The sequence below is a fragment of the Paeniglutamicibacter sp. MACA_103 genome (assembly GCF_045798555.1).
Classification (GTDB): Bacteria; Actinomycetota; Actinomycetes; order Actinomycetales; family Micrococcaceae; genus Paeniglutamicibacter.
The window spans coordinates 111653-168698 of sequence record NZ_JBIXLN010000002.1; the positions used below are offsets into that span (position 1 = coordinate 111653).

The following is a 57046-nucleotide window of genomic DNA, read 5'->3' on the forward strand; positions in this document are numbered from 1 at the left end:
GCGGACGCCACGGCCTGGGCATGAGCGACCAGATCGAGAACCGCATCATCGAGGCGAAGTCCCGCGGCATCTACGAGGCCCCGGCCATGGCGCTGCTGCACATCACCTACGAGCGCCTGCTCAACGCCATCCACAACGAAGACACCGTGGCCAACTACCACGCAGAGGGCCGCCGCCTGGGCCGCCTGATGTACGAGGGCCGCTGGCTGGACCCGCAGGCCCTGATGCTGCGCGAGTCCCTGCAGCGCTGGGTCGGCTCCGCCGTCACCGGTACCGTCACCGTGCGCCTGCGCCGCGGCGACGACTACACCGTGCTCGACACCGTGGGCCCGAACCTGAGCTACCACCCGGACAAGCTGTCCATGGAGCGCGTTGGCGACTCCGCGTTCGGCCCGCTGGACCGCATCGGCCAGCTGACCATGCGCAACCTGGACATCGCGGACTCCCGCTCGCGCCTGGAGCAGTACGCCAACCAGGGCCTGCTGGGCGAGAAGACCGTGAAGTTGGTCGGCAAGCTGGAGGCCGGTGGCGCTTCGGCGATCGTCGACGCCGAGGCCGTTGACGCCGACGAGCTCGCAGGCGACCGCGCGCTGGAGCGCGCCGCCTTCGATTCGGGCACGGACTAGAAACATCATGCCGGTGGCCCGTTGGGGCCGCCGGGACGGGCGGGGCACTTCACCGGGGAATCGGTGAGGGGTCCCGCCCGTTTTTCATGCCGGGAGGTGCACCGGCTTGCTAGAATTCTCGACCACGCCACATTGCCTACGCTCGGAGATACCTTGTCCACGAACACCTCACGCAACCGTCTCTGGTCATGGACGCACGCCGAGCGCGCGGCCCTGGCCCGGGACCTTGCCGAACTCGACGATGAACAGTGGGCAGCCGGCTCGCTGTGCGGGCGCTGGAGCGTCCAAGAGGCCGTGGCGCACCTGACTGCGGGGGCAAGCGTTGGTCCGGCACGCTGGTTCGCCAGCGTTGTGGGCGCCGGGTTCGATTTCGATCTGCACAACGACCGCCGCCTGGCCGAACATCTGGGAACGTCACCCGGCGATACGCTCGCGCGTTTTCGCGGCATCATCACCAGCACCACCTCGACGCTTGGACCGACCGAGGCCTGGCTGGGCGAAGTGATCGTGCACGGCGAGGACATCCGGCGGCCATTGGGGATCGGCCGCACGGTTCCGGTGGAAGCAGTCACCGCCGTCGCAGACTTCTATGCCCGGCGGGACTTTACCGTCGACTCCCGGAAGACCATCGCCGGATTGCGGCTCGAGGCAAGCGACGGCCCGTTTGCCACCGGCAGACCTCTCGTCCACGGGACCACCCTCGCACTGACGATGGCCATGGCCGGACGCGAAAGTCATTGCGATGAACTTGCCGGCGACGGCCTTGAAATCCTGCGCGCCCGTTGCGCAGGACGCTGCGTCGGCGGCAGCGAGGGAAATCCCCGCCCCTGAGCCACGGCTCCCGTGCCCGCCGGCGCGACGCACAGCATCGGCCCGATCGTGGCCCATGGAACGCGGGCCCCGGTAAATTCCTGCGCATCCACTGAACGGGCACGCTGCGCTCAACGCGGCAGGAGCACGCGGACCTGGTCCATGATCCCGGCAAGGATCTGGGCAACGGTGCTGCCGACATGGTGTGGCGCCGCCATCGCGAGGAACATGATCGCGGAGATAATGTGGGCGATCGTGGCGGCGTCGCCGGGCTCGATGCGCGGGTCGCGTCGCAACACCGCGGCGATTGCCTCCTCTGTCTGCAGCGTGAGGCCAAGGGCGTCCCGGTGGTGGGGCTCCGCAGGGTCCCCGAAGATCATTTCGCGCAGGTAGGTTCGCCCGTTCTCGACCTGGACGCGGTTGCATTCCACCACCGGTCGGATGATCGCCATCACGGCTTGGAGCGTTTCGGCGATGGCCTCGGCGGACGCACTACCGCCGGCAAGTGCCTCTGCATAGCCGGAGTTTTGCACCAGCAGCAGCAGTTCGCCCTTGTTCCTGGCATACAGGAACAGTGTGCCGGTGCCGATGTCTGCCTTGTCGGCGATCTGCTGGGTGGTGACCTCGTCGACGCCGTGCTCGGCGAAGAGCTCGCGCGCGGCGGCGGTGATGCGTTCGAGCTTGGCCTGCTTGTTGCGCTCACGCCGTCCGGTTGCCTGGGGGTGAACTGACATCGCGCTTCCTTCGGGAATAGAATATGACTGCACTCAGTTATGAGTGTAGTCATTGCTTTTGAAGGCGCCACCGCCCTTCGTTCATTCTCCCACGCCGGCCCGAGGCACCCGGCCCTCGGCATTGACACGCCCGGGGCCACCGCAACTCCCCCGCGGTGTCGTCGACCACCAACCGAAAGTTCATGCTCATGACATCACTCCATGATGCAGTCGACACGGCGATGACCGCCGGACTCGGCGCACCCATCGAGTCCCGCCACGCGCAGCCGGCGGCCGGGAACGCGTAGCCCGGCCGCCACCAGCCCCACCACGCAAGCACACCAAGAAGGAGCACCCCAGCATGAAGGCATTCATCCTCACCCGGTACAAGGGCGAGCTGCAGGAAGCGGACGTGGCCGAACCCACGGTGGGCGGGCACGACGTGCTGGTCCGGATGCAGGGCGCGGGACTCAACCAGCTCGACGAGAAGATCAGGGCGGGCGAGTTCAAGGCGATCCTGCCCTACAAGCTGCCCCTGGTCCTGGGCCACGACGTCGCCGGCACCGTCATCCGGGTCGGCGAGCACGTGCGGGGCTTCAAGGTGGGCGACGAGGTCTATGGCCGCCCCTCCACCACGCGCATCGGCACCTTTGCCGAACGCATCGCGGTGCCCGAGGTGGACCTGGCCCTGAAGCCCGTGTCGATCGGCATGGAGGAGGCCGCTTCGCTGCCGCTGGTGGCGCTCACCGCCTGGCAGGCCCTCGTCGAGCGCGGCAACGTGCAACCGGGGCAGAAGGTCCTGATCCATGCCGGAGCCGGCGGCGTCGGGTCCATCGCGATCCAGCTCGCCAAGCACCTCGGCGCCGCGGTGGCCACCACCGCCAGTGCCGCCAACGCCGGGTTCGTGCGCGAGCTCGGTGCCGACACCGTCATCGACTACCGCAACGAGGACTTCGAGTCGCTGCTCTCCGGTTACGACCTCGTGCTCGACAGCCTTGGCGGGGACAACCTGGCCAAGTCCCTGCGGGTGCTGGCTCCCGGCGGAAAGGCGATCGGGATCTCCGGGCCCCCGGATCCGGCCTTCGCCAAGGAAGCCGGCCTGAACCCGTTGCTGCGCCTGGGCGTCGCCGGGCTAAGCGCGGGAATCCGCCACCGGGCCCGGAAGCTCGGGGTGGGCTACGAGTTCCTGTTCATGCGCGCCAGCGGGGAGCAGTTGCGCCGCATCACCGACCTCGTCGACAGCGGTGCCCTGCGCCCCGTCGTCGGGCGGGTCTACCCGTTCGGCCAGACCGCCCGGGGCCTGAAGTCCCTGTCGCAGGGCGGCATCCGCGGCAAGGCCGTGATCAGCAATCCCTGACCCGCGGCCTTGACCCCGCCGCAGGCAGAACAAGTCCCGGCAACGATTCCTCGTTGCCGGGACTTGTTCTTGGTGCCGGTCTTGGTCTTGGTGCCTAGCCCAGGGTGAACGGTGCCTTGGCCGGCAGCGGGAACGCCTGCTTGGGCTTCTCCGGGGCCTCGAAGGGCGCGGTGGCGATGGACAGCTTGGTGAAGTCCAGCTTGGCCTCGCGCAGGCAGGTCTTGATGGCCGTGACGGCCTTCTTGGGCTCCGGGGACAGGATGCGGATGTTCAGCTTGCGCGGCGCGTAGTCCGAGGACTCCACGGTGCCCAGGCCGCGCCAGGCCAGGTGCCCCACGAGTGCCTCCTTGGCGGTGGTTTCCAGGTACTTGTCGCGGTCGGTGCCCTCGGCGCTCTTCAGCGCGTACTGCACGTAGACCCAGCCCTGCTCCTCCCGGGTCAGGGGCGCGAAGCCGTCCTCCTGGCATGCCACGGTGAACGCCGCCAGCAGGCCCTCGGCGGTGGCCTCGTTGACGTCCTTGGCGGTTTCGGTCTTGGACACGTGCCCGACGGTGCCGTGGTTGATCACAAACTGTCCGAGCTCTTCGCCCTCGTAGGTGGTGAACCAAGCCTCACGGAATTTCAGGGTTCCATCGTCGTCGCGGCGGTAGGTGCGGACTATTGACATGTGGTGGTGCTCCTTAGCGGGATGATGCGTCTGAAAATTCAGTGCGGCCGTGGACAAGCCACGTGGTGGCGGTGCCGTCGAAGGGGGCGTGCGAACCCTCCAGGGAGACCAGCAGTGCCTGGGCCTCGTCGATGATGCACGCCACCAGATCCTGCGGGTAGCCCATGAGGGTGGTGTGCTGCGCGAATTCGTCCTCGTCGTCGAGGAAGATCCCGCGTGAGCGCGAGTCTATGACATCCAGGTCCATGTCCACGGAATTGGCTTCCCAGCCGCCGCGGGAAAGTTGCCGCCAGCCGATCTGGGTGGACAGGTCCAGGTACACGCGGAAGTCCTCCGCCGGGTCGTCGTAGAAGGTGCCCAGCCAGTGGCCGGCGCGCGGCACCAGGCACACCGCGTCGGTGTCGGCCCAGTGGCCGTGGCCCGGGCGCGAGACCAAGGAGCCGGCGGGCTGGTAGATCCAATGGCCGTGGTCATCCGCTCCCAGATAGTGCCCGGGAACCACCCAGTGCGGGGCCCCGTTGTACTTCCAGGCCCGGGCCACCACGATGTCGCCGGGGACGGCGCCGGCCAGGTCCCGGGGCAGGTTCGCGGGTACAGGTGCTGCGGCGCTCACAGCTGCGGAATCTGCCCGGTGGGCATCTCGGCCCCGGGCAGCGGACGGGCGAAGGGGACCTTGGTGCCCAGCACCTGGGCCAGGGTGTCGTTCGCGATCCGGTCGGCGGTCAGCCCCACCCGCTCCATGACCTGGTCGCGGGTGCCGTGGGCCAGGAACTCGGTGGGCAGGCCGACCTCATTCAGGGCCGTGTCCACGCCGGCCGCGCGCATTTCCTGGCGGATGCGCGAGCCCACGCCTCCGGCGCGGACCCCGTCCTCGACGCAGACGACGATGCGGTGCCGGGCGGCCAGGCCGATGATGGAGCGCGGCACCGGCAACACCCAGCGCGGGTCGACCACCGTGACGGTGATGCCCTGGGCGTTCAGCCGGGCCGCGACGTCCAGGCAGAGTTCGCTCATGGCGCCCACCGAGACGATGAGCACGTCGCGTTCCTCGCCGGCACCGAGCTTGGCCAGGATGTCCACGCCGTCGTGCAGGCGCGCGGTGGCCACGATCTCCGGGCCCACGTTGCCCTTGGAGAAGCGCACGACCGAGGGCGCGTCGGAGATGGCCACGGCCTCGCGCAGTTCCTCGCGCAGCCGCACCGCGTCGCGCGGGGCGGCCAGGTGGAGGTTCGGGACGATCTGCATCAGCGCCATGTCCCACATGCCGTGGTGGCTGGGCCCGTCCGGTCCGGTGACCCCGGCGCGGTCAAGGACCACGGTGACCCCGGCCTTGTGCAGGGCGACGTCCATGAGCAGCTGGTCGAAGGCCCGGTTCAGGAACGTCGCGTAGACGCACACCACCGGGTGCAGGCCGCCGAAGGCCAGGCCCGCGGCGGAGGTCATGGCGTGCTGCTCGGCGATCCCCACGTCCAGCACCCGCTCGGGGTGCCGCTCGGACATGGTCTTCAGGCCCACCGGCTGCAGCATCGCGCCGGTGATGGCCACGATGTCCTTGCGTTCATCGGCGATGTCGGCGATTTCCTCGCCGAAGACCGAGGTCCAGGAGCGTGCCGAGGCCTTGGAGACCGGTTCGCCGGTCTGCGGGTCGATGACCCCCACCGCGTGGAACTGGTCGGCCTCGTCGGCGCGGGCCGGGGCGTAGCCGCGGCCCTTCTCGGTCAGTGCGTGCACCAGGACGGGTCCGCCGAAGTTGCGGGCCTGCTGCAGCGCCTGGTCGACGGCGGCCTGGTTGTGCCCGTCGATGGGGCCGATGTACTTCATTCCCAGGTCCTCGAAGAGGCCTTGGGGCGCCCACCAGTCCTTGATGCCCTTCTTGGTGGCATGTAGGGACTTGTAGGTGAACTGGCCCACGGGGCCGGAATCCTTCAGGCGGGTCTTGAGCCTGTCCATGGTGTTCTCGTAGGCAGGGTGCGTGCGGAACATGTCCAGGCGCTGGCGCAGCCCCGCCAGCTGGTCGGCGAGCCCGCCGATCGTCGGGGCGTAGGAGCGTCCGTTGTCGTTGACCACGATGACCACGCGGCGGTCCTTGTCGGCGGCGATGTTGTTCACGGCCTCCCAGGCCATGCCGCCGGTCAGCGCGCCGTCGCCGACCAGGGCCACGACGTAGCGGTCGGCTTCCCCGGTGAGCTTGCGGGCGCGGGAGATCCCGTCGGCCCAGGACAGCGAGGAGGAGGCATGGGAGGACTCGACGATGTCGTGCACCGATTCGGCGCGCTCCGGGTAGCCGGAGAGCCCGCCCTGCTGGCGCAGCGTGGAGAAGTCCTGGCGTCCGGTCAGCAGCTTGTGCACGTAGGACTGGTGCCCGGTGTCAAAGATGATGGAGTCGGTGGGTGAATCGAAGACCCGGTGGATGCCCAGGGTCAGCTCGACCACGCCGAGGTTGGGGCCCAGGTGGCCACCGGTGCGTGCCACGTTCTTGATCAGGAAGGACCGGATTTCCTTGGCCAACTGGTGCATTTTAGCCGCGTCCAGGCCACGAAGGTCCCGCGGTTCCTTGATGGTCGGAAGCAGTGGCACGGAGGCAATCCTTTCAAGATGGCAAATACCCGTTCAATCTTACCGCTCGTCCCTTGCCGCCGGGCACCATGGCGGTGCACGCCACATCGCCGCTCCCCCGGGGGCGGCGGCGGGCCCCTCCTTCCACCTGCTGCGCGGGGCGGCGGCGAAGGTCCCGGAAATCCACCGGACGGTACACGACTCAGATCGATTGCCGGTAGCCGAAGAACTCGTGGTCGTTGTTGTAGCCGCCCTCGCCACCGCCGAATTGCCCGAAGTCCTCCACGAATTCAATGCCCTTGATCCATTTCACGAGCTTGAAGCCGAGTTGGACCTCGTTGCGCAGCCGCAGCGGGGCACCATGGCCGAAGGACAGTGCTTCGTCGTTCATGTCGTAGGCCAGCATCGTGAGTTGGTAGCGCATCTGCTCGATGGGCTGGGCATCGTAGTAGATCCCGCCGTCCGGTCCCTCGGCGAAGGAGTAGAAGATCACCCATTTCGCCTTCGGATCCGGGCGGACCAAATCAAGGATGGCGCCCATGGACACCCCTCCCCACTTGGCGACGCCGGACCAGCCCTGGATGCAGAAGTGCTGGGTGATCTGCTCATGGTGATCCAGTGCCCGCAATTCCTGAAGGCTCAGCGAAACCGGGTTCTCCACCAGCCCGGAGATCTGCAGCCGGTAGTCGGCAAAGCCTGAATTACGCAGCTGCTGGTAGTCCTCGCCCACCGGGTACTTGCCGTTGTGCCACAGGTAGGGGGAAATGTCCTTTTCGGTGTACTGGCCAGGCTTCGAATCCAGGTGCTCGAAGAGGCGCTGCACGGGCCCGATGAGCGCGTACCCCACACGCTGGACCACCCGCGGGTGCCGGTAGGTGAAGGGGGTGGCCGCCACCCAGAACGCCGTCATGAGAGCCAGCGAGAGCGCGAAGATCCAGAAGCCGGCCCACCCGTGCGGCTCGTTCCTGTTGGCATACATCATGTTCAGGTTGTGCAGCGCATCGGTGGCGATGACCAGCGACACGTGCATCACGATGAACACCAGGAACCACACCAGGACCAGGAAGTGCAGGGAACGGGCCACCTGGATGCTGAAGAACCTGCTGATCCACCGGAACTTGGTGGACAGGGCCGGGGACATGCCCAGCCCGGTGAGAAGGGCCAGTGGTGCGGCGATGAACACCGTGACGAAGTAGGCCAACATCTGAAGGGAGTTGTACCCGGTCCAGGCGTGGTCGGCGGGCCAGTCCAGGGACAGGTACTGCACGGCGACCGAGACGGCGTGGGGGAAGACCTCCCAGCTGGTGGGAACCAAGCGCAGCCAGCGTCCGGAGCTGAACAGCAGGATGTAGAACACGATCCCGTTGGCCAGCCACAGCGTGTCCATGCCCAGGTGCCACCAGCGGGCCAGCCCGATCGAGTGCCGCCGTCCGGGCAGCCCCAAGGAATCGGGCAGGGTGATCGAGTCTTCCTTGGCGGTGTACAGCGGGTCGGCCGGGACGGGCTTCTGCACCCTGAACCAGTCCTTGCCTGGTGTGGAGTGCCGGGTCCAATACAGCCGGGGGTGGTCGGCGATGATCGTCACCCCGGAGCGGATGATCGGGATGAGGAGCAACATGTTCAAGAAGTGCTGCCAGCCGACCCACGGAGGGAAGCCCGCGCCCGCCTCGGCACCGGCGGGCAGCACGGTGCCGGGGTGTTCGTTGATGAAGTCCGCGACCCCCGGGGTGGTGCGCAGACCCTTGGCCACGGCGACCGCACCCAACAGCACCACGAAACCCAGCGGCACCAGCCACAGCAGGTTCAGCCAGCGGTCGCGGCCCACCCGCACCCGGGGAGCGACTCCGTATTGCGCAGGAACTCCGCCGGCCCAGGATTCGTCGACCACGTCGAGGGGCTTCCTGGAGAGTTGCTCGTCGAATCCCCCGGCCGCATGGTCGGGTTTTGGCCTGCTCACGGCATGTCCCGTACGGCGTCGACAGGTCGGGACGCGGGGCGCGGCCGCACGGAGTTGGAACTGTTGAACGATGGCACGAAGTACCTCCCGGGCGGGATTCAAGCGCTTCACACGCGTCGCGCCTGCGGCCGCCACCTTCAGCATAGGTGCCCCTGGAGGGCCCGGACCATAGGATGGAGGTGAAAGACAGGCCGGCCCCCGGCCCCGACCACCAGCAAAGGATCTGCCGCCGTGCCGGAGAAGAAACCCCATGTCCTCTTTGTCTGCAACACCAACGGCGGCAAGTCCCAGCTCGCCGCCGCCTTGCTGCGCCAGGCGGCGGGAGAGCGCGTCCAGGTATTCTCCGCCGGCCTGATCCCGGCACTCCACATCAACGAATTGGCCGCAGAGGTGGTCGCCGAGGTCGGCGCGGACATGCGTGCCGAGGTTCCCACCGCCTTGACCGAGGAGGCCCTGCGTGCCGCGGACCGGGTCGTCATCGTGGGCGAAGCACAGGTCCCGGAGCTGGAGGGCGTCGCCATGGAACGCTGGGTGCCGGGCGAGGCGCCCAGCGGTCTGGCCACCGAGCGCGAACGCATGGCGTTTCTGCGTGACGACCTGGCTGCCCGGGTTGCGGCCCTGAACGCAGAGCTTGGATCCACAAGCCACTGATTCCCCGCGCGCGGCCGGTCGGGATCGCGGGGCCCGTCTCAGCGCTCGGCGGGGCCTTCGTCCCGGCGGGGGTCGCGAACCTGTTCCTGCCGGCCATCATCGGCGTCCAGCCCACGGTTTGTCCCGGCGTCTGGGTCTTGGTCAAGCGACCGGTCATCCGAGTCCGGATCGAGCGTCCGGGCATGCCTGGCCCGTTCGCGGGCGCTGGATCGCGCGGACTCGGCGTCGTCGCTGAGATTCCGGGCTTCGCCCTGGAGGCGGTCGGCATCAACCCGCGCCTGCTGCGCTTCGGCATCCGCCCGGGCCGCCCGGGCGTCTTTTTCCCGCGCGTCCAGTTCTTCCTCCGCGGCCGCCTCGCGGAGGGTTTGGGCCTGTTCGAGGTCTTTCTCCCTCTTCCGTCGCTGCGCGAAAAACAGCGCCAAGCCAAGGAGTGCCAGGACGACTACTACGACGACGATGATCCACACCAGCTGGCCCGAATCCATGATGTTCGACCTCATTCCAATGGTGTCAAGGGGTGTAGGTCCAGTAAAGCCCAAAGCCGGGACGATTGCCATAAGAATGCACCTTGCCGGCGCTGCGACGAGGGGCGGCGGGAGGGGCCGTGAAGTTAACGCCGCAAGGGCGGGCCGTTCCGGATTTCTCCGGTCCGACCCGCCCTTGCGAGCGTGGATCTTCGCTGGCTAAATTAGCTGGCGGAGATCTGACGCAGGACGTACTGCAGGATGCCACCGTTGCGGTAGTAGTCTGCTTCGCCCGGGGTGTCGATGCGCAGGACGGCATCGAAGGAGACGGTCTTGCCGTCTTCCGCCACGGCGGTGACCTTCAGGGTCTTGGGGGTGGTGCCGTTGTTGAGTTCGGTCACTCCCTCGACGGAGAAGGTCTCGGTGCCGGTCAGGCCCAGGGTCTCGGCGTTTTCGCCGGCCGGGAACTGCAGCGGAAGAACGCCCATGCCGATGAGGTTTGAGCGGTGGATGCGCTCGAACGACTCGGTGATGACGGCCTTGACGCCCAATAGCGCGGTGCCCTTGGCTGCCCAGTCACGCGAGGAGCCCGAACCGTATTCCTTGCCACCCAAGACAACCAGCGGGGTGCCGGCTTCCTTGTAGTTCTGCGCAGCGTCGTAGACGTAGGCCTGCGGAGCACCTTCCTGGGTGAAGTCGCGGGTGAAGCCACCCTCGACGTTGTCCAGGATCTGGTTGCGGATACGGATGTTCGCGAAGGTGCCGCGAATCATGACCTCGTGGTTACCACGGCGCGAGCCGTAGGAGTTGAAGTCCTTGCGGTCCACGCCATTGGCCAGCAGGTACTGGCCGGCCGGGGAATCGGACTTGAAGGAACCCGCCGGGGAGATGTGGTCGGTGGTGACCGAATCGCCCAGCTTCAGCAGCACGCGGGCGCCGGAGATGTCCTCCACCGGTGCCGGGGTTGCGGTCATGCCTTCGAAGTATGGGGGCTTCCGAACATAGGTCGAATCCTCGGCCCACTCGAAGGTGTTGCCTGCCGGGGTGTCGAGCGCCTTCCAGCGATCGTCGCCGTCGAAGACACCTTCGTAACCCTTGGCGAACATGCCCTCATCGATGGAGGAATCCATCGTTGCCTGAACCTCGGTCGGAGTCGGCCAGATGTCCTTGAGGAACACCTCGTTGCCGTCCGTGTCGGTGCCCAGGGAATCGGTTTCGAAGTCGAAGTCCATGGTGCCGGCCAGGGCGTAAGCGATGACCAATGGCGGGGAAGCCAAGTAGTTCATCTTCACGTCCGGGTTGATGCGGCCTTCGAAGTTGCGGTTACCCGAGAGCACAGCGGTTGCGGAGAGGTCGTGGGCCTGGATGGCCTCGGAGATCTCAGCGTCCAGCGGGCCGGAGTTGCCGATGCAGGTTGCGCAGCCGTAGCCCACGACGAAGAAGCCAAGCTTCTCCAGGTACGGCATGAGGCCGGACTTTTCGTAGTACTCGGTGACGACCTTGGAGCCCGGGGCGACCGAAGTCTTGACCCACGGCTTGGACACCAGACCCTTTTCCACTGCCTTGCGTGCCAGCAGAGCTGCGGCAAGCATGACCGAGGGGTTGGAGGTGTTGGTGCAGGAGGTGATCGAAGCAATCGAGACCAGACCGTGGTCGATGGAGAAGCTTGTTCCATCGGCCTTGGTGACCTCAACGGACGTCGACGGGCGACCGATGTTCAGTTCGTCGGCTGCACCAGCGGCGTAGTTGTGGATGTCCTTGCGGAACTGTTCCTTCGCGCTGGAAAGCTCGATGCGGTCCTGCGGACGCTTCGGACCGGCGATGGAGGGAACCACCGTCGAGAGATCGAGTTCGAGGAACTCGGAGAAGCGGATCTCGCGATCGGCGTCGTGCCACATGCCCTGTTCCTTGGCGTAGGCCTCTACGAGGTCCACGTTTTCCTGGGAACGGCCGGTCAGGCGCAGGTAGTCAAGGGTGACGTCATCGATCGGGAACATGGCCGCGGTGGAACCGAATTCCGGGGACATGTTGCCGATGGTGGCGCGGTTTGCCAACGGAACCTGGGCAACGCCTTGGCCGTAGAACTCTACGAACTTGCCGACAACGCCGTGCTTGCGCAGCATCTCGGTGATGGTGAGCACCACGTCGGTTGCGGTGGCACCGGCGGGGATCGAGCCGTTGAGCTTGAAGCCGACCACGCGCGGGATGAGCATGGAGACGGGCTGGCCGAGCATTGCTGCCTCGGCCTCGATGCCGCCAACGCCCCAGCCCAGCACGCCCATGCCGTTGACCATGGTGGTGTGGGAGTCGGTGCCGACGCAGGTGTCGGGGTATGCGCGAAGCACGCCATTGACTTCGCGGGTCATCACGGTGCGAGCCAGGAACTCGATGTTGACCTGGTGCACGATGCCGGTTCCCGGGGGAACTACCTTGAAGTCGTCAAATGCGGTCTGGCCCCAGCGCAGGAACTGGTAACGCTCCCCGTTGCGCTGGTATTCGATTTCCATGTTGCGCTCGAGGGCACCGGCGTTGCCGGCGACGTCGATCTGCACGGAGTGGTCGATGACCATTTCGGCAGGAGCCAACGGGTTCACCCGAGTCGGGTCTCCGCCAAGTTCCTTGACTGCCTCGCGCATGGTGGCGAGGTCGACGATGCAGGGAACACCGGTGAAGTCCTGCATCAAGACGCGTGCAGGGGTGAACTGGATTTCGGTGTTCGGTTCGGCATTTGCATCCCACTGGCCCAGGGCCCTGACGTGGTCTGCAGTGATGTTCGCACCGTCTTCGGTGCGAAGCAGGTTCTCCAAAAGAACCTTGAGGCTGTACGGAAGGCTTTGCGCACCTTCGACGGCGTTCAGCCGGTAAATTTCATATTCGTTGCCATTGACGTCCAATACGCCCTTGGCCCCAAAGCTGTCCACATTGCTCACTGGGACTCCTCTCGCCGGATTTTTCATCTTCGTTGCACGCCCACAAGGAAGTCCAGTTAGGCGGTCCTAACTGAGTTCGGCTTGTGGTTTATTGCGGCAGAGCTATAGACAGTCTATCCCCCGCCGCCCATTGGACCCCGCCAACCCGACATTTTCGGGCCGAGCGGAGTCACATCATCGCTTAGCGGCGGACGAACATACCCACGGTCTCCATGTGGTGCGTGTGCGGGTAAAGGTCCAATACCTCGACCTGGTCCAAGCGGAACCCCGAGGCCATGAGATCGGCCGTGTCGCGGGCAAACGATGCAGGATCGCACGAAACATAGGAGATCTTTTTGGCGCCCGAACGAACCATCGCCGAAACGGCCGCCTTGCCGGCACCGGTGCGCGGTGGGTCAAGCACAATCGAATCCAGTTTGGCCTTGCGCGTGTTCAATTCCTTCGACAAGGTTTTCTCGACACGCCCCTGGGAAATGACCGCCTGCGGGAACTCACGCAAATTCTTCAGCGCATCCTTGCTGGTGCCCGGCGCACCCTCGATGGACAGCACCATCCCGTCATCGCCCACGGCCTGGGCCAGCGGGGCGCTGAACAGCCCGGCACCGGCGTAGAGGTCGGCAATGCGCTCCCCGTAGGCCGGCGCCAGCTGGCCCATGACCCGCTGGACCAGCGCCTCGGGGGCCAGCCGGTGGATCTGCCAGAAACCCTCGCCGGTGATGCGGTAGTCGCGCCCGGCCACGGATTCGGAAAGCCAGGTCCGCCCGCGCAGCCGCTGCAGCGCACCGCGCCCGTCGGCCGCGGAACCGCCGACCTGGGTCAGCGCCGCGGCGCTGATGCCCTCGGGCAGGCGCTTGGCGGCGCGCCCGGCGGCCCCGGCGACGGTGCCGTCCTCGATGAAGAGCACCAGGACCCCGGGCTCCCCGCCCGAGCCCACGGCAACCTCGATGCGGCCGATGCCGGCCAGCGGCAGCTTCCAGAGCTCCAGTTCGTTGATCCGGGCGTGGGCCAGCGGCATGTCGTGGACGGGGACCAGGTCGTTGGAGCGGAAGGGGCTCATGGCCAGCCGGCCCTTGGAATCCACCGCGAAGGCCGTGCGCGTGCGCCAGCCCAATCCGTCCGCCGCCTCGCCCTCCGGGGCGCGCACCTCGGTGAAGCCGTGTTCGGCCACGTCGATGCCGCCCAGGCGCTGCATCTGCTCGACGAAGATCTGTCCCTTGATGCCGCGCTGGGCGTCCAGGGAGATGTGGCCGAATTCGGCCCCGCCCACCGGCAGCACGCCGCGTGAGGCAGCCTGCAGGGAGTCTGCCTGGGACCAGAAGTGCGGCACCCGGTGTTCGGAGGCCTCGTGGACCTCGACGACGTCGCCGCGCCAGAAGCGGGCCTTCTCGCCTTCGTCGCGCACGGCAACCGACACCAGCTCGCCCGGGATGCCGTGGCGTACGAAGATCACCCGACCCTCGTGGCGGGCGACGGTGTGGCCGCCGTGGGCAGGCGCGTCCAGGCGCACCTTCAGGATGTGTTCTTGCGTGCTCATGGCATGTCTTTCGGCTTGGAAATCGGGGTTGTTGTTGAGTGTGTCTTGGACTGTGCGCCGGCCGAGCCCTCCTCGGTGGGTCCCAGGAATGTCGAGACGTCGGAGGAGGCCAGGCGCCACGGCACCGAGGCCACCACGACCCCTGGCTCGTAGTGCAGGCGGTTCTTGATGCGCATGGCGGTCTGGTTGTGCACCAGCTGCTCCCACCAGCGTCCCACCACGTATTCGGGGATGTAGACGACAATCAAGTCCCGCGGTGAATCACGCTTGATCGAGCGGATGTGCTCGATCAGCGGCGCGGAGACCTCCCGGTACGGGGAGGCCAGCACCGTGATCGGCACCGGGATGCCCAGCGCCTCCCACTGCTTCAGGGTCGCCTCGGTGCGCTCCGAGTCCGCGTCCACCACGATCGCATCGAGCTTCGAGGGACGTGCGGCGCGGGCGAAGGCCACCGCGCGCAGCACCGGCTTGCGCAGCGTGGAAACCAGCACCAGGGCGTGGACCCGGGCCGGCAGGGCGGTGGCCGAGTCCTCGGCGCCGATGGCCAGTTCCGCATCGACCTGCACGTAGTGCCGGTGCAGCGAGTCCATCATGAGGAACAGCACCGCGATGCCCAGCACCGCCAGCCACGCGCCGTGGACCAGCCGGGTGCCCAGCACGATGACCAGCACCGCGGCGGTGAGCGCAAACCCCGCGAGGTTCAGCAGGCGCGAGCGGTGGATGCGGGCGCGCACCCGCTTGGCGGGGGTCTGGGCCAGTTCGCGGCCCCAGTGCCTGATCATGCCCAGCTGGCTCAGGGTGAAGGACACGAACACGCCCACCACGTAGAGCTGGATCAGGGTCGGCACGTGGGCGTCGAACACCCAGATGAGCACGATGGCGGCAATGGCCAGGGCCAGGATGCCGTTGGAGAAGCCGAGCCTGTCGCCGCGGGTGCGCAGCTGCCGGGGCAGGTAGCCGTCGGTGGCCAGGTGCGAGGCGAGGTTGGGGAAGGAATTGAAGGAGGTGTGCGAGGCCAGCAGCAGCACCGCGACCGTCAGCCCCAGCACCAGGTACAGGCCGATGGACTGGGGCCCGAAGATCGCCTCGGCCAGCTGCCCGAGGACCGGATGCTGGATGTAGTCCGCGGGAATCGGCCCGCCGTCCAGGCTCAGGCCGGTGGCGGGGTCCTCGACCACGTGGACCTGCGCGGCGCGGGCCAGGTACATGGTCCCCAGCGTCAGCGCGCCGGCAATGAGGCCCAGCAGCAACAGCACGATCGCCGCGTTGCGGGCCTTGGGCGCGGCCAGCGTGTGCACGTTGGAGATCGGCACCTCGACGCCGGTCAGCGCGGCGGACCCGGTGGAGAAGGCGCGCAGCACCAGCAGCGCCCCGGCCAGGCCCGTGAGCCCGTGCGGGTAGTTCGGGTCCGGGACGACCTCGAAGCCTGCGCTCGGGGCGGTGCCCAGGGTGCCGGTGGCGGCCAGGATCCCGCCGGCGGCCAGCATCACCAGGACCACACCGATGAAAAGGTAGACGGGAGCGGCATTGCCGATCTTGGACCGGCCCCGCCCGCGCAGGTTCAGCACCGTCAGGACCACGACGCCGGCCGTGGCGATCCACGCCTGGCTCCCGGCCATCGCGGGGAACGCGGCGACCACGTAGTGCGAGGCCGAGGAAATCGACACGGCCACGGTCAGCACGAAGTCGACCAGCAGGGCGGCGGCCACCGTCGTCCCGGCCCGCGGGCCGAGGTTGACGGAGGCGATCTCGTAGTCGCCGCCGCCGGAGGGGTAGGCCTTCACCGACTGGCGGTAGGAGGCGATGATGACCAGCATGACGACCATGATGGCCAGGCCCACCGAGGGCGAGAAGGCCATGGCGCCCAGCCCGGCCAGCGCCAGGGTGAGTATGACCTCGTCGGGCGCGTAGGCGATGGAGGAGAGCGCGGAGGCGGAGAAAATGGGCAGCGCAAGGCGCTTGCGCAGCGGGGCCTGCTTCAGGCGCTCGGTCCTGAAGGGGCGCCCCACCAGAATCCGCTTCAAGGCGTCGAGGAATGAAAGCACGATCCAAAGCTAGCCCCCTTTGCCCGCACCTGTCATACACCACACCGTCGGGGGCGACGTGAACAATCCCGCATCGGGGAGGCGAATCGTGAAACACTGGTGTACGAACCGTGCCGCGGAGCACCGCGGGCACTTGGTGGGAACACAAAGGATGGATCATGGCGCACTTCGTCATCATGGGTTGCGGACGGGTGGGCGTGACCCTGGCCCACACGCTCGACGACGCCGGGCACTCGGTGGCGATCATCGACCAGGACGACCGCGCTTTCCGCCGTCTGCGCCGCAACTTCTCCGGCCTGAAGGTCTCCGGTGTCGGATTCGACAGGGAAACCCTGGAGCGGGCCAACATCTCCGAGGCCTACGCCTTCGCCGCGGTCTCCAGCGGCGACAACTCCAACATCCTGGCCACCCGGGTGGCCCGCGAGACCTACCACGTCCCGCACGTCGTGGCCCGGATCTACGACCCGGGACGGGCCGAGATCTACCAGCGCCTGGGCATCCCGACGGTCGCGGCGGTGCGCTGGAGCTCGGACCAGGTGCTGCGCCGGATCCTGCCCGAGCACTCGCTCCACGGGGACTACCGCGAGGCCTCCGGCCGGCTGATCCTCGGCGAGGTGAACATCCACGAGGGCTGGTTCGGCTACGGGCTCGAGGAGCTCGAGGCCGCGGCCCCGATCCGCATCGCCTACCTCTCGCGCTTTGGCGAGGGCGTGCTGCCGGTGCCCGGCATGCGCCTGCAGCAGGGCGACATCGTCCACGCCATGATGCCGGTCAACGCCGACAAGGACATCCAGAAGATCCTCTCGGTCGCACCCAAACCAACCACGGAGCAAAACACGTAATGAAGGTCATGATTGCCGGAGCAGGGTCGGTGGGCAGCTCCATCGCCAAGGAATTGATCAGCCACGGGCACGAGGTGCTGCTCATCGACGAGAAGCCCGAGGTCGTCTCGCGCGCCGGGGTGCAGGGCGCCCGCTGGCTGTTCGGGGACGCCTGCGAACTTTCTGTGCTCAAGGAAGCCAAGCTCGAGGAGGTCGACGTGGTGGTCTCCGCCACGGGCGACGACAAGGTCAACCTGGTGGTTTCCCTGCTGGCCAAGAGCGAATTCGGCGTCGGGCGCACCGTGGGCCGGGTGAACAACCCGAAGAACGACTGGATGTTCGACGACGCCTGGGGCGTCGACGTCGCGGTGAGCACCCCGCGGCTGATGACGGCCCTGGTCGAGGAGGCGGTGGAGATCGGCGACCTGGTGCGCCTGATGACGCTGCAGTCCGGGGTGGTCTCGATGGTGGAGTTCACCGTGCCGCATGACTCGACGATGATCGGGCGCACCATCGGCTCGGTGCCGTGGCCCACCGAGGCCACGGTCGTGGCGATCCTGCGCGACGACGTGCCGCTGGCGCCCAGCCAGGACGACGTCATCGAGGGCGGGGACGAGCTGTTCTTCGTGACCACGATCGTGGCCGAGGACCAGCTTCGCACCGTGCTGCGCGACTCGCGCATCGATTACTAGCCGCTTCGGGCCGTGAGCCGGGGCGGGCCCCGGATTAGGCCGGCTAGGCGACCGTTCCGGGCCTCGGCCCGCCGGTCGCTTCCTTCTGCGGCCGGGAGATCATCCAGGCGACCCACAGTCCCGCCGCATAGAGCGGCACTCCCATGGCCAGGCGCGCAGCGCCCAGGGCCGGGACATTGTCGGCGAAGTACAGCGGCACCTGGACCGCCAGCCGGGCGGCAAAGACCGCCACCACGATCCACGTCGCCCACGCGTATTGGCGGGCACGGAGCTTGTTTGCCCGCCACTGCATGTTTTCCGAGCGGATGAATCCGAAGATCACGCCCATCAGCGGCCAACGGACCGCGATGGAGACGACCAGCGCGCCGCCGTAGGCCAGGTTCGTGTAGAAGCCGGGGACGTAGTAGTCCTTCGCCTCCCCGGTGACCCGGGAGAAGATCGCGCAGATCGCCACGCCGGCCAGGCCGGTCAACGCCTGGGTGAGCGTCCCGCGGCGCACCAGGCGCAGCACCGTGAACACCAGGGCCACGGCGACCGAGGCGATCAGGGCCGTGTTCAGCTGCTGCCACAGGGTGAAGATCACCAGGAAGACCAGGCCCGGGAGCAGCGACTCGATGAGCCCGCGCACCCCGCCGATGGTCTTGAGCACGTCGATCTGCCCGTCGTGGCGGCGTTCGATGCCGGCGTTGGCGCCGATGCGCCGGGCCACATCCTCGGCGCCGGGACCGTTCTGCTGCGGCCGGGGCGTTTCTTCGTTCTGCTCGCTCATTGCGATCCGTTGTCCTTGGGGCTGCTCGTGGGCGGGATGGGGGCGGTGCGTGGCGCTAGCGGGCCGTGCGTTCGGGCAGGATCTCGTAGCGCGGGTTGAAGACCGTGGGCACCGAGTCAAGCGGCGCAACCATGCCCTCGTAGCTGATCCGGGAGCCGGCCACGAGTCCCGGGACCCGTCGCTGCCCCACGAAGACCAGGCGCAGGTGCGGCACCGCGCTCCGGCGGCCCCCCGGCGGCGCCGGATGGTCAACGACCGTCACGGTGAAGGAGGGGGCCTGGGCCCGGGGCAGGATCGTCATGGATTCGACGTAGCCGCGGTGGGAGATGCGCCCGCGCGCCGGAAGCTCGGCCAGGGACGCGAGGCGCTGGATGCCGGCGCCCGCGGGTTCGCCGGGCTGCTTGATGGCTTCGACCCGGGACGACTGCGACCGCTTGGTCTTCACCGGCTTGTCCTTGGGCACCGAATCAGCCGATCTGCGTGATTTCCGGACCGCGTTCGGGACGCTCGGTGCCGGGGGCCTGGTCGGCCGCATCGGGACGGGCCAGCGCACCGGAGGGCACCGTGAGCGGCAACAGCTCGGTCGGCGGCATCGGCGTGTCGCCGCGCACCACCACGACCTGCGCCAGGGCGTCTTCCATGGTCTTGGACTCGGTCGTGTCGGTCAGTGCTGCACCGCCGATGACGGCGCGGAGGAACCAGCGAGGCCCGTCGACGCCCAGGAAGCGCAGGGCCACGTGGCCCTGGCGTCCGTCGGGGGCGGTCTGCGGGACGCGGGCCAGCAATTCGTTGCCGAAGCGGCCGGGGACCATTTCGGTTTCCCCGCCCTGGTCCGCGATTCCGGTGGCGATCTGGGTGGAGATGCCCGGCCACAGGTCATCTGACTTGGGTGCGGCGAACACCTGGAGCTGCATGCGCGAGCCGCCGATTTCCAGGGCAACGGCAATGACGCGCTGCGTGGACTCCTCGACCTCGAGGCGCAGCTGCAATCCGGGGACCGGCTTGATCAGCAGTGCCCCCAGGTCCAGGTAGCCGTCGCGGTCCTCGAAGTCGTCCCCGTCAAAGGGCCCCTCGGTGCGTGCCGCTGCCGCTGCCGTGGGCGCGGAATCGGCCGCGGCAGCGGGGCCGCCCTGCGCCGCAGCCTCGGGGGCGTCTGCCGGGGTCTCCCCCGCCGCTTGCCTGGCCTCGTCGGAGGCCGCGGCGTTGAGTCCTGCGATGGTCTGCTCGGGCTGCGCTTCGGCGACGGCCTTCTTCTTACGCTTGAAAATCATGGCAGTTGCTTTCTTGCTGTATCGACCGTGAGATTTCGGTGGAAGGGCCTAGTGGCTGCTGTTGGCGGTTTCGAAACCACCGGTGGAGCCAAAGCCGCCGGCGCCGCGCGCGGAGTCGTCAAGGTCCTGGACCTGGACGAAGTGGGCCCGCTCGACCTTCTGGATCACCAGCTGGGCGATGCGGTCCCCGCGCTTGAGCACGATCGGGGTGGTTGCATCCGTGTTCAACAACGTGACCTTCAACTCACCACGGTACCCGGCGTCCACGGTTCCCGGCGCATTGACCACGGTCAGGCCGTGCTTGGTGGCCAGGCCCGACCGCGGGTGGATCAGCCCCACGTAGCCCAGCGGCAATGCCAGGGAGACACCGGTGGGAACCAGGGACCGCTGCCCCGGCGCCAGCGTCACGTCCTCGCGGGCGCAGAGATCGGCTCCCGCATCGCCCTCGTGTGCATAGCTCGGAACCGGCAGGTCCGGGTCAAGCATTTTCAGGGCGATATCGACTCTCGATTCGGACATGTATTTTTCCACTCCAGGGGGTTCGGGATTGAGGTTCGGGCCGCTGCACGGCCTCGGGCGTTCCCCGTTAACTCTAGTCCCTCGCGCTCCCCTGCGCTGGCCGGGAAGAGACACCCAACCGCCTATGCTTGTGGGTATGGCCGAGAACCCTTCACCAATGCACCCCGCCCCTGCCCACTTTAGAGAAAAGCTGTGGCCGTCCTGGTGGATCTGGCTCGTGACGCTGGGCCTGGGCGGCACCGCCGCCGTCGCATTCATGCCGGTGGGCGTCGGCTGGGGAGTCGTTGCCGGGATCATCGCCCTGGGCCTGATCGCCTTTGCCCTGGTCATGAGCACCCCCACGATCGAGGTGGGCCAGGACACCGTGCGCGTGGGCCGTGCCACGATTGAACGCGAATTCATCGGAGACGTCACCGGCTACCGCGGGGCGGCCGCCTACCACCAACGCGGCCCGGGCCTGAACGGGATCGCCTTCATGTGCATCCGCGGCTGGATCGACCCGGTGGTCCGGATCCAGATCACCGACGAGCGCGACTCCACCCCGTATTGGCTGGCCTCGACCCGCCGGCCCGAGGAGCTCACCGCGGCCCTCGGCGGAGTCATGGTGCAGTACCGCGAACCGGTGGAAACCAGCGAAGCAGAGGCAGGCAGCTCCCCCGACATCGCCGACGAGCCCGGCACCGCATAGGCCCTAGCGCCCCGAAAGTTGCGAAAAACGCCCGCCACCGGCCTCCGCCCGCTTTCAAGGGGCGTTTCCGGTGGCGGGCGTTGCGCTGTGCCTCAGCCCTCGCAGTCGGTGCAGAAGAGCAGGCCGTCCCTTTCCAGGGCGATCTGCGAGCGGTGCCGCACCAGGAAACAGGAGGCACAGGTGAACTCGTCCGCCTGCGCGGGCATCACCATGACCGCAAGTTCTTCGCCGGAGAGGTCGGCACCGGGCAGCTCATAGCTGTCGGCCAGGGCCGCCTCGTCTTCGTCGATGAGGTTCGAGGCGTTGGTGTTGGTGTTGCGCTGGGCCTTCAGCTCGGGCAGGGCCTCGGGCTTCTCGTCCTCTTCGGCATGCTTCCGAGGTGCATCGTAGTCGGTTGCCATAATTGCTGCTTCACACTCCGCTTGGTTCAAGCTGTTGTTCGTATCGGGTCGCCCCGGGTTCCGGTTCCGGCCCCCTGGTCAACCCACGCGTTTGGATGCGCTTATGATTCAACGCAGAATGACGCATTTTTGTGCCCGGCCGGGAACCGACTGTTCATCATTGCACCTTCGGGTGCAAAGACGGGATTTTTTACCCGCTTTTACCGATTTTTGCGCATCCCCGTGGGAATAATCATGAAGCCGGTCCGCGCCACACCAATGCACCTCTTAGGTAATTGACCCTGCAGGTGGCAGAGTTTTAGTCATAACACGACGGTTTGTGGAGGATAGTCATGCGTCAACTCCGACTGGTGGGAATCCACGAGAACGGTGAGAGCCTGCACCTGAGCAGCGAGGACGGGAACAGTTTTGTGTTGCCCGTCGATGAAGCGCTGCGCAGTGCATTGACTCGAGCAGCCCGGGCCGATCGTTCGGAGGCGCAGGCCGCGCCGTTGTCGCCCCGCGACATCCAGGCCCGGATCCGTTCCGGCGCCACGGCGGAGGAAGTGGCGGCCATTTCCGGCATGTCCCTGGAGCGCATCATGCGCTACGAGGGCCCGGTGTTGGCCGAGCGCGAATACATCGCCTCCCAGGCACGCAATGTGGAGGTCTCGGCCCCGCAGACCCATGACGGCTACCGCAGCATCTTCGGCGAGGAGCCGGCCAACCTCGGCGAGATGGTCGCCTACCGCGTCCACTCCCTGGGCATCGACGGCGAGTCCCTCGCCTGGGACGCCTGGCGTGCGGCCGATGGTTCCTGGGACGTCGTGGCCACCTTCGACCTGCCCGAAACGGACGCGAGCATCGCCCTTGACGCGGGCGCCGAGGAATCCGCGGCCCGGTGGTCCTTCCACCCCAACCGCAAGTCGCTGCAAAACGCGAACCGCTGGGCCCAGGTCCTCAGCGAACTTGAACCGCTCGACGCGCCCGTGGGCGCCCGCCGGCTGACCGCCGTCGCCGATGACCCCTTTGACGTCGAGGCCGACGGGGACGACGTCGACTTCGAGGCCGCCGTGGCCGACTCCGAACAGCTCCTGGACGCGCTCAGCGCCCGCCGCGGGCAGCGCCTGGGGCTCGACGAGGAGGGCGACGACGCCCTGGCCGCGATGCTTTCCCGCTCCCCGCACCCCGAGGACGATCCGCGCCTGGCCGGCCCGAAGCCGCAGGACGACGGGCTGCCCAGGCTCTATGACGGAGTCAGCACCCGCACCACGTCCATCTCGCTGGTGCCCAACCTGCGCCCGGATGCCCCGGAATCCGGCGACGAGGCCGGGGATTCCGAACCCGCCGCCAATGACGACGAGGCCGGCGGCAAGAAGAAGGCCAAGAGGTCCTCGGTGCCCAGCTGGGACGAGATCGTCTTCGGGCGGCGCAACAACAACGACTGATCCCCTTCGGGCATTCCGCCCACGGGAAAGGCCCGGTTTTTGGCAAGGATTCCTGCCAAAAACCGGGCCTTCGCCGTTGCCCCCTACTTCCCGGCGGGGCGCACCAGGGTCAGCAACGGGACCTCGCACTCGGCGCGCGTGAGCGAGCCGTGCTGGCCGATCATGGTGAATGCCGCGGGCTTGACCCGCCGGCCGTCGAGGAATGCAATGTCCTCCGCGGCCAGGATGAGCAGGTCCCCGATGCGCTCGCGCACGTGGTCCGCAACGGGGCCGAACAGCCCCAGGTCGATGGCCTCGTCGCGGCCGAGGACCCAGGCCTTGGCGCCGAAGCGTTCCCGCCAGGCCTCGGCCACCGCCTCGCGCTGCGCCGGCGGGGTCTGGGCATGGAAATGCAATTGCACTCCCCGCGGCTCGCCGGCGGTCAGTTCGACCCCGTCCACGAGCTCCGGGAACTCGGAGTAGTCGATCCGCCATTTCTCGTCCACGTCGACCATCCCGTGGTCGGCGGTCAGCAGCAGCAGGGTGCCGGCCGGGACCCGGGCGGCCAGGGTGCGCATGACCGAGTCCAGGTCCTCGAGCGCGTTGCCCCATTGCGCCGAGTCCTTGCCGTAGCGGTGTCCGGCCTTGTCCAGCTCGTTGAAGTAGCAGTACACCAGGGCACGGGGGTTCGCCGCGAGGATCTCGCAGGTCGCGCGCACCCGCGCGTGCGGGGACTCCGCAGCCGTGAAATCCGGGCCGCGCAACGCAGCCCGGGTCAGCGCCGAATCCTTGAACTGGGACAGCGACACCGTGGCGGTGTGCACCCCGGCGGCCGCCACCTGTTCGAACACGGTTTGGTGCGGCTGCCAGGAGGTCGGGTCCAGGTCCTTGGGCCAGCCGCCCAGCTGGTTCACCACGCGGCGGCGCGCCGGATCCACGGCGTCGTAGCCCACCACCCCGTGTTGCCCGGGTGGCAGGCCGGTGCCCAGGGAGGCGAGGGAGGCCGCGGTGGTGGAGGGGAAGGACGCGAGCAGGGTCTGCGAGTTTTCCATGAGCTTGCGCAGGAACGGGGCATGTCCCCCGCGCGCCTTGAGCAGGGCCTTGCCCAGCCCGTCGACCATCACCACGGCGATGCGGTTGGCCCTCGGGAGCCCCAGGGGGTTCTCGAAGCCCTCGATGCCCAGGGCCGCCGCGGCGCTGGGCAGCAATTCGGCGATGGTCTTGCTGCCGTAGGGCGGGGCCGCCGGCAAAGCGGTGGCCGGGGTTCTGCGGGTGCTGGTTGCCACGAGGCCGTGTTCTCCCTTGTGGCCTTAGCCCTGGTGGGTGTTTCGTCCGAAGCGCGAAGAGACGCGTCCGCGCACCTCGGCGGCCGGTGCCGGTGCGGTCCGGGCCTCGGTGCCGCGGGGGGCCGAGGCGCGGCGCATGGACTTGGCGAAGCTGCGGGCGGCTGTCACGGCCTTGACGCCGTCGGCCTCGGCGCTCACGCGCAGCACCAGGTCCTCCTGCTGGGAGGTTCCGGTGTAGCCGTGGTCGGCGTCGCAGGCGGGGTCGGCACAGCCGGCCGGGGCCAGGTCGATGCGCTGGGCTCCGGCCCAGGCGATGCCTAGGGTCAGTTCCTTGACCATGTCGCCGGTGCGGTAGTTCTGCGGCTGGTGGTAGACGTAGCTGGTGGCCACGGTGGTGACCTTGGACAGCTGGACCAACTCGGTGGAGACCTGGGCCATGACTTCCTTGCCCTTCTCGTCCAGCTGCTGGTCATCGACGTGGGTGACCAACAGCACGTCCTCGGCCAGCACCAGCACGGTGATGTGGCGGTGGACCTCGTGCTGGTCGAAGTGGGTTTCCAGGTGCACCAGGTGGGCGCCTGTCTCCCGGCCGTCGAGTGCCTCGTCGATGATGTCGGCAACCATTTTGGGGTAGAACCCGGCACGGTTGAGGTCAGCTTGCAGGTCTGGGCCCGTGGCCGAAGAAAGGGGGGTCATTCCCTTAGTCTACCGAAGGGCGCGAATCGACAGATCCCGCGGGCCGTGCGCACAGCCGCCGGCCGGGTGCCCCCGTCAGCGGCTCATGGCACGGCGTGCCGAATCGGTGCGCTGCTCGGGATTTCCCAGCCACAGCTCGACCGCAAGCACCGTGGTGCCGTTGGCGGTGGCCATGACCGGGTTGATTTCCAGCAGGGACACCTCCGGGTGGTTGTCCTTCAGCGTGGCCACGCGGTTCAGCAGGTCTTCCAGGGCGCCCAGGTCCACGGCGGGCAGTCCCTGGTAGCCGCGCAGGCGCGCCGCAGCCCGGGGGGCGCCCACCAAGTCGGACAAATCGGTGTTGGTCAGCGGCGGGGTGCCGTGCGCCCAGTCGTCAAGCAGGTTCACCGCGTCTCCGGCCAGGCCGAAGGAGACCACCGGCCCCAGCAGCGGGTCCTCGACGGCTCGGATCACGCAGCCCTGGCCGGCGGGGGCCATGGGCTGGACCTCCAGGTCGCTGGCCGCGTACGGGGCCAGGACCTCGCGCATGTGCCCGATGTTCGAGCGCAGGGACGCCTCGTCGGTGATGTTCAGCCTGACCCCGCCCAGGTCCAGCCGGTGGCGCAGGTGCTCGTCGCGGGCCTTCAGCGCGACGGGGAAGCCGAGCCGCGTCGCGGCGGCCACCGCTTCCTCGGCCGTGTCGAAGCGCGCCGATTCCAGCACCCGGATCCCGTAGTGGCCCAGCAACTGCGCCGCCTTGGACTTGGGCAGGCGCAACAGGTCGACTCCCTGCACCGTGGCCAACGCGTCCTCGATGAAGTCCTCGGCCGCCGACACGTCGATGCCGGCCGGCTCCACGACCTCGCCTTGTTCGCGTGAGCGCCACGTTGCGTAGCGCACGACGGCGGCAAGCGCGTTCACCGCCACTCCCGGGCTGGAGTAGCAGGGCAGCTCGCGGGCGTTTCCTTCCTGGTCAGTCCCGGCATCGATGAGGCCATCGGCCCGGCCCGCGGCATCGATGATGCCGGGGAAGACGGCAACGACGGTTTTCCCGGCCGTCTCGGCCACCTCGCGGATGCAGGCGGCCAGCGCCGAGGTGCCCAGCCCCGGGGTGGGCATCAGGGTGACGATGGCGCAATGCACCCCGGGGTTTTCCAGGGCCCGTTGCAGGGCGGCGGACAGGCGGGGCAGGGCGCGCGACTGGCCGTCCTCCAGCATGATCCCGGCATCCGACACCACTACCTCGAGGTGGTTCTGCCCCGCCGCGTCCGCCACCACGGAGGCCAGCGCGTCGGAGTTGGAGAGCACGGCCAACCCGTTGCCGGCGGGAAGCGGCTGGGAGGCAACGACCTGCGCGATTTCCATCAATTCCTCGTTGGTGCGCACCCGGATCACCCCGGATTGGCGCAGCATCGCATCCACGGCGGCGGTGGGCGCCTGGGTGGTGCGCACGGCGTGGCCCGGGGGCAGGCGCAGGCCCATGACATCGGACTTGGCCACGATGACGGGCTTGGAGCGCGAGAGCCGGCGGGCGATGCGGGAGAACTTGCGCGGGTTGCCGAAGGATTCCAGGTACAGGCCCACCGCGCCGGTGCCGGGGTCGTCTTCCCAGAACTGCATGGCGTCGTTGCCCGAGACGTCCGCGCGGTTCCCGGCCGAGACGATCGAGGAGACCCCGACTCCGCGGCGCACCGAGGCCGCGTACAGCAGCACCCCGATGGCGGCGGACTGGCTGAAAAGCCCCAGACTGCCGTGCTTGGGCATGCCGGGGGCCATCGAGGCGTTCATGGACGTGCCTTCGGCGGTGTTCACCAGGCCCAGGGATGCCGGGCCGATCACGCGCATGCCGTTTCCCCGGGCCAGGCGCACCAGCTCGCGTTGGCGCGCAAGCCCCGCCTCGCCGTCCTTTTCGAAGCCGCCGGTGGCGATCAACAGCCCCTTGACCCCGGCGCGTGCGCACTGCTCGATGACTTGGTGGATCTGCTCCTGCGGCACGGCGAGGACGGCGAGGTCGATGGGGCCGGGGACCTCGGCCAGCGTGGCGTAGCTCCGCATCCCGCCGAGCTCGAAGGCCTGCGGGTTGACCCCGTAGACCGCTCCGGTGAATCCGCCCTCGATGATGTTGTGCAGCAGCGTGTGCCCGACGGTCCCCCATTCGCGGCTGGCGCCGATGACCGCGATGGAGGCGGGGGCCAGCAGCCCGGCCAGCGACTTGGCCTCGGCGCGGTGCTCGCGCGATTCCATCACCGCCCGGGACTTCTCCGTGGGGTCGATGGGGAATTCGAGCATCACCACGCCCTCGTCGAAGTGCCGCTTGACCGCGTAGCCGGCCTCGGCGAAGACCGTGAGCATCTTCCGGTTCTCGGGCAGCACCTCGGCGGAGAAGCGCTCGATGTCGTTTTCCCTTGCCGCGGCGGCCAGGTGCTCGAGCAGGATCGAGCCCACGCCCATGCCCTGGTAGGCGTCGGAGATGTTGAAGGCGACCTCGGCGTCGACGGGGTCATCGAGCCGGTCGTAGCGCCCCACCCCGATGATGTCCTCGCCGCGGATGACCACGAAGGCGACCCGGTCGACGTGGTTGACCTCGGTGAAGCGCTTGAGCTCTTTGGCGGTGAGCGAGGATTTGTAAGTAAAATAGCGCATGTAGACCGACGCCTCGGATTGCCCGCGGTGCATTTTTTGCAAATTGTCGGCGTCGCTTGGTTGAATCGGGCGTAGATGTGCCGTGGATCCGTTTCGCAGGACAACGTCTGCTTCCCAATGGGACGGATATTCACCGGGTTTACGACCATCCACCATAGGCTTAGCCTAGCGGTCGGCGTCCGAAGAGCACTTGGATCGACGCGCCGGAACCGCAGCATGAGACGAAACCCGACCTTGCCCAAGGCCGGGCATCAGTACCGAATCGAGGATTCACACCAAATATGGCGCGCAAAAAGCCCGAACCACTGCCCGCAGACTTCGTGGAGCACATCGTAGACATCGATGTGACCAAGGAGATGGAGGGATCCTTCCTGGAGTACGCCTATTCGGTGATCTACTCCCGCGCCCTGCCCGATGCCCGCGACGGGCTCAAGCCGGTGCAGCGACGCATCCTCTTCATGATGTCCGAGATGGGCCTGCGCCCGGACAAGGGGCATGTGAAGAGCGCCCGCGTGGTCGGCGAGGTCATGGGCAAGCTGCACCCGCACGGCGACACCGCGATCTACGACGCGATGGTGCGCATGAGCCAGGGCTTCGCGCTGCGCCTGCCGCTGATCGACGGGCACGGAAACTTCGGCTCGCTGGACGACGGACCTGCGGCCCCGCGTTACACCGAGGCGCGGCTGGACGCCTCGGCCGTGGCGATGACCGCCAACCTCGACGAGGACGTCGTGGACTTCGTCCCGAACTACGACAACCAGTTCATGCAGCCCTCGGTGCTCCCCGCCGCGTTCCCGAACCTCCTGGTCAACGGCACCACCGGCATCGCCGTGGGCATGGCCACCAACATGGCCCCGCACAACCTCGGCGAGGTCATCGCCGCGGCCCTGCACCTGATTGCCCACCCGGATGCCGACCTGGCCGCCATCATGAAGTTCGTCCCGGGCCCGGACATGCCCACCGGCGGCAAGATCGTGGGCCTGGACGGCATCCGCGACGCCTACCGCACCGGACGCGGCACCTTCAAGACCCGCGCCAAGGTGGAGCTGGAGCAGATCACCGCCCGCCGCCAGGGCCTGGTGGTCACCGAGCTGCCCTACATGGTCGGCCCGGAAAAGGTCATCGAGAAGATCAAGGACGCGGTCAACGCCAAGAAGCTCACCGGCATCGCCGACGTGGTCGACCTCACCGACCGCAACCACGGCCTGCGCCTGGTCATCGAGCTGAAGAACGGCTTCAACCCCAACGCGGTGCTGTCCCAGCTGTACAAGTTCACCCCGATGGAGGATTCCTTCGGCATCAACAACGTTGCCCTGGTCGAGGGCCAGCCGCGCACCATGGGGCTGCTGGAACTGCTCACCGTCTACGTCGAGCACCGCCTGCTGGTGGTGCGCCGGCGCACCAGCTACCGGCTGGCGAAGAAGCTCGACCGGCTGCACCTGGTCGAGGGCCTGCTCATCGCGATCGTCGACATCGACGAGGTCATCGCCATCATCCGGTCCTCGGACGAGACGGCCCAGGCCCGCGAGCGCCTGATGACCATCTACGACCTCTCCGAGCTGCAGGCCAACCACATCCTCGAGCTGCGCCTGCGCCAGCTGACCAAGTTCTCCAGGCTGGAACTGGAAAGGGAGGCCGAGGAACTGCGCGCCGCCATCGAGGAGTTGCGGGCAATCCTGGACTCCGATGCGCTGCTGCGCGAGCTGGTCTCCGGCGAGCTGGCGGAGATGGCCGAGAAGTTCGCCACCCCGCGCCGCACGGTGCTGCTGGAATCCGAGTCCGGCGCCCCGCTGAAGGGCACGTCGATGCCCGCCGTCACGGGCACCGGCAAGGCCGCGCCGCTGAGCCTGGAGATCGCCGACGACCCCTGCCGGGTGCTGCTCTCGGCCACCGGCCAGGTCGCCCGCACCGCCTCGGCCGAACCGCTGGACGGCGCCGGGGCCCGGGTCAAGCACGACGTGCTGGCCTCCGTGGTGGCGACCAGCGCCCGCGGCGAGATCGGCGGGATCACCTCCACCGGGCGGATGCTGCGCCTGCAGGTCGTGGACCTGCCGCTGCTGCCCCCGGCCCACGGTTTCCCGCAGCTGACCGGCGGGGTGAAGGTCGACGAGTTCGCCCAGCTGGCCAAGGGCGAGAAGATGGTCGCACTGGTGCCGCTGGATGCGGTCGTGGCGCTGGGCACGGCAAACGGCGTGGTCAAGCGGCTGAGCCCGGACTACCCGTTGAACCGTGACGAGTGGGAGGCCATCACGCTCAAGGACAAGGACACCGTGGTGGGCGCCGCGGTGGGAGCCGACGACGCCGACCTGGTCTTCGCCACCAAGGGTGCGCAGCTGCTGCGCTTTGCCGCCTCCGCGGTTCGCCCCCAGGGCCGCACCGCCGGCGGCATGGCCGGCATCAAGTTGGGCGCCGACGACCAGGTGATCTTCTTCGGCGTGGTGGAGGCCGATGCCCAGGCACCGGTCTTCGTCTCGATTGCCACGGGGTCCAACACGCTGCCAGGCACCGCCTCGCATTCGGTGAAGGTCACCGACTTCGCCGAGTACCCGGTCAAGGGCAGGGCCACCGGCGGGGTGCGGGCACACCGCTTCCTGAAGGGCGAGGACCACCTGGAGCTGGCGTTTGCAGGCGCCGGACCGGCCCGGGCGTCCTCCGCGGCGGGCGTGGTGCGGGCCCTGCCCACCGAGTATGCCAAGCGCGACGGCTCCGGCGTCCCGCTGGCCCAGGGCATCGACCTGCTCGGCGGCACCCCGGTGGCCGAGGGGACGGAAACGGATGCCGAGTCGGCACCGGGTGGGCAATTGCCGTTGCCCGGCACCTCCAAGCGTGCGCCGCTGGTCGCGCCGACCGAGGACAGCTTGCCCTTTGCCGATTCCGGAGTGGTCGAGGTCGAGGCCTCCCGCCGGGTCGCCATCCAGGACTCGCTGCTGGACGGCTAACACCACACACGGGCAACAGCCACGGCAAGCGCCGCCCCCGCTCCTGGTCCAGGGGACGGGGGCGGCACTTGCGTTCGCCGTGCCGGGCCCTGCGCGTATCATCGTGCATTGCATGATTCTTCCCCACCACGAAAGAGGTTGGCATGTCGGAAAAGGTCTGGTTCTACATCGGGATCGGAATAGCCGTTTTTGCCCTGGTCAGGTTCATCGGATGGTCGTCAAAACGCTGGCCAAACAAGGACAAGAAGATCAAGGAGGCGATCCGACAGCCGAAAATCGTTCCGGTGGTCGGCTGGATGGTGCTGCTGGTCGGACTGTTGCTCATCCTCACGTCGTCGTCGAGTTCCTTGGAGTCCGGCGACGCCCTGCCGATGCGGGTCTGCGGAATCGTGTTGTTCCTTGCGGGATCATTCCTGGTGTTCATCTACGCCAACTGGTACGTCATCATCCGAGAAGATGAAGTCGTCCTCCGCACCGCCTTCCGCTACGTCCGAACAATCCGATACGACGACATCGAGCGGTACGTCTACATGCGTCGAGGGATCCTGACCTACCTCAAGGTTTGGAGCATTCACGGCGTGGTGATCGAGCTGAACCCAAGGACCTTTGACGTGTCTCCGATCGTGGCCGCCCTCGAGTCCCGCAACGCCGCCGGCAAGTAGCCGCATGAAAGCGCAGTTGCCGCGGGCAACACCCGGGTCTCCGGCAAGATGGACCGCCAGCCCGTAATAACCGGCCCGTGGCTGTTCGGGGCCGGCGATCAGGCCCCCGCCGGCACCCGGCACTTCAGCTCGTCCAGGTCCACGACGTGGTCGGCCAGGGCCGCGACGGCGGCATCGTGGGTAACGACCAATACCGCGCAGTCGCGCAGTGCCCCGCGCAGGTCCGCCATCAATTCGACGGCTTCGTCGGCGCCCAGGTGGGCGGTCGGCTCGTCGAGCAGGAGCACCTTGGACCGCGCGACCAGGGCGCGGGCCACGGCCAGGCGTTGGCGCTGCCCGCCGGAGAGATGGTGCCCGCCCGAGCCGATGCGTTCATCCAACCCGCCGGGCAGGGTCTTGAGCCACGGTGCCAGGCCGAGCTGTTCGAGCACCTTTTGCAGTTCACCGTCGGTGGGCTGGTCATCGAGTTCGCGACCCAACCCCAGGTTGGAACGGACCGAGGAGTCAAAGAGGTGGGCCTCCTGCGGGCACCAGGTCACCGCGGCCAAATCGGCCGCAGTTGCATCGACCCATCTGTCCTGGCCGTGCGTGACTTGCAGGCTGCCGGCCAACGGTGCCAGGGCACCGAGGAAGGTGGCGAGCATCGTGGATTTCCCTGAACCCGAGGGACCGGTCAGGCCCACCCAGCTTCCGGATAAGACCTCCACGTTTGCGTGTTCGAAGACCGGCACACCCGGTTCCCAACCGGCACTGGCATCGCGCAGGCGGATGCCCATCCGGGCAGCCGGGACCACGGCAGGCGCTGCCTCGGGCGGTGCCTCGACATCAAAGTCGGAGGACGTGGGCTGCTCCCCCGCGAGGTTGCCCGACACGCGCCGAAGCACGTCGTTCAGCTGCGGCAGCTGCTGCACCGAGGTGGCGGTGTTCGCGATGGGCTCGCCCAGGGCCAACAGCAGCAGGCCGGCAACCGCCGCTGCCTCTCCGCCGCTTCCCACCAGCCCCACGGCCAGCACGGATGCCAGCGAGGAGAGCAGCACCGCACCGCCCTGGGCCAGTCCGGCACCGCGCGCCGCGGCACGCAGCGACCCCGTGGCCCTGGCGTCTGCGGCGGAAAACTCCGCCAGGGCGCGTTCGGCGGCCGCGTTGGCACGAAGGTCGCCGGCCGCGCGCAGCAGCGTGGGCACCCTGGCTCCCAGCCACATGCGATGCTTGCTGGTTTCCACGGTGCTGTGCTTTTCCACCGCAAGGACCGCCAGCGGCAGCAGCAGGAAGGCGGCAACGCCCAGCCCGAGCGCCAGCGGCAGGGCGGCGGGTGCCCAGAAGCCGATCCCTACGGTGACGGCTATCCAGGTGGCGATCCCTGCCACCGGCGGCACCAAGACCCGGGGCACGGCGTCGCGCACCTCGTCGACCTCGGCCACCAGGTGTCCCAGGGCCGCGCCCGAGCGGGTGAGCCGGCCCCAGCTGTGCGGTTGGGCGACCAGCGCGTCCCAGAGGCGTTGGCGCAGGGTCGAGGCGAAGCCCATGACCGCGTCGTGCACGCGCAGTTGTTCGGCGTAGCGCAGCACCGCCCGTCCGATGCCGAAGGCACGCACGCCCACGATGGCGACCATCAGGTGCAGCATCGGGGGTTGGTGGCTCGCTGTGACAATCAGCCAGCCGGAGATCCCGGTCAACCCGGCGCCGAAGATCGCCGCGGCCGCGGCCAGCGCCAGTCCCGGAACCATCCCGTTGCGGAACCACGGCATGGAGCCCAGCAGCCGCCAGTGCGCGCCACGCGGGCCCGGGCCCGGGGCCCGCTGTTCCCGGGGTGCGGCCGGGGACGCGGAAAGCGTGGGCGACGGCCGGTTTTCGGCGGCCGGTTGCCCGACGGCGTGAGGATCCCGCAGCATGGCGGCCAGGGCACGGTCGTGGGTGGCCACCAGCAGCGCGCACTGCCCGCGCAGCCCACGCAGGGCGCGCCGGATGCGGGAGGCGGATTCCTCGTCAAGGTGCGCGGTCGGCTCGTCGGCCAGCACCAGGTTGATCCGCGGATCGGCCGCGACCTTGGCGAGCACCCGGGCCACGGCGAGGCGGCGCAGCTCGCCGGGGCTGCAGTCGACCAGGTTCCGTTCCGCCAGGTGCCCGATGTTCGCGTCCTCCAGCACGGCCCGCAGCATCTGCCCGGACAGCCGTTCCCCGGCGTGCAGCCGGATTTCCTGCGCCACGGTGGGCTCGGTGAACCGCGGGTGCTGGGAGATGAAGGCGGTGCGGTCCAGGTCCACGCGGATCTCCCCGCCGGTTTCGGCGCCCGGCCCAAGCTGCCCGAGGATCGCCTGCAGCAGCGTGGTTTTTCCGCTGCCGCTGGCGGCGTCCAGCACGTGGACCGCTCCGGCCTGCAGGTCCAGGTCCAGCCCGGAAAGCACCGGGGCGGTGCGCCGGGCGTGCCGGATCGAAAGGCCGTGGATCGACAGCGCGTGGGAGGCGTTGGCGGGCGCCCGGTGCCCGGCGTCGCGTTCCCCGGCCGTCGGGTCACCGATGAACGCCTCGCTGCGTTCCAGGGCCTCGACCCCGTCCTCCGAGGAATGGAAGGCCGCCCCCAGGGCGCGCAGCGGCAGGTAGCATTCGGGGGCCAGGATCAAGGCCACCAGCCCGGCCTCCAGGTCCATGTGCCCGTAGACCAGGCGCACGCCGATGAAGACGGCAACCACCGCCACCGAGATGGTGGCGATGAGTTCCAGCGCGAGCCCGGAGAGGAACGCTGTGCGCAGCGTCTTCATGCTGGAGGCGCGGTAGTCCTCGGAGACCTTGGCCAGGGCGCGGCCCTTGCCCTCCGCCCGGCGCAGGCCGATGAGGGCGGGCAGCCCCTGGGCCAGTTCCAGCAGCTGGTTCGAGAGCCGGTCCAGTCCGGCGGCCGCGGCCTTGACCCGGTCCTGGGTGTGCAGCCCGATCAGGACCATGAACACCGGCACCAGCGGGACGGTCAGCACCACGACCAGTGCGGAGACCCAGTCCGCGACCAGGATCCGCACCCCGACCACGACCGGGATGACCATGGCCGCGACCAGCGCGGGCAGGTACTTGGTGTAGTAGTTGTCCAGGCCGTCGAGTCCGCGGCTGGCCAGTGCGGCCAGCGCGCCGTGCCCGGGGTCGGTGCCGGCCACGCGCCCGCGAAGGCCCGCGGCCAGGAGCCGGGAACGCAGGCGCTCCTTGGCCCCGAGCCCTGCCCGGTGGGCGGCGAATTCTGTGGCCCACACCGCCGCGGCCCGCAGGACCGTCCCGCCCAGGCCGAGCACCAGCAGCCGCTGGCCATCCAGGCCGGTTCCGGCCGCCAGTTGGCTGATGCCCGTGGCCAGGGCGTCGGCGACCAGGACCAGGCCCACGGCCTTGACGGCGGCGAGGCCGGCCAGCAGGGCCAGGGCCTTCCGGGAGCCGGTCCCGGCGGGAAGAACGGGTTTCACGGTGGGTCTCTTCTCCTGGAACCGGTTAGACGATCGAGGTCACGGTGTGTGCCTCGGGGATGTGCGCCTCGGTGACGCGCTTGCGGAACACCCAGTAGGTCCATCCCTGGTAGGCCAGGACCAGCGGCAGCCCGAACGCCGCCACGATGCTCATGAGCTTGAGCGTGTAGGGGGTCGAGGATGCGTTGGACACCGTCAGGTTGAAGGCCGCGTCAAGGGTGGAGGGCAGGACGTTGGGGTACGCCGCGGTGAAGATCGCCGCAACCCCGGCCAGCAGGAAGACGCCCAGGCCGATGAAGACCAGGCCCTCGCGGTTCTTGCGGGCCTGGAGCCAGGCGAACGCCAGCGCACACACGGCCAACCCCAGCGGCGCCAGGGCGACCACGCTGTGGTTCAGCAGCACCACGGCAACGGCCCAGGCGGCCAGCGGCGCCAGGGCGGCGGGCAACCAGCGGGCCACGAGCCGGGCAGCCCGGACCCGGATGTCGCCGTCGGTCTTCAGGCCCAGGAAGGCCAGCGCGTGGATGAGGCAGAATGCCACGACCGCGAAGCCGCCCAGCACGGCGTACATGTTGAACCAGGCGAAGGGTCCGCCCACGCGGTCGCCGTTGGCGTTCAGCGGCAACCCGGTGGTACTCAGGGCGAGCATCGCCCCGACGCCGAAGGCCGCGACGAAGGATCCCAGGAAGATGGCCCAGTCCCAGGCGTTTCGCACCGCGGCGGTGTGGGCCTTGCCGCGGTATTCGAATGCCACGGCCCGGAAGATCAGGGCCACGAGCACCAGCGTCAGCGGAAGGTAGAGGGTCGAGAAGAGCGAGGCGTACCAGTACGGGAACGCGGCGAAGGTCGCTGCCCCGGCGGTGACCAGCCACACCTCGTTGCCGTCCCAGACCGGGCCGACGGTGTTCAGCAGCACGCGGCGCTGCTTTTCGTTCTTGGCGAAGGTCTTCATGAGCATGCCGACGCCCAGGTCGAAGCCCTCGAGGAAGAGGTAGCCGCCCCAGAGCACGGCTATCAGGATGAACCACAAGGTGGGAAGGAATTCCACGAAAAGTGTCCTAACTCGTTGGTCGGCTGGTCAGTAGGCGAAGGACAGCACGTCGCTGTCCTTGTCGCCGTCCTCGGGGTGGTCATGGAGTTCGGGCATGGCCGAGCCGATGCCGCCGCGGACGTAGCGGGTGAGCAGGACGACCTCGACGACCAGCAGGAACGCGTAGATCGAGGTCAGGGCGATCAGCGAGAAGAGCATCTCCCCCGCGCTCACCCCCGGGGAGACCGCGGCGGCGGTGTACATGAACACCTGGTCGATGCCTTCGAAGCTGGGGTTGGGTGCCACGACGAAGGGCTGGCGGCCCATTTCGGTGAAGATCCATCCGGCGGCGTTTCCGCCGAAGGGCGCCAGGATTCCGAGGACGGCGAGGCGGGAGATCCATTTGCTGTGCGGCACGGTTCCCTTGCGGGTCAGCCAGAGGGCCACCGCGGCGGCAACCGCCGCGAGTCCGCCCAGGGTGATCATCAGGCGGAAGCCCCAGTAGGTGACCTCCATGACCGGCAGGTAGTTGATTTCGGATCCGGCGCGATCCCCGTACATGGGGTCGTTCGGGAGGTGGGTGCCGTACTTTTCCTGGTATTCGGGCAGCAGGGTGTTGACGCCCTTGACCTCGGTGGTGAAGTTATCGTGTGCGAGGAAGGAGAGCAGCCCCGGAATTTCGAAGACTCCGACGACGTCGTCGCAGGTGGTTGCGCCGCCGCCGCGAAGGTCGCCGACGGACAGGAGCGAGAATCCGGTGCCGTCGTGGCAGGCCGCCTCGGCCGCGGCCATCTTCATCGGCTGTTGCTGGATCATGAGTTGGGCCTGGGCATGGCCGGAAAGGGAAACCCCCAGGAAGGAAACCATGGCCACGACGGCGCCGATGCGCAGGGACTTGATCCAGACCTGGTAATCGACCTTGTCGCGGTTCTTTCCCAGGGTGCCCGACTCCCCCACGATGACCTTGCCGGCGGCGTCCACGGTGTCGATGCCCGCCTGGCGGCGCTTGTAGAGGTGGTACCAGGAGATTCCCAAGAGGAATCCTCCGGCAACGGCAAATGCACCGAAGATGGTGTGCGGGAAGGTGACCAGGGCGGTGTTGTTGGTGAAGACCGCCCAGGCATCGACCATGATGGCGCGACCGTTGACGATTTCGGTGCCGACGGGGTGCTGCATCCAGGAGTTCGCCACGAGGATGAAGTAGGCCGAGAGGATGCTGGCCAGCGTGGCAATCCAGATGGTGGCCAGGTGGATGCGCTTGGGCAGGCGGTCCCAGCCGAAGATCCACAGCCCGAGGAGGACGGATTCGAGGAAGAACGCCAGCAGCGCTTCCATGGCCAGGGGTGCGCCGAAGACGTCGCCGACGAAGCGGCTGTATTCGCTCCAGGCCATGCCGAACTGGAATTCCTGGACGATGCCGGTGGCCACTCCCATGATGAAGTTGATGAGGAAGAGCTTCCCCCAGAACTTCGTCATGCGGAGGTATTCGTCCTTGCCGGTGCGGTGCCACGCGGTTTGCATGATTGCCACCACGAGGCCCAGACCGATGGTCAATGGAACCATCAGGAAGTGATAAACGGTGGTGATACCAAATTGCCATCTGGCAATTTCCAGTGCATCCATGCCAAACCCTTCAATGCATTGATTCGCGGCGTCGTGTCCGCCCCGCGGTCCGAGTTCTACGAACCGTAGAACTCGTTTCTACCCACTGTAGAACATTTGGCCCCGACACGGTAAACTGGACTCAACGGGATTCGCCCACGGCGATGACCGTCGGCCCTTGCGTTAGCTGCATGGGCCTGGATTACTTTGTAAGGAAATAAGATTGGCCACTCTTGGCGACCTTGAACGCGCAGTAATGGAACTCCTTTGGGATGCCGAATCCCCGCTCACGGCCAATGAACTCCGCGACCAGTTGGCAGCGCCCGGCGACGTCGAGGGCAAGGAACTTGCCGTGACCACCGTCCTGACGGTGCTGGCCCGACTGGAGAAGAAGGGCCTGGTGGCGCGTGAACGCGACATCCGCCCGCACCGCTACACGTCGGTGACCAGCCGCGAGGATCACACCGTGTCCCTCATGAACGAAGCCCTGGGTACCGTGCTGGATCGCGAAGCCGTGCTGGCTCGCTTCATCGGCGGGATTTCCGCCGAGGAAGCACAGTCCTTGCGCCTGCTCCTCGATACACCACGTAACGCCTAGCGACGATCGGCACGGTCACCGAACGTGCTGTTGACGTCCTATCTCCTGGCGGGGCTGGCCATTCTTCTGGCCTGGCCGATACCCGTCGCGCTTTCGCGCGCCCAGTGGACGGCCCGCTCCCCCTTTGCCGCCATGGTCGTATGGCAGGCCATCGCGCTGGCCGGCGGACTTTCAATGATTGGCGCGATGCTTTTTTGGGGCCTTGACCCGCTGGGCAATTCGCTGCTCGGTGCCCTGGAGGGCGGAGCAAGGCTCGTGCTCGGTGACCCGGACGCCCAATCCCCGGGAACCATCCATGTCTTTGCGTTGAGCACCGCGGCACTGCTGGGATTCCACCTGGTCCTCACGTTGATCAGGGCCGCCTGGCGCATCACCCGCCAGCGGGCACGACACCGCCACATCCTTTCGCTGCTGAGCGAGGAATCCGCCGCCAATCCCGGGACCCTGGTGCTGGACCACGAAATCCCCGTCGCGTATTGCCTGCCGAGCTTCACCGGTTCGGTCACGGTACTCTCGCGGGGCCTGGTCCAGCGGTTGAACGAGGATGAGCTGCGAGCCGTCCTGGCCCACGAAAAATCACATCTGGAGCAACGCCACGACCTGTTGCTGCTGGCCTTTACCTCCTGGAACGACGCCCTGCCCTGGCTTCCCACCGCGAAGCACTCGCTGGCCGCGGTCCAGGAGCTGGTGGAGATGCTCGCCGACGACGCCGCCCTTCGCGTGGTGACCGCACCCGTCTTGCTGCGCGCCCTGCTGACCGTCGCCACCGGCGCCCTGGGCGAACCGTCCGAACGAGGCGCCGCAGCCCTTCCCGCGGCCGGTACCGGCGGCGCACCGACCGAGGAGCTTTCGTCGCACCGCCTCAGGCGGCTGCTAACTCCCCAGCCACCGTTGTCCGCCATGGTCCGCGCGCTGATCCTCACGGCCGCGGTGCTGCTCCTGGCCTTGCCCACCACCATGCTGGTGGCACCAGGGCTCTTCAGCTGATCCTGCCGACGGTGTCCGCCCGCTCAACGGCGCCCGTCTCCCCACAACGCAATGGCCGGTCGGCGCCCCCGGGAATCCCAGATCCCAGGGGGCACCGACCGGCCATGTCGGTTTCCTGCTACGCGTCGATCCGATCGCGCTCGAGGCGCTCGGCCCCGGAAATGATGAACTCCTTGCGCGGTGCCACATCCGAACCCATCAGCAGGTCAAAGACCCGCTCGGCCGACTCGGCGTGCTCCAGTCCCACCCGGCGCAGGGTGCGGTGGCGCGGATCCATGGTGGTTTCGGCCAACTGGTCCGCATCCATCTCACCCAGGCCCTTGTAACGCTGGATCGGTTCCTTGTAGCGCTTGCCGGCCTTTTCCAGTGCGGCCAGCACCTCGTGCAGCTCGTTCTCCGAGTATGTGTAGACCATTTCGTTCTCCTTGGCCCCGTGGTTGATGACCTCCACCCGGTGCAGCGGCGGCACCGCGGCGTAGACCCGCCCGGCTTCCACCATGGGACGCATGTAGCGGAAGAACAGCGTCAGCAGCAGGGTGCGGATGTGCGCGCCGTCGACGTCGGCATCCGTCATCAGCACGACCTTGCCGTAGCGTGCCGCGGAGAGGTCGAAGCTGCGACCCGAGCCGGCCCCGACCACTTGGATCAGGGCGGCGCATTCGGCATTTGAGAGCATGTCCGCAACGGAGGCCTTTTGCACGTTGAGGATCTTGCCGCGGATCGGCAGCAGGGCCTGGAAATCCGAGGACCGCGCCAGGCGGGCAGTGCCCAGGGCGCTGTCACCCTCGACGATGAACAGTTCGGTCTTCTCGGTGTCGGTGCTGCGGCAGTCGGCGAGCTTGGTGGGAAGCGAGGACGTTTCCAGCGCATTCTTGCGGCGCTGGGTCTCCTTGTGGACGCGCGCGGAAATGCGCGACTTCATCTCGCTGACGACCTTCTCCAGCAGCATTGCGGCCTGGGTCTTGTCGCCCTTGGCCGTGGAGTTCAGCTTGTCCGTGAGGCTCTTTTCGACCACCTTGGCAACAATCAGCCGCACGGCCGAGGTGCCGAGGATCTCCTTGGTCTGGCCCTCGAACTGCGGTTCGGCCAGGCGCACTGTCAGGACAGCGGTCAACCCGGCGCCGACATCGTCCTTTTCGATCTTGTCGTTCCCCGCCTTGAGCTTGCGGGCGTTGGCCTCGATGACCTTGCGGAAGGTCTTGAGCAGTGCCTGCTCGAAACCGGTCTGGTGTGTTCCGCCCTTGGGGGTGGAAATGATGTTGACGAAGGAACGCAGGTTGGTCTCGTACCCAATCCCCCAGCGCAGGGCGATGTCCACCTCGCAGGTGCGTTCGACCTCGGTGATCCGGCTGTGTCCGGATTCGTCGATCACCGGCACCGATTCCTTGAAGGTCCCCGACCCGTGGAAACGCCAGATGTCGGTGACCGCCGCGTCGTTGGCCAGGTATTCCACGAACTCGGAAATCCCGCCATCGTGGTGGAAGACCTCCTCGTAGGGGCCGTCCTCGCCCAGGGTGCCGGCCAGTCCGCGCTCGTCGCGCAAGGTGATCCTCAGGCCCGGCACCAGGAACGATGTCTGGCGGGCGCGGGCCTGCAACTCGGTGTAGGAGAACTTGGCATCAGGCGTGAAGATCTGGCGGTCGGCCCAGTAGCGCACGCGCGTGCCGGTGACCCCGCGCTTGGCCTTGCCCACCACGTCAAGCACCGAGGCCGTGGAGAAGGGCTCGAAGTTGGAATCGGGCTTGGGCTTGCCCGAGTCCGCGAAGCGGCCGGGCTCGCCGCGGCGGAACTGCATTCCGTAGGTCTTGCCGCCACGGTCCACCTCGACATCGAGTCGGGACGACAGCGCATTGACGACGGAGGCACCCACGCCGTGCAGGCCGCCGGAGGCGGTGTACGAGCCGCCGCCGAACTTGCCGCCGGCGTGGAGTTTGGTGAAGACGACTTCGACTCCGGAGAGCCCGGTCTTGGGCTCGATGTCCACCGGGATGCCGCGGCCGTCGTCGTGGATCTCCACTGAGCCATCCGGGTGCAGGAGGACCTTGATGGACTGGCCGTGACCCGCAAGCGCCTCATCGACGGAGTTGTCGATGATCTCCCAAAGGCAGTGCATCAGTCCACGCGAATCGGTGGACCCGATGTACATGCCCGGACGTTTGCGTACCGCCTCGAGCCCCTCCAGGACGGATAGGTGTCGGGCGTTGTAGTCAGTGCTTTTGGCCACGGTTGTTGAACTCCTCAAAAACGTCGGTACGACGCTAACCACAATAGTCTCTGGCCCCGCCATTTCGCTGATGCCTGCCGCCAGTGAGCGGCAGCTCACCCCCGAATGGGCTACGCGGTCAGCGAAAGAGCCATTTTTCCAGACGAAAAATGCCTTTTTGCTGGTTGTATTGAGTACACATCGAATGAAGGAGGTCATCATGACAACGACCGCAGTAACCCGAGAGCTGAATGCCCTTGATCGTTGCGACCGGTGCGGTGCACAGGCTTTTGTGCGTGCGGTATTGGAGACCTCCGGTGGTGAGCTATTCTTCTGCGGACACCACGCTCGCGCGGTAGAAGAAAAGCTGCGCCCCTTGACCAACGAATGGCAAGACGAAACAGCGCGTCTCTACGAGAAGCCTGTTTACGACGACGAGGACTAATACGGTCGCCAGCCTCTTGCTGAGCTGACGTATCCGCGGGACCCCGGCATCATGCCGGGGTCCCGCTGTCGTTGGGCGCAACGCAGGTTTGGGCTTCGGCGACTCGCGGCCTTAACGCAAGATGCCGGTGTCGCCCCCGACTTGCTGGGGAAAACACCGGCACCTGGATCGGGCCCTTGGGCCGACCTCCTAGTCCAGGTAGTCGCGCAGGACCTGGGAACGGGAGGGGTGACGAAGCTTGGACATCGTCTTGGACTCGATCTGGCGGATGCGTTCGCGGGTCACGCCGTAGACCTTGCCGATTTCGTCCAGCGTCTTCGGCTGGCCGTCGGTCAGGCCGAAGCGCATGGCCACGACACCGGCTTCGCGCTCGGAGAGCGTGTCAAGCACCGAGTGCAGCTGCTCCTGCAGCAACGTGAAGGAAACTGCGTCGGCGGGGACAACGGCCTCGGAATCCTCGATGAGGTCACCGAACTCGGAGTCGCCGTCTTCACCCAGCGGGGTGTGCAGGGAAATCGGCTCGCGACCGTACTTCTGGACCTCGACGACCTTTTCGGGGGTCATGTCCAGTTCCTTGGCGAGCTCCTCCGGGGTGGGCTCGCGGCCCAGGTCCTGAAGCATCTGGCGCTGCACGCGGGCCAGCTTGTTGATGACCTCGACCATGTGCACCGGGATACGGATGGTGCGTGCCTGGTCGGCCATCGCGCGGGTGATTGCCTGGCGGATCCACCAGGTGGCATAGGTGGAGAACTTGAAGCCCTTGGTGTAGTCGAACTTCTCCACCGCACGGATCAGGCCCAGGTTGCCTTCCTGGATCAAGTCCAGGAAGAGCATCCCGCGACCGGTGTAGCGCTTGGCCAGCGACACCACGAGGCGGAGGTTGGCTTCGAGCAGGTGGTTCTTGGCGATCTTGCCGTCGTGGACGATCTGCTCGTAGTCCCAGCGCAGGCGCTTGTCCATCTTGCCGGTATCGGCGGTGAGCTTCTCGTGGGCGAAGAGTCCGGCCTCGATGCGCAGGGCCAGGTCGACTTCCTGCTCGGCGTTCAGCAGGGCAACCTTGCCGATCTGCTTCAGGTAGTCCTTGACCGGGTCGGCCGTGGCGCCAGCGACCATGACCTGCTGCTGCGGGGCATCGTCTTCGTCTGCGGTGAGGACAAAGCCCTTGGAGTTCTCGTCTGCGGCAGGGGCCTTGGGGGTCTCGTCGGCATCGTCGGCGTCTGTTTCGACCTCGTCGGACTCGACGTCCTCGTCGGCCTTGGCACGGGACTTTGCAGGAGCCCGCTTCACAGCAGGCTTCTTCGCGGTGGCGGCCTTTGCGGCAGCCGGCACGGCAGCTGCCTTATCCGTAGTTGCATCCTGCGGATCGGCGGCAGCATCCGCTGCCTGGCCATTGGTGGTCGTCTCAGAAGACACGAAATACCTTTCTCACGGTTCGTCCGCGATGCCACCTACCGGTAACACCACTATGACCCTGTCAAGTCCGCGTCCCGCCGGATAAAGGCGAGTCGGGAGCCAGGGTCCAATAAATGGAACGCCTTTTTCCCGCCATTTGTTCCCATCGAACGAATTCGACGGTGCTGGCTTGATAGCCATGGAACACGAACCCAACCGGGTCTGTTGGTTAACAGTGTCTCACGTTTCAACGTCTCAGGAATTCATTTGGTGCCTGCGCCGGTGCTTTGTCTTCCATCCGGTTCCCGCCGTCCCGCTCACGCGCTGAGCCGGCCTTCCAGCCTCAGCCGCCAGGCTCGTGCCGGGTCGGCGACCCACGACGGCATTTCGCCGGATTCCACCAATTTGGCCATGAGTTGCGCAAGCCGGTAATCCGGATCGTTTTTCAGCGCCGACCCAAAAAGCTTCAGCGCGGAGCTCCCCTTGCCCTTGGCCCAGTTCACCCAACCCAGCAGGCACAGGAGTGCGGAGGTCTCCTCCCCCTCCGCAACGCCCAACAGGTCGCGGCAGAAGAACCACAGGCGCTCAAGTCTCTCCCAATCGGGCGTGCATTGCGCCGTGCCCAGCAGGAAGTCGGAGAAGTCCTGCGATGCGCGTCCGAATTCGGTGGCGCGTAAAACCTCTTTCATGGCCTCGAACGCCCGCAGCGTGCCGCGGCCTGCCAAATAGGGAAGGATGTCGCGAATCATGCGGTCGTTGAGCGAGAGCAGGAGCGAAGCGCTCAGCACGTCGTCGGAACGCAGCCGGCGTTCGGCGACGGCCGGATCCGCGTCCAGCAGACCGGCCCAGTCCTTGACCAGCGACTCCCGCGGGGTCGTTCCGGACAGTTCCTGCGCCAGGATTTTCCGGTTCATCCTGACCGCGGCCTTGTTGCTCCATTCGGCAACGCCGCTGCCGTCCCAGACGTGGTCTTCGGGCGCCGATCCGGCGACAACCATCCTCAGGTGGGTCTCTGTCAGTGCGAGGTCTGGCAGGTCGAACCCCTCGGCCGGACAGCAGTTGTCGCTGAGGCAGAAGTAGCTGTGCCAGCGGCTGGCACCGACGTACCAGGCGTCCCGCACCTGGATTCCCGAGCGCACCAGCTCGGGGGCCAGCCGCTCGACGAGTTCGTGCTTCGGCAGCGAGTCGTGGCCGTCCCCGGGCGTCTGCCCGGTGTAGACGGCGGCGAAGACGGCGGTTGCCTCCGGCACCTTGTGCACCAGCTGAACCAATTGGTCGGCCCATTGGGCGGCCTCCGCGCCGCCGCTGTCCGTTCGCGGCAGGTCGACCCGCAGCGTTGCCGCCAGGCCCGTCCCCTGCATGATCAGCAGGACCACGGCGTTGCGGGGGTAGAACCCCAATGCGTGGGGAATGTATGCCAGCACCTCTTCGGGGCTGGCCAGGGAAAAGTTCGATGCTGAAGGTGTAGTAGTCATGCACCCCATGCTGCGCCCCGCCCATGGGACCCGGGAGTCGACCCGGGACGCATGTGGATACCGGAGCCCGGAACCCCACCCGGCATCACGCAGCGTGTGCGGACCAGTGGTGTTCCGCTGCCGGCCTTCGCGCCGTGGAGGTGGTGCTACTCGATTTCGGTGCGTTTGGAAAGGCCACGCGCGGCGCGCGGCGGGTATTCGCCCCGCAACGCCATGTCGCGGCGTGCCTTGTTGCGGGTGACGACCATGCCGAACACGCCGCCGAGGATCACAACGAACTGGAAGGACAAGGCCCACCTAAATGCGTCGAGGGAATACAGCTCGGCACCGGGGCCGGCCGCCTTCTGTTGGAGGTCAAGCAACCAGCCCACCACGTACACGGTGACCAGGGCGGCCAGGAACCCGCCGACATTCACGATGCCGGTGGCGGTGCCGATGACGTGTGACGGGTTGAAGGTGCGGGCGAAATCGAACGCGATCATGGATGCCGGACCGCCCAGTGCGACGCACACGATCAGGACCACCAGCAGCCACATCGGCGCCTTCCCGGGCCAGAGAAGCACGGCGGCCCAGCTCAGCGCGATCGCCCCGATCACGTTGAAGGCGATCGCCGAGCGCCGCTGCGGATGGCGCGCCACGGCCGAACCGAGGACCGGTCCGGCGGTGAGGGCGACGATTACGAAGATGGAGAGCAGCCCCGAGGCGGTGGCCGGGCTGACGGCCTGGCCGGAAACCAGGAATGGATACCCCCAGGTCAACAGGAAGACGTTGGTGGTGAACTGCGTGGTGAAGTGCGTCCAGAAACCCAGCCGGGTCCCCGGCTGGCGCCAGGCGTTGGAGAGCAGCGCCCGGGCCCGGGCCGGGGCCTGCGGCGTTTCGCTGCTGCGCGGGCCGTTGCTGATCAGCACCAGGGCGAGGACAAATCCCAGCACCGACAGCGCCGCCAGGGACAGGAAGGCCGGGGTCCAGCTCCACAGGTGCAGCAGGGCCACGAACGGGATCAGCGAGAGCAGCTGCCCCAGTTGCCCGACCATGCCGGTGGCCTGGGTGAGCATCGGGATGCGGTAGCCGGAGAACCAGATCGGCAGCAGCCGGATGACCGAGACAAACGTCATTGCATCGCCCGCACCGACGAAGAACCGCCCGACCAGGCCGGCGCCGACCGAATCGGCCATGGCCAGCAGCAGCTGGCCGACCATCATCAGAGCCGCGCCGCCGGTGATCATGGCCCGGGGTCCCCACCGGTCCACCAGGATGCCCACGGGAATCTGCAACCCGGCGTAGACCACCAACTGCACCACGGAGAATGTCGCAAGGATCGATGCGGAGGCATCGAACCTGTCGGTGGCCTCCAGGCCCGCCACGCCGAAACTCGTGCGCTGCGTCACCGCGATGAGGTAGGCCGTGATGCTGACGATCCACACCACCCACGATCGGACGGTATCGAGGTGCTCGGCCTTGGTCACTAGGAGTCCTTGGCGGCCGTGCCACCTTGCTCGGGGAAGCCGGAGAGGAACGCCTCAACGGCGAGGGCAAGTTCGTCGCCGTCGGGGACCTCCGCGTCGGGGGTCACCAGCAGCGAGCGGCGCTCGGTCTCCGGGACGTGCTTGTCGAAGCGTTCCTCGAAGTTTTCCACCATCCGGGCGACGTCCGGGGTGGCGGCGACCTGTTCGGCGATCTGCGGTTCGAGGTTGCGCCCCGCCTCGCGCAGGCGGTCGGTGGGCAGGCCCAGTTCCATGGCGGCGCCGACGTATTCCAGCACGCCCACGGCAACCTGCGGGTATTCGGCCTCGGATAGGTAGTGGGGCACGTGGATGGAATAGCCCACCGCATCCCTGCCCGCTTCAATCAGGCGGACCTCGATGAGGCTGGCCAGGCTCGCGGGAAGCTCCGCCGTCGGGGTCCAGGTGGAGATCCCGTCGATCAGGTCCTTGCGGTTGCCGTGTGCGGTGACACCCAGCGGGCGGGTGTGGGGAACCGGCATGGGCACGGCGTCAAACGAGACCGCCAAGCGCACGTTGAATGCCTCGACCAGGGCGAGGACCGCGGCGGTGACTCGTTCCCAGGCCAGGTCCGGTTCGGTCCCGGTGAGAAAGAGGAAGTCGCGTTCCAGCCCGTCGGTGAGCCGGTAAAGCTCCAGGCGCGGGGCCTGGTAGGCGGCGAAGTGGTCGCCGAGGAAGGAAATCTGGGGGCGCCGTTCGCGGTAGTTGACCAATTGGTCGGTGTCGAACGAGGCGATGAGCTGCGGATCCAGCGCGTCCAGCAGTTCGGTGCGGACTTGGGCCAGCGCATGGCCGGCGTCGGCGTGGCCGCGAAGGCCGATGAGCAGGTCAAGCCCCTGCAGCTCGAGTGCATCCAGGTCGAGGTCTTCGAACCTGATCAGTGAGTTGGGGTCAAGCATTGCCGCTGCTCCTTTCGGGTTGCGTCGCTGGGTTTCGCCGGCCACACCTGCGCCCTGGATCCGACTCAAGGTGGCCATCGGTCCCCCGGGCGCGGCCGGATCGATGCAACGCCAACTGCGGGAAACCATGGAACGGGTGCGGGCCGGAGGAGCCCGGTCGGGAATCGTTCGGTCGCGTACTACTGGGGGTCAACCCCGGTGGCAGGCGTTTTCTTCCCGTGGCCCGCAACCAATTCTAGGCCGCTTGCCCGGCGAATGCGCTGTGGCATCGGTCTCAGCGATACGATCGGTAAAGGCCAATCGGCTTTTGCGTCCCGGGACCCCGGGACGCGGCCGCCGTCCCGGCTCCTTCGATGCATGCTCATCTGACCTGCATGCACAGAATCCAATGAAGAGGAATCGTTCCGTGATCAACTCCATCGATCTCAAGCTGACCGCCGTTTCGACAGACATCAAGCGCATAGGCGCGGACGCCCTGGTCCTCGGTGTCGCCAAGGGCACCGATGGTCCCGTCCTGGTGGCCTCGCCCTTCAGCGCCAAGGTCACCGAGTCCCTCCAGGGTTCCCTGTCCGCCCTGAACGTCACCGGCGCCGCCGACGAACTCGTCCGCATGCCGGCCGCCGCCGAAACCAAGGCCCAGGTCCTGGTGTTCGCCGGCCTGGGGTCCTTCGAGGAATCCACGCTGACCGCGGAGGCGCTGCGCCGCACCGCCGGCTCGGCCGCACGCCAGCTTGCCGGTCTTTCAACCGTGCTTTTCGCCTTGCCGGCGGCCACCCTCGAGCAGGCGGCCGCGGTGGCCGAAGGGGTCGCGCTGGGTGCCTACCACTTCAACAGCCACCGCTCCACCCCGGCGACCAAGCTGCCGTTGACCGAGGCGATCATCGCCACGGCCGCATCCGCCGACAAGGACCTGCCGGCCGCGCTGAAGCGTGCGGCAATCCTGGGACGGGCCGTGCGGGCCGCCCGCGACCTGGTCAATGTCGCACCCAACGTGCTTTACCCCGCTTCCTTCGCGCAGGAGGTCAAGGACTCCACCAAGGGCCTGCCGCTGAAGGTCACGATCCTCGATGAGAAGAAGCTGGAGAAGGACGGCTACGGCGGCCTGATGGGAGTCGGCGGCGGTTCCGATCGCAAGCCGCGCATGGTCAAGGTCCAGTACGCACCGGCCAAGGCCGCCAAGCACCTGGCCCTGGTGGGCAAGGGCATCACCTTTGACACCGGCGGCATCTCCATCAAGCCGGCCGCCGGCATGCACGCCATGAAGTGCGACATGGCCGGGGCCGCCACCATCTTCCAGGCGATCGTTGCGATCGCCGAACTGGGCCTGCCGATCACCGTCACCGGCTGGCTCTGCCTCGCCGAAAACATGCCCGGCGGCGCCTCCACCCGCCCGGGCGACGTCATCACCATGTTCGGCGGCAAGACCGTCGAGGTGCTCAACACCGACGCCGAGGGACGCCTGGTGATGGCCGACGGCCTGGTCGCCGCCAGCGCGGAAAAGCCCGACGCGCTGATCGATGTGGCCACGCTGACCGGCGCGCAGATGGTGGCACTGGGCCTGCGCACCGTCGGCGTCATGGGCGACGAGACGCTGCGCAACGCCGTGGTCGACGCCGCCGGCAAGGCCGGCGAGGCCGCCTGGGCCATGCCGATGCCCGAGGAACTGCGCCCCACGATCGATTCGCAGGTCGCCGACCTGGCCAACATCGGTGAGCGCATGGGCGGGATGATGACCGCCGCGGTGTTCCTCAACGAGTTCGTCGGCGAGGCCGACGGCGCCAAGATCCCGTGGGCGCACATGGACATTGCGGGCCCCGCCTTTAACGAGCAGGCCGCGTACGGCTACACCCACAAGAACGGCACCGGATCCTCGGTGCGCACCCTGGTGGCGCTGGCCGAGGACATGGCCTCCGCCAAGTAGCCCTCCGGCGCACATCCTTGCCCCCACGATTTTCTACTCCCCGTAGTAGAAATGCGCGAATGCACGGCGGCCGCGGCCCTTTGGCGACACCGAAGGACCGCCGCCGCTGTGCGACCGGTCACAGCGGGGCGCAATCTGCCTCACCGTATGTGGCCGAGCGCGTTTCGGGGGGCTAAGGTAAACCTGATAGATCACTAGCATGACCGTGTTTGCGCGCCCGTTGAACCGGACGCGCAGGTACACCCAAACAGACCCCCGGCCGACCACGACGTCGGCCACAACTCATAACGAGGGAGCGTTCACGTGGCCGAATCGGCAGCAACGCAAGAATTCGACATCCTCATTCTCGGTGGCGGTTCCGCCGGCTACTCGGCAGCATTGCGCGCCGTCCAGCTGGGGTTCACCGTTGGCTTGATTGAAAAGGCCAAGCTCGGTGGCACCTGCCTGCACACCGGTTGCATCCCCACCAAGGCGTACCTGCACTCCGCCGAATTGGCCGAGAACGCTCGCGAAGGCGCGAAGTACGGCATCAACACCACCCTCGACTCCATCGACCTGGGTGCAGTGCGCAGCTACAAGGACGGCATTGTCGCCGGCAAGCACAAGGGCCTGTCGGGCCTGCTGAAGATGAAGAAGGTGACCGTTATCGAAGGTAACGGCCGCCTGGTTTCCCAGGACACCATCGACGTCGACGGCGTGGCGTACAAGGGCAAGAACATCATCCTCGCCACCGGTTCCACCTCCAAGACCATGGGCATCGAAATCGGCGGCCGCGTGCTGACCAGCACCGAGGCACTGAACATGGACACCCTGCCCAAGAGCGCCATCGTGCTCGGCGGCGGCGTCATCGGCGTCGAGTTCGCCTCGGTCTGGAAGTCCTTCGGCGTCGACGTGACCATCGTCGAGGGCCTGCCCTCGCTGGTCCCGAACGAGGATCCCTCGATCATCAAGAACCTGGAGCGCGCCTTCAAGAAGCGCGGCATCAAGTTCAACACCGGCGTCTTCTTCGAAAAGGTCGAGCAGGACGCCAACGGCGTCAAGGTCTCCCTGGCCGACGGCAAGACCCTCGAAGCAGAGATCGTCCTGGTCGCCGTGGGCCGCGGCCCGGTCACCGAGGGCCTGGGCTACGAGGGCCAGGGCATCCCGATGGACCGCGGCTTCGTGCTCATCAACGAGCGCTGCCACACCGGCGTGGGCAACATCTACGCCATCGGCGACATCGTCCCGGGCGTGCAGCTTGCACACCGCGGCTACCAGCACGGCATCTTCGTCGCCGAGGAGATCGCCGGCCTGAACCCGGTGGTCGTCGAGGACATCAACATCCCGAAGGTCACCTTCTGCGAGCCGGAAATCGCTTCGGTCGGCTACTCCGAGCCTGCCGCGAAGAAGAAGTTCGGCGACGATGCGATCGAGGTCACCGAGTACAACCTGGCCGGCAACGGCAAGTCCTCCATCCTGGGCACCAGCGGCCTGATCAAGATGGTGCGCGTGAAGAACGGCCCCATCGTGGGCGTCCACGGCATCGGCGGCCGCATCGGCGAGCAGATCGGCGAGGCACAGCTCATCGTGAACTGGGAAGCCTACCCGGAGGATGTTGCACAGCTCATCCACGCCCACCCGACGCAGAACGAATCGCTCGGCGAGGCCGCCATGGCCCTGGCCGGCAAGCCGCTGCACGGTTAGTCACATTTGCTTCACCGGGCATGCGTTCCCCCGCGGAACGCATGCCCGGTGCACTAAGCTCGGAGGCACTGACCTCCCACGGGATGTGCGGGAAACCGCGGATCTCTCGCACACAAATATTTAGTTTTAGGAGAACGGGAACAAGATGTCTGAAACCGTGAACTTGCCCGCACTGGGTGAAAGCGTCACCGAAGGCACCGTTACGCGCTGGCTCAAGCAGGTCGGCGACCGCGTCGAGGTCGACGAGCCGTTGCTGGAAGTCTCGACCGACAAGGTTGACACCGAAATCCCTTCGCCGGTCGCCGGCGTCATCGAGGAAATCCTCGTGGCCGAGGACGAGACCGCCGAAGTTGGAGCCGCACTGGTTCGCATCGGCGACGGCTCGGGCGCCGGCTCGGCACCTGCCGAAGCCGCTCCGGCCGCTGAGGCCCCGGCCGCCCCCGCAGAGGCCCCGGCCGCAGCTGCACCGGAAGCTCCGGCCCCCGCCGCAGCACCGGCCGCACCCGCCGCACCGGCTGCCGCCGCATCGGGCACCGAGATCACCCTCCCGGCACTGGGCGAGTCCGTCACCGAAGGCACCGTCACCCGCTGGCTCAAGGCCGTCGGCGAAGAGGTCGCCGTTGACGAGCCGCTGCTCGAGGTTTCCACCGACAAGGTCGACACCGAGGTTCCTTCCCCGGTCGCCGGCACCCTGTTGGAGATCCGCGTTCCGGAAGACGAGACCGTTGAGGTCGGCGCCGTCCTGGCCATCGTTGGCGCCGCGGGTGCAGCAGCACCGGCAGCACCTGTCGAGGCCGCACCGGCACCCGCAGCCGAGCCGACCCCGGCTCCGGCCGCTCCGGTCGCCGCACCGGCTCCCGCAGCGGCACCGGCCGCCGCTCCGGCAGCCCCCGCCGCGGCTCCCGCCCCGGCAGCTACCCCTGCAGCCGCACCGGCACCTGCCGCCGCACCCGCAGCTCCGGCCGCCGGCAACGACGGTTACGTGACCCCGCTGGTTCGCCGCCTGGCCAACCAGAACAACGTCGACCTGTCGACCGTCACCGGAACCGGTGTCGGCGGACGCATCCGCAAGCAGGACGTCATCGATGCGGCTGCGGCCGCAACGACCGCCCCGGCTGCCGCTACCCCGGCTCCCGCCGCGGCACCTGCAGCGAAGGCAGCGGCACCCGTCGTGGCCTCCTCGCTGCGCGGCACCGTCGCCAAGGCCCCGCGCATCCGCCAGGTCATTGCCCGCCGCATGCGCGAGTCGCTGGAAATCTCCACCCAGCTGACCCAGGTCCACGAGGTCGACATGACCCGCGTCGCCAAGCTGCGCAATGCCGCCAAGAACGAGTTCGCTGCCGTCAACGGCTCCAAGCTCACCTTCCTGCCGTTCATCGCCAAGGCGGTGGCCGAGGCGCTGAAGCAGCACCCGAAGCTGAACGCCGAGTACGACGAGTCCAAGCAGGAGATCACCTACCACAACGCCGAGCACCTGGCGATTGCGGTTGACACCGACAAGGGCCTGCTGGTTCCCGTCATCTCCAACGCCGGTGACCTGAACCTTGCCGGCCTCGCCGGCAAGATCGCCGACGTGGCAAAGCGCACCCGCGACAACAAGATCGGTCCGGACGAGCTGTCCGGCGGAACGTTCTCGATCACGAACATCGGTTCGGTCGGCGCGCTCTTCGACACCCCGATCATCAACCAGCCGCAGGTTGCCATCCTCGGCACCGGCTCCATCGTGAAGCGTGCGGTTGTCGTGACCGGCGCCGACGGCGACGACACCATCGCCATCCGCCACATGATGTACCTGTCGCTGACCTACGACCACCGTTTGGTCGACGGCGCCGATGCAGGCCGCTTCCTGCAGACGCTGAAGGCACGCCTTGAAGAAGGCGCCTTCGAAGCCGACCTGGGCCTCTAACCCCAGGTAGCCGTTGAAGGGGACGGTCGCTGCGTTTACGCGGCGGCCGTCCCCTTTGCTATGTTCTCGGCCACCTTTGGCAGGCCAAATTCTTTATGGTGTGCAGTTTCCATTAGGCTGGCTGGCATGACCTTTTTGCATGCATTCCTCGTTTTCCTGCACGTTTTGGGTGCAGCGGCGCTCGTGGGCGGCTGGCTCGCCACGTTCAAGACCCCGACCGTGAACATCTGGCAGTGGTATGGTGCCATCGCCCAGCTGGTTTCCGGCCTGTTGCTGGTGGGACTGGCCGAAATGGGTGACGGACAGGTAAACCACGCCAAGATCGCCGTCAAGCTCCTGCTGGCCATCGGCGTCTTCGTCGCAGCCCTGCTGGGCCGCCGCAAGATCAAGAACGGCCTCGAGGTTCCGACCGGCCTGGCCCACGGCACCGGAGGCACGGCGCTGATTGCCATTGCCGTTGCCACCCTCTGGGTCTAAGCACCCGCACGGAGCATGACCCGGCACTGCGCCGGAGGACAGTGGCGGTGTGCCCTCGGGATTCCCGGTGGCACACCGCTTCGCCGTTTAACCAGGTCCTTTGGTTCGGCCGCCCCGGGCCATAGGATTGCCGTGGAGGCGCTCGCCTTCGTCCCGTTGCACATTCAAGGAGTTGTCACCATGGCAGTCACCACCAGAAGCGCAAGCACCGTTTGGACCGGCGACCTGGCCTCCGGGTCAGGGGCAACCACGTTCGAGACCTCAGGCCTCGGCACGTTCCCCGTTACCTGGCGGGCTCGCACGGAGGAAGCCGAGAGCAAGACCAGCCCGGAGGAGCTGATCGCCGCGGCCCATGCATCCTGCTTCTCAATGTCACTAAGCAACATCCTCAAGCAGGCCGGCCACGTCGCCGAGAAGCTGGAAACCACCGTCGAGGTGGACTTCGACACCACCGACGGTGCCAAGATCAGCGGCATCCGGCTGACGCTCAAGGCCACGATCCCGGGACTTGATGTCACGGAATTCCAAAAGCTTGCAAACGCCGCCAAGGAAGGCTGCCCGGTGTCCGTCGCTCTGGCGGCAGTCCCTTCCATCACCCTTGACGCCCACCTGAACTAGCCACAGTTCTGGCGGTGGGGCGGGGGCGGGGCGGCGGCCCCCCCCCCCCCCCCCCGCCTCGAGGATTTTCGCTCCCTTGCGTTACCGACCGGTGTCACATGAAACCGAGAACGAGCGACGAGCGGTACATTTTCCGCGACCAGCGGTTGATGCCGGACGAAATGGCAAATCGATTGGACTTGTCTTGATCAATTTGTCACCATTTCTTCATGTCAACTGATCGAAACGTACAACCAAAGCCCGGACTGGATGCCGAAGAGCGCAGCGCCAAGATTGCCGTGACCCTCTTCCCGCTCCTGGTCCTGGCCGGCGGGGCCATTGCCCTGTTGACCCCGGAAACCTTCAGCGGATTCTCCAAGGCCATCAATCCGTTGCTGATGGTCATCATGTTCGGCATGGGCCTGACCTTGACGCTGCCCGACTTTGCGCTGGTCGTGCGCAAGCCGCTGCCGGTGCTTCTGGGTGTTGTGGCGCAGTACGTGATCATGCCGCTGCTGGGCCTGGGAATTTCGATGCTGCTGCAGCTTCCTCCGGCCCTGGCCGCCGGTGTCATCCTGGTCGGCTGTGCGCCGGGCGGGACCGCCTCGAACGTGGTGACCTACCTGGCCAAGGGCGACGTGGCCCTTTCGGTGACGATGACCTCGATCTCCACCCTGTTGGCCCCCATCTTCACCCCGCTGCTGACCCTGTGGCTGGCCGGGCAGTACCTGCCGGTTGATGCCGGGTCGATGGCCAAGTCGATCGTGCAGATCGTGCTGATCCCCGTGGTCCTGGGCCTGGTGCTGCGCGTGATCCTGCCGCGCCTGGTTGCCCAGGTGCTCCCGGCCCTTCCCTGGGTCTCGGTCATCGCCATCACCGGTGTGGTGCTCATCGTGGTTGCCGGCAGCGCCGCCGCCATCTTCAGCGCCGGTGCGCTGATCCTGCTTGCGGTCATCCTGCACAACGCCGGAGGCATTGCATTGGGTTACGGAACCGCCAAGCTCTTCAAGCAGCCCATTGCGACCCGCCGCACCATGGCCATCGAGGTCGGGATGCAGAACTCCGGCCTGGCCTCCGGCCTGGCAAAGACCTACTTCACTCCCGAGGCGGCCCTGCCCGGCGCGGTGTTCTCGGTCTGGCACAACCTCTCCGGTGCGATCATCGCCGCCATCTGGCGCCGCAGCAGCGCCAAGAACGCCGAGCGCGACGCACAAGCCGCGGAGCTTGCGGCAAAGTAGTCAACGGCCGATCCGACTATCCGAAGGTTCCCTCCTCGCGCCGCAAGGCATGCGAGCGGGGAACCTTTGGCATTTGGTGGCGGTAGGCAATGCACTGCTTGGGCGGGCGACGAAGTCTTCTGGCCTAGTCGATGCCGGTATCCAAGACCGTGGGCTTCACCGGGTTGCCTTTGCCGCGGCGTGAGCGTGCGCGCCCATAGGCGCTACGTGAATTCTGTTTCCACCACCACCAGTCGGCGTGTGAGGCGGCCCTGCGCAGGAGCTCCTTGCTGAGCGGAGCAAACCCACTGGCGACGAGATCTTGGTGGATGTCCTCGGCTGCGCCATAGGCCATGGACTTCCACTGCTTGCGGCTGCGCACGCCGTGGCGGTGGTCCTTGCACCACGCGTTGAGCCGGCTAAACAGCTCTGCTCCTGTGTCCATTTCTGCTTCACCTTGCAGATTCCGGCCGCGGTCGGATTCATGCCCTGCTCCTTGCGGCCTTTCCGAACGGCTTGGATGACAACACTCGCCATTGCCCCAAGGCGTCGTTCCATGCCCTAAATCTAGTTCGGAAGTTCCCGGGTGGAAACATCCTGGCGGGCCTATCCGTCAAAGGACGCCGGCAGCACATCCCGGTGCGGAGCGAGGGACACCACTTCCAGCCGAAGGTCTTGGTGCAATGCGCGGAACACGTCGGGTTCCGCGGCAATGACCAGTGAATCCGGGTAGAGGCCCGTGCCCCAGGCAAAGGCCTGCCGGGGATCCTCGATGAACTCCGGGACGTGATCCCGGACGCCAGCCGGGGTCCACGTAGCCGATGCGGATACACCCATGGCCGCGAACTCCACCGACCCGGAAACGGCCCCTGGGGATCTGGTGAACGTCATGTTCGATGCCGTCGAGGCCGGAAAACATGAGGTTCTTGCCGATGAAGTATCAATGCAGCTCAAGGAAGGGTTAAGTGCCCTGCTCGAGGCGGTGTACACCCAGTTGGGCCGCATGTCCGAGTAAACGGCACCGTGGAGTGCTGTCGGTTGATGCATCATGCCGGCGGTACTCCACGGCGAAGTCTGGAATGTTCCCCGCCCGGCGACTTGCCACTTCAGGAGCCGGCGGGATTATTTGCCTTGGTGTCGTCGCTGGCAGGAGTCAACTCCTGATTGGTCCCCGCGGTGGTTCAAATGGACTTCGGCTCGACATAGGTATCGCCGGAAGCGGTGCCGCGGACGAAGTCAACATCCTCATGACCCACCATCACGCCGTCATCGTCTATCAGTGCCGCTCGCACATGCTTTTGGGTGTCGCGAGTCATCGGAAATACGCTCGAGCCTCGTCCTCGTGGGACATGCTCCTCGCCCCACTGCTGCATCGCTACCAGCACAATCTTCAGCTCATCACCTGCTGCGGTCAGCTCGTAGGCGTCGCGCGTGCGTTGTCCGGGTTCTTGATACGGGACTTTTTCCAAGACGCCATGCTCGACCAGCATGTTCAGCCTTGCACTGAGAATATCGGTTGCGATTCCCAGGGAATCTCGAAATTGAGCGAACGTACGCCGCCCCAAGAGTGCTTCACGCAGCAGGAGGAAGCTCCAAGAATCAGTGAGCACCCCCAGACTTCTGGCGATGGCGCAATGGCTATCCAGCGCGTTGGCGAGCGTTCGCGACTTTCGTGGCATGCTTCAACCCTATCCTGACTCTTCGTAGCCAATTCAGCCGTGATCGATGTCGATTGGCCGGGCCCGCTGACCATATCCCGTGGCCGGAGTGCTCCCGGAGTGCTCCCGGAGTGCTCCCGGAGTGCCGCGGGTGAAGCAAGTCCGGACTACGAGGGAGCTAGTTGCAGTTCCCCTCGGCCAAAGGAAAAGTTCTCTTTCGGGACCGGAATTAATGCGATGAAAACGTCGTCGCCGCTGATCTGCAACGCGCCTGCCGCATTCCGGCATATCGCCTTTCCCAGCGCTTTCTTGTCCGACAAGGAGCGCTCGGCGGTGAAGAGAACGGAAATGATGATCGCGTCGGCGCTGCGTTGCATGCCCATGTAGCCAGGATCAAGGAAAAGTTCGTCACTCTGGTGGGATGTAATCGTCACGAATTGATCCTCGGCTGGAATGCCAAGCGCTTCATTGAGGGCCTGCGGCAATGAACGAGCAAGAGTGCGTTTCTGATCCGAGGTGAAGCGGTCGGCTGGGAGATGCACCTGGAAAACCGGCGTGGTCAAGGCTCCTCACAAAGTTGATGTGCGCCCCAGCGTCAGTGGTCCTGGGTTGCTAGTACAAAGTTAGCCCGGGTATTGTCAGGAAACAACCACTCGTGTCAGAACGCCTTCCTGTGAAGGCATCAAAACCTGAGAGCCCCTGAACGTCGAGAAAAACCGGAGAACAGCCAATGACGCCAACACCCGCGAATCCGCCGAACCGTTCACGCACCATCAGTTATCACAGTCCCGAAGACGACAGATCGAAACTGTTCGAACAGACCGGACTCGAGCAATTGCGCGCACTGGCTGACGGTCGGATCCCGCCACCACCGATGAACAGCCACGTGGGACTGGAGATCATCTCCGTTGCCGATGGTGATGTCCTGATGA

Annotated in this window: 50 protein-coding genes (2 of these 50 cut by a window edge); 21 read left to right on the forward strand and 29 right to left on the reverse strand. The window is 67.0% G+C overall.

What is annotated here, in order from left to right:
- Together argG and ACIPVK_RS01475 are read left to right on the forward strand one after the other, a co-directional pair.
- A protein-coding gene (argG, locus tag ACIPVK_RS01470; RefSeq protein ID WP_407610203.1) for an argininosuccinate synthase crosses the window boundary here: on the forward strand, nt 1-626 show its end. Its footprint begins 802 nt before the window's first position; the window shows 626 of its 1428 coding nt (coding positions 803-1428); the start codon falls outside the window, past its left edge; it ends in the stop codon at nt 624-626.
- Between the two features lie 153 nt (nt 627-779).
- Nucleotides 780-1457, forward strand: a complete 678-nt coding sequence (locus tag ACIPVK_RS01475; protein ID WP_407610204.1) for a maleylpyruvate isomerase family mycothiol-dependent enzyme — start codon at nt 780-782, stop codon at nt 1455-1457.
- 110 nt (nt 1458-1567) lie between these two features.
- Here the strand turns inward: ACIPVK_RS01475 and ACIPVK_RS01480 are convergent, their stop codons facing one another.
- Entirely contained in the window at nt 1568-2170 is a 603-nt protein-coding gene (locus ACIPVK_RS01480; protein ID WP_407610205.1) for a TetR/AcrR family transcriptional regulator, read from the reverse strand.
- A gap of 340 nt (nt 2171-2510) precedes the next feature.
- On the opposite strand from ACIPVK_RS01480, the gene ACIPVK_RS01485 reads away from it, so the two are divergent.
- Nucleotides 2511-3506 carry an NADP-dependent oxidoreductase gene (locus ACIPVK_RS01485; protein ID WP_407610206.1) on the forward strand — a complete coding sequence of 332 codons (996 nt, stop codon included), beginning with the start codon at nt 2511-2513 and terminating at the stop codon, nt 3504-3506.
- 94 nt (nt 3507-3600) lie between these two features.
- On the opposite strand, the gene ACIPVK_RS01490 is transcribed toward ACIPVK_RS01485, so the two are convergent.
- The 4 genes from ACIPVK_RS01490 to ACIPVK_RS01505 form a co-directional block, all read right to left on the reverse strand.
- On the reverse strand, nt 3601-4173 hold the full coding sequence (locus ACIPVK_RS01490; RefSeq protein ID WP_407610207.1) for a hypothetical protein: 573 nt from the start codon (nt 4171-4173) through the stop codon (nt 3601-3603).
- Nucleotides 4174-4186: 13 nt separating this feature from the next.
- On the reverse strand, nt 4187-4786 hold the full coding sequence (locus ACIPVK_RS01495; RefSeq protein WP_407610208.1) for a DUF402 domain-containing protein: 600 nt from the start codon (nt 4784-4786) through the stop codon (nt 4187-4189).
- Nucleotides 4783-6750, reverse strand: coding sequence for a 1-deoxy-D-xylulose-5-phosphate synthase (dxs, locus tag ACIPVK_RS01500; RefSeq protein WP_407610209.1), 1968 nt, complete (start codon nt 6748-6750; stop codon nt 4783-4785). The genes ACIPVK_RS01495 and dxs overlap by 4 nt, the downstream gene beginning before the upstream one ends.
- Before the next feature lie 181 nt (nt 6751-6931).
- Nucleotides 6932-8686 carry a molybdopterin-dependent oxidoreductase gene (locus ACIPVK_RS01505; RefSeq protein ID WP_407610210.1) on the reverse strand — a complete coding sequence of 585 codons (1755 nt, stop codon included), beginning with the start codon at nt 8684-8686 and terminating at the stop codon, nt 6932-6934.
- A gap of 231 nt (nt 8687-8917) precedes the next feature.
- Between ACIPVK_RS01505 and ACIPVK_RS01510 the strand changes: the two genes are divergently transcribed.
- Nucleotides 8918-9337, forward strand: a complete 420-nt coding sequence (locus ACIPVK_RS01510) for a low molecular weight phosphatase family protein (protein WP_407610211.1) — start codon at nt 8918-8920, stop codon at nt 9335-9337.
- A 38-nt stretch (nt 9338-9375) separates the two neighbouring features.
- Here the strand turns inward: ACIPVK_RS01510 and ACIPVK_RS01515 are convergent, their stop codons facing one another.
- From ACIPVK_RS01515 to ACIPVK_RS01530, 4 genes are all read right to left on the reverse strand, one after another.
- The gene (locus tag ACIPVK_RS01515; RefSeq protein WP_407610212.1) at nt 9376-9894 is read right to left on the reverse strand and encodes a hypothetical protein; all 519 of its coding nucleotides are present in this window, start codon (nt 9892-9894) and stop codon (nt 9376-9378) included.
- Between the two features lie 131 nt (nt 9895-10025).
- The gene (gene acnA, locus ACIPVK_RS01520; protein WP_407610213.1) at nt 10026-12731 is read right to left on the reverse strand and encodes an aconitate hydratase AcnA; all 2706 of its coding nucleotides are present in this window, start codon (nt 12729-12731) and stop codon (nt 10026-10028) included.
- Between the two features lie 181 nt (nt 12732-12912).
- Complete coding sequence (locus tag ACIPVK_RS01525; protein WP_407610214.1) at nt 12913-14265, reverse strand: class I SAM-dependent RNA methyltransferase; 1353 nt, start codon at nt 14263-14265, stop codon at nt 12913-12915.
- A complete protein-coding gene (locus ACIPVK_RS01530; RefSeq protein ID WP_407610215.1) occupies nt 14262-16310 on the reverse strand; it encodes an APC family permease in 2049 nt (682 codons plus the stop codon). The genes ACIPVK_RS01525 and ACIPVK_RS01530 overlap by 4 nt, the downstream gene beginning before the upstream one ends.
- 158 nt (nt 16311-16468) lie before the next feature.
- Here ACIPVK_RS01530 and ACIPVK_RS01535 point away from each other — a divergent pair, with 158 nt between their 5' ends.
- Together ACIPVK_RS01535 and ACIPVK_RS01540 are read left to right on the forward strand one after the other, a co-directional pair.
- Nucleotides 16469-17152, forward strand: coding sequence for a potassium channel family protein (locus ACIPVK_RS01535; RefSeq protein ID WP_407610216.1), 684 nt, complete (start codon nt 16469-16471; stop codon nt 17150-17152).
- Nucleotides 17152-17823, forward strand: coding sequence for a potassium channel family protein (locus ACIPVK_RS01540; RefSeq protein WP_407610217.1), 672 nt, complete (start codon nt 17152-17154; stop codon nt 17821-17823). Before ACIPVK_RS01535 ends, ACIPVK_RS01540 begins: the two co-directional genes overlap by 1 nt.
- Nucleotides 17824-17866: 43 nt before the next feature.
- On the opposite strand, the gene ACIPVK_RS01545 is transcribed toward ACIPVK_RS01540, so the two are convergent.
- The 4 genes from ACIPVK_RS01545 to dut are packed head-to-tail and all read right to left on the reverse strand — an operon-like array spanning nt 17867 to nt 20382.
- Nucleotides 17867-18592: a DUF3159 domain-containing protein gene (locus tag ACIPVK_RS01545; protein ID WP_407610218.1), complete on the reverse strand. Its 726-nt coding sequence runs from the start codon at nt 18590-18592 to the stop codon at nt 17867-17869.
- Between the two features lie 55 nt (nt 18593-18647).
- Nucleotides 18648-19037 carry a hypothetical protein gene (locus tag ACIPVK_RS01550; RefSeq protein WP_407610219.1) on the reverse strand — a complete coding sequence of 130 codons (390 nt, stop codon included), beginning with the start codon at nt 19035-19037 and terminating at the stop codon, nt 18648-18650.
- Between the two features lie 22 nt (nt 19038-19059).
- Nucleotides 19060-19863 (reverse strand): DUF3710 domain-containing protein, encoded by an 804-nt coding sequence (locus tag ACIPVK_RS01555; protein WP_407610220.1) that lies wholly within the window; start codon nt 19861-19863, stop codon nt 19060-19062.
- Between the two features lie 48 nt (nt 19864-19911).
- Entirely contained in the window at nt 19912-20382 is a 471-nt protein-coding gene (gene dut / locus ACIPVK_RS01560; protein WP_407610221.1) for a dUTP diphosphatase, read from the reverse strand.
- A gap of 136 nt (nt 20383-20518) precedes the next feature.
- On the opposite strand from dut, the gene ACIPVK_RS01565 reads away from it, so the two are divergent.
- On the forward strand, nt 20519-21070 hold the full coding sequence (locus ACIPVK_RS01565; RefSeq protein ID WP_407610222.1) for a DUF3093 domain-containing protein: 552 nt from the start codon (nt 20519-20521) through the stop codon (nt 21068-21070).
- 92 nt (nt 21071-21162) lie between these two features.
- Here ACIPVK_RS01565 and ACIPVK_RS01570 read toward each other — a convergent pair whose 3' ends face one another.
- Complete coding sequence (locus tag ACIPVK_RS01570) at nt 21163-21471, reverse strand: DUF4193 domain-containing protein (protein WP_407610223.1); 309 nt, start codon at nt 21469-21471, stop codon at nt 21163-21165.
- Nucleotides 21472-21803: 332 nt separating this feature from the next.
- Between ACIPVK_RS01570 and sepH the strand changes: the two genes are divergently transcribed.
- The gene (sepH, locus tag ACIPVK_RS01575; RefSeq protein ID WP_407610224.1) at nt 21804-22898 is read left to right on the forward strand and encodes a septation protein SepH; all 1095 of its coding nucleotides are present in this window, start codon (nt 21804-21806) and stop codon (nt 22896-22898) included.
- An 83-nt stretch (nt 22899-22981) separates the two neighbouring features.
- On the opposite strand, the gene ACIPVK_RS01580 is transcribed toward sepH, so the two are convergent.
- The 3 genes from ACIPVK_RS01580 to ACIPVK_RS01590 all read right to left on the reverse strand — a co-directional run bounded on the left by ACIPVK_RS01580 (nt 22982) and on the right by ACIPVK_RS01590 (nt 27637).
- Complete coding sequence (locus ACIPVK_RS01580; RefSeq protein WP_407610225.1) at nt 22982-24163, reverse strand: alkaline phosphatase family protein; 1182 nt, start codon at nt 24161-24163, stop codon at nt 22982-22984.
- Between the two features lie 24 nt (nt 24164-24187).
- Nucleotides 24188-24859: a DUF5998 family protein gene (locus ACIPVK_RS01585; protein WP_407610226.1), complete on the reverse strand. Its 672-nt coding sequence runs from the start codon at nt 24857-24859 to the stop codon at nt 24188-24190.
- 75 nt (nt 24860-24934) lie between these two features.
- Nucleotides 24935-27637, reverse strand: a complete 2703-nt coding sequence (locus tag ACIPVK_RS01590) for a GNAT family N-acetyltransferase (protein ID WP_407610227.1) — start codon at nt 27635-27637, stop codon at nt 24935-24937.
- Between the two features lie 125 nt (nt 27638-27762).
- Here ACIPVK_RS01590 and ACIPVK_RS01595 point away from each other — a divergent pair, with 125 nt between their 5' ends.
- Nucleotides 27763-30420 carry a DNA topoisomerase (ATP-hydrolyzing) subunit A gene (locus tag ACIPVK_RS01595; protein WP_407610228.1) on the forward strand — a complete coding sequence of 886 codons (2658 nt, stop codon included), beginning with the start codon at nt 27763-27765 and terminating at the stop codon, nt 30418-30420.
- Between the two features lie 143 nt (nt 30421-30563).
- Nucleotides 30564-31082: a hypothetical protein gene (locus tag ACIPVK_RS01600; protein ID WP_407610229.1), complete on the forward strand. Its 519-nt coding sequence runs from the start codon at nt 30564-30566 to the stop codon at nt 31080-31082.
- Between the two features lie 98 nt (nt 31083-31180).
- Here the strand turns inward: ACIPVK_RS01600 and cydC are convergent, their stop codons facing one another.
- Genes cydC through ACIPVK_RS01615 form a run of 3 tightly spaced genes read right to left on the reverse strand, consistent with a single transcriptional unit; the run spans nt 31181 to nt 37175 of the window.
- On the reverse strand, nt 31181-34522 hold the full coding sequence (gene cydC, locus ACIPVK_RS01605; RefSeq protein WP_407610230.1) for a thiol reductant ABC exporter subunit CydC: 3342 nt from the start codon (nt 34520-34522) through the stop codon (nt 31181-31183).
- A gap of 25 nt (nt 34523-34547) precedes the next feature.
- Nucleotides 34548-35570: a cytochrome d ubiquinol oxidase subunit II gene (cydB, locus tag ACIPVK_RS01610; protein ID WP_407610231.1), complete on the reverse strand. Its 1023-nt coding sequence runs from the start codon at nt 35568-35570 to the stop codon at nt 34548-34550.
- Nucleotides 35571-35600: 30 nt separating this feature from the next.
- Complete coding sequence (locus ACIPVK_RS01615; RefSeq protein ID WP_407610232.1) at nt 35601-37175, reverse strand: cytochrome ubiquinol oxidase subunit I; 1575 nt, start codon at nt 37173-37175, stop codon at nt 35601-35603.
- A gap of 202 nt (nt 37176-37377) precedes the next feature.
- On the opposite strand from ACIPVK_RS01615, the gene ACIPVK_RS01620 reads away from it, so the two are divergent.
- Together ACIPVK_RS01620 and ACIPVK_RS01625 are read left to right on the forward strand one after the other, a co-directional pair.
- Entirely contained in the window at nt 37378-37752 is a 375-nt protein-coding gene (locus ACIPVK_RS01620; RefSeq protein WP_217389836.1) for a BlaI/MecI/CopY family transcriptional regulator, read from the forward strand.
- 24 nt (nt 37753-37776) lie between these two features.
- Nucleotides 37777-38739: a M56 family metallopeptidase gene (locus ACIPVK_RS01625; RefSeq protein WP_407610233.1), complete on the forward strand. Its 963-nt coding sequence runs from the start codon at nt 37777-37779 to the stop codon at nt 38737-38739.
- A gap of 118 nt (nt 38740-38857) precedes the next feature.
- Here the strand turns inward: ACIPVK_RS01625 and ACIPVK_RS01630 are convergent, their stop codons facing one another.
- Nucleotides 38858-40963, reverse strand: coding sequence for a type IIA DNA topoisomerase subunit B (locus ACIPVK_RS01630; RefSeq protein ID WP_407610234.1), 2106 nt, complete (start codon nt 40961-40963; stop codon nt 38858-38860).
- 199 nt (nt 40964-41162) lie between these two features.
- Between ACIPVK_RS01630 and ACIPVK_RS01635 the strand changes: the two genes are divergently transcribed.
- Nucleotides 41163-41387: a hypothetical protein gene (locus tag ACIPVK_RS01635; RefSeq protein WP_217389839.1), complete on the forward strand. Its 225-nt coding sequence runs from the start codon at nt 41163-41165 to the stop codon at nt 41385-41387.
- A gap of 189 nt (nt 41388-41576) precedes the next feature.
- On the opposite strand, the gene ACIPVK_RS01640 is transcribed toward ACIPVK_RS01635, so the two are convergent.
- The 4 genes from ACIPVK_RS01640 to ACIPVK_RS01655 form a co-directional block, all read right to left on the reverse strand.
- Nucleotides 41577-42800, reverse strand: a complete 1224-nt coding sequence (locus ACIPVK_RS01640; RefSeq protein WP_407610235.1) for an RNA polymerase sigma factor — start codon at nt 42798-42800, stop codon at nt 41577-41579.
- A gap of 296 nt (nt 42801-43096) precedes the next feature.
- Nucleotides 43097-44254 carry a DUF4192 domain-containing protein gene (locus tag ACIPVK_RS01645; protein WP_407610236.1) on the reverse strand — a complete coding sequence of 386 codons (1158 nt, stop codon included), beginning with the start codon at nt 44252-44254 and terminating at the stop codon, nt 43097-43099.
- Nucleotides 44255-44400: 146 nt separating this feature from the next.
- Entirely contained in the window at nt 44401-45720 is a 1320-nt protein-coding gene (locus tag ACIPVK_RS01650) for a nitrate/nitrite transporter (protein WP_407610237.1), read from the reverse strand.
- Nucleotides 45720-46655: a proteasome assembly chaperone family protein gene (locus tag ACIPVK_RS01655; RefSeq protein WP_407610238.1), complete on the reverse strand. Its 936-nt coding sequence runs from the start codon at nt 46653-46655 to the stop codon at nt 45720-45722. The genes ACIPVK_RS01650 and ACIPVK_RS01655 overlap by 1 nt, the downstream gene beginning before the upstream one ends.
- 406 nt (nt 46656-47061) lie before the next feature.
- On the opposite strand from ACIPVK_RS01655, the gene ACIPVK_RS01660 reads away from it, so the two are divergent.
- The 6 genes from ACIPVK_RS01660 to ACIPVK_RS01685 all read left to right on the forward strand — a co-directional run bounded on the left by ACIPVK_RS01660 (nt 47062) and on the right by ACIPVK_RS01685 (nt 54477).
- Nucleotides 47062-48576, forward strand: coding sequence for a leucyl aminopeptidase (locus ACIPVK_RS01660; RefSeq protein ID WP_407610239.1), 1515 nt, complete (start codon nt 47062-47064; stop codon nt 48574-48576).
- 303 nt (nt 48577-48879) lie between these two features.
- Nucleotides 48880-50259 (forward strand): dihydrolipoyl dehydrogenase, encoded by a 1380-nt coding sequence (gene lpdA / locus ACIPVK_RS01665; protein WP_407610240.1) that lies wholly within the window; start codon nt 48880-48882, stop codon nt 50257-50259.
- Between the two features lie 145 nt (nt 50260-50404).
- Nucleotides 50405-52165: a 2-oxoglutarate dehydrogenase, E2 component, dihydrolipoamide succinyltransferase gene (gene sucB, locus ACIPVK_RS01670; RefSeq protein WP_407610241.1), complete on the forward strand. Its 1761-nt coding sequence runs from the start codon at nt 50405-50407 to the stop codon at nt 52163-52165.
- A 126-nt stretch (nt 52166-52291) separates the two neighbouring features.
- On the forward strand, nt 52292-52642 hold the full coding sequence (locus ACIPVK_RS01675; RefSeq protein WP_407610242.1) for a hypothetical protein: 351 nt from the start codon (nt 52292-52294) through the stop codon (nt 52640-52642).
- Between the two features lie 180 nt (nt 52643-52822).
- Nucleotides 52823-53260 (forward strand): OsmC family peroxiredoxin, encoded by a 438-nt coding sequence (locus ACIPVK_RS01680; protein ID WP_407610243.1) that lies wholly within the window; start codon nt 52823-52825, stop codon nt 53258-53260.
- Between the two features lie 209 nt (nt 53261-53469).
- The gene (locus ACIPVK_RS01685) at nt 53470-54477 is read left to right on the forward strand and encodes a bile acid:sodium symporter family protein (RefSeq protein WP_407610244.1); all 1008 of its coding nucleotides are present in this window, start codon (nt 53470-53472) and stop codon (nt 54475-54477) included.
- A 124-nt stretch (nt 54478-54601) separates the two neighbouring features.
- On the opposite strand, the gene ACIPVK_RS01690 is transcribed toward ACIPVK_RS01685, so the two are convergent.
- Nucleotides 54602-54901, reverse strand: a complete 300-nt coding sequence (locus tag ACIPVK_RS01690; protein ID WP_407610245.1) for a hypothetical protein — start codon at nt 54899-54901, stop codon at nt 54602-54604.
- Nucleotides 54902-55062: 161 nt separating this feature from the next.
- Complete coding sequence (locus ACIPVK_RS01695; protein WP_407610246.1) at nt 55063-55293, reverse strand: hypothetical protein; 231 nt, start codon at nt 55291-55293, stop codon at nt 55063-55065.
- On the opposite strand from ACIPVK_RS01695, the gene ACIPVK_RS01700 reads away from it, so the two are divergent.
- Nucleotides 55292-55471 carry a hypothetical protein gene (locus tag ACIPVK_RS01700; protein ID WP_407610247.1) on the forward strand — a complete coding sequence of 60 codons (180 nt, stop codon included), beginning with the start codon at nt 55292-55294 and terminating at the stop codon, nt 55469-55471. The two genes, ACIPVK_RS01695 and ACIPVK_RS01700, sit on opposite strands and share 2 nt — an antisense overlap.
- A 166-nt stretch (nt 55472-55637) precedes the next feature.
- On the opposite strand, the gene ACIPVK_RS01705 is transcribed toward ACIPVK_RS01700, so the two are convergent.
- Both ACIPVK_RS01705 and ACIPVK_RS01710 read right to left on the reverse strand, forming a co-directional pair.
- On the reverse strand, nt 55638-56135 hold the full coding sequence (locus ACIPVK_RS01705; protein ID WP_407610248.1) for a winged helix-turn-helix transcriptional regulator: 498 nt from the start codon (nt 56133-56135) through the stop codon (nt 55638-55640).
- A gap of 146 nt (nt 56136-56281) precedes the next feature.
- A complete protein-coding gene (locus ACIPVK_RS01710) occupies nt 56282-56677 on the reverse strand; it encodes a tautomerase family protein (RefSeq protein WP_407610249.1) in 396 nt (131 codons plus the stop codon).
- Between the two features lie 167 nt (nt 56678-56844).
- Here ACIPVK_RS01710 and ACIPVK_RS01715 point away from each other — a divergent pair, with 167 nt between their 5' ends.
- Nucleotides 56845-57046: the 5' end (the start) of a PaaI family thioesterase gene (locus ACIPVK_RS01715; RefSeq protein ID WP_407610250.1), read on the forward strand. 320 nt of this gene lie beyond the right edge of the window; 202 of the gene's 522 nt are visible here — the first part of the coding sequence; it begins with the start codon at nt 56845-56847; its stop codon lies off the right edge, out of view.

Excerpts from the sequence above, each read along its gene's own strand:
- ACIPVK_RS01685 (WP_407610244.1), top strand. The coding sequence starts at position 53,470 with ATGTCAACTGATCGAAACGTACAACCAAAGCCCGGACTGGATGCCGAA.
- ACIPVK_RS01545 (WP_407610218.1), bottom strand. The coding sequence starts at position 18,592 with ATGAGCGAGCAGAACGAAGAAACGCCCCGGCCGCAGCAGAACGGTCCC.
- ACIPVK_RS01590 (WP_407610227.1), bottom strand. The coding sequence starts at position 27,637 with ATGGTGGATGGTCGTAAACCCGGTGAATATCCGTCCCATTGGGAAGCA.
- ACIPVK_RS01480 (WP_407610205.1), bottom strand. The coding sequence starts at position 2,170 with ATGTCAGTTCACCCCCAGGCAACCGGACGGCGTGAGCGCAACAAGCAG.
- sucB (WP_407610241.1), top strand. The coding sequence starts at position 50,405 with ATGTCTGAAACCGTGAACTTGCCCGCACTGGGTGAAAGCGTCACCGAA.
- ACIPVK_RS01565 (WP_407610222.1), top strand. The coding sequence starts at position 20,519 with ATGGCCGAGAACCCTTCACCAATGCACCCCGCCCCTGCCCACTTTAGA.
- ACIPVK_RS01645 (WP_407610236.1), bottom strand. The coding sequence starts at position 44,254 with ATGACTACTACACCTTCAGCATCGAACTTTTCCCTGGCCAGCCCCGAA.
- ACIPVK_RS01695 (WP_407610246.1), bottom strand. The coding sequence starts at position 55,293 with ATGGGTGTATCCGCATCGGCTACGTGGACCCCGGCTGGCGTCCGGGAT.
- sepH (WP_407610224.1), top strand. The coding sequence starts at position 21,804 with ATGCGTCAACTCCGACTGGTGGGAATCCACGAGAACGGTGAGAGCCTG.
- ACIPVK_RS01485 (WP_407610206.1), top strand. The coding sequence starts at position 2,511 with ATGAAGGCATTCATCCTCACCCGGTACAAGGGCGAGCTGCAGGAAGCG.
- ACIPVK_RS01525 (WP_407610214.1), bottom strand. The coding sequence starts at position 14,265 with ATGAGCACGCAAGAACACATCCTGAAGGTGCGCCTGGACGCGCCTGCC.
- ACIPVK_RS01515 (WP_407610212.1), bottom strand. The coding sequence starts at position 9,894 with ATGGCAATCGTCCCGGCTTTGGGCTTTACTGGACCTACACCCCTTGAC.
- ACIPVK_RS01680 (WP_407610243.1), top strand. The coding sequence starts at position 52,823 with ATGGCAGTCACCACCAGAAGCGCAAGCACCGTTTGGACCGGCGACCTG.
- ACIPVK_RS01570 (WP_407610223.1), bottom strand. The coding sequence starts at position 21,471 with ATGGCAACCGACTACGATGCACCTCGGAAGCATGCCGAAGAGGACGAG.
- ACIPVK_RS01490 (WP_407610207.1), bottom strand. The coding sequence starts at position 4,173 with ATGTCAATAGTCCGCACCTACCGCCGCGACGACGATGGAACCCTGAAA.
- ACIPVK_RS01585 (WP_407610226.1), bottom strand. The coding sequence starts at position 24,859 with ATGACCCCCCTTTCTTCGGCCACGGGCCCAGACCTGCAAGCTGACCTC.
- ACIPVK_RS01705 (WP_407610248.1), bottom strand. The coding sequence starts at position 56,135 with ATGCCACGAAAGTCGCGAACGCTCGCCAACGCGCTGGATAGCCATTGC.
- ACIPVK_RS01595 (WP_407610228.1), top strand. The coding sequence starts at position 27,763 with ATGGCGCGCAAAAAGCCCGAACCACTGCCCGCAGACTTCGTGGAGCAC.
- ACIPVK_RS01615 (WP_407610232.1), bottom strand. The coding sequence starts at position 37,175 with ATGGATGCACTGGAAATTGCCAGATGGCAATTTGGTATCACCACCGTT.
- ACIPVK_RS01675 (WP_407610242.1), top strand. The coding sequence starts at position 52,292 with ATGACCTTTTTGCATGCATTCCTCGTTTTCCTGCACGTTTTGGGTGCA.
- ACIPVK_RS01635 (WP_217389839.1), top strand. The coding sequence starts at position 41,163 with ATGACAACGACCGCAGTAACCCGAGAGCTGAATGCCCTTGATCGTTGC.
- dut (WP_407610221.1), bottom strand. The coding sequence starts at position 20,382 with ATGTCCGAATCGAGAGTCGATATCGCCCTGAAAATGCTTGACCCGGAC.
- ACIPVK_RS01535 (WP_407610216.1), top strand. The coding sequence starts at position 16,469 with ATGGCGCACTTCGTCATCATGGGTTGCGGACGGGTGGGCGTGACCCTG.
- ACIPVK_RS01555 (WP_407610220.1), bottom strand. The coding sequence starts at position 19,863 with ATGATTTTCAAGCGTAAGAAGAAGGCCGTCGCCGAAGCGCAGCCCGAG.
- ACIPVK_RS01540 (WP_407610217.1), top strand. The coding sequence starts at position 17,152 with ATGAAGGTCATGATTGCCGGAGCAGGGTCGGTGGGCAGCTCCATCGCC.
- ACIPVK_RS01690 (WP_407610245.1), bottom strand. The coding sequence starts at position 54,901 with ATGGACACAGGAGCAGAGCTGTTTAGCCGGCTCAACGCGTGGTGCAAG.
- ACIPVK_RS01655 (WP_407610238.1), bottom strand. The coding sequence starts at position 46,655 with ATGCTTGACCCCAACTCACTGATCAGGTTCGAAGACCTCGACCTGGAT.
- ACIPVK_RS01700 (WP_407610247.1), top strand. The coding sequence starts at position 55,292 with ATGGCCGCGAACTCCACCGACCCGGAAACGGCCCCTGGGGATCTGGTG.
- ACIPVK_RS01600 (WP_407610229.1), top strand. The coding sequence starts at position 30,564 with ATGTCGGAAAAGGTCTGGTTCTACATCGGGATCGGAATAGCCGTTTTT.